The sequence below is a fragment of the Micromonospora sp. AP08 genome (assembly GCF_008085935.1).
Lineage (GTDB): Bacteria > Actinomycetota > Actinomycetes > Mycobacteriales > Micromonosporaceae > Micromonospora > Micromonospora chersina.
This window is the reverse complement of sequence record NZ_VSEZ01000010.1, coordinates 171,071-226,598: the sequence shown is the minus strand read 5'-3', so window position 1 is coordinate 226,598 and position 55,528 is coordinate 171,071. Positions and strand designations below refer to the sequence as shown.

Here is a 55,528-nt window from a genome sequence, read left to right as displayed (position 1 = left end):
GGTAGGGCAGCACGCGCGCGGCCAGCTTGGCGTCGTAGAGGACGTCCCCGGCCAGCACGAGATCGGCGCTGGCGGTGCTGTCGAGCAGGTCGTCCCCGGTGGCGGCGACGGTCACCCGGTTGGCCCGGGCGTTGACCGTCACGGCGGCCACCGCCCAGGGGTCGACGTCGTTGGCGACGACCCGGTCGGCGCCGGCGAGCGCGGCGGCGATGGCGACCAGCCCGGATCCGGCGGCCAGGTCGAGCACCCGCCGCCCGGCGGCCAGTTCGGGGTGGTCGAGCAGGTGCCGGGCGAGCGCCTGCCCGCCGGCCCAGACGGAGGCCCAGTACGGCGGCGGCAGCGACCGGCCGGCCGCCGCCTCCATCCGGGCCCACCAGAGGATGGCGTCCTCGGCGAGGTGCAGGCGCACTTCCGGCACGAACGGCGCGTCGACCAGCCGCAGCCGGTCCAGGCCGTCGCCGGGCGCCGTGATCTCCCGTTCCAGGTCGGCCAGCGGCGTCTGTGTCCTCACCGGGGCAAGCATGCCCCCCGCCGCCCCGGGCCGGAGGGATTTTCCCGCTGAGCGCGTATTCGCGGACCACGCCGGCACTTCCGCCAGCGGATCGCGCTTCGGGCGGTTACTGTCGGGAAGGTAATGGGCGATCACCGGCCGCGACCGGTGCTCACCCGCATTGAACAGGGAGAGACGCATGGCAACCGGCACGGTCAAGTGGTTCAACTCGGAAAAGGGCTTCGGCTTCATCGAGCAGGACGGCGGAGGTCCGGACGTGTTCGTCCACTACTCGGCCATTCAGTCCAGCGGCTACCGCGAGCTGAACGAGGGCCAGAAGGTCGAGTTCGAGGTGACGCAGGGGCAGAAGGGTCCGCAGGCGGACAACGTCCGTCCGATTTAGCTTCGTGCCGGTGGCGGCGGTCGGTGGTCCGACCGCCGCCGCAGCGCATTCTCATGCCGGGGCAGCCGGCAGGTCACGGCGCCGCCGCAGCGGCCCGGCCAGCAGGATGAGCGGGGTCAGCGCGAGCCAGGCGGTCATCGCCCGGATCGCCCCGCCCGGCCCCCACGCGGCGCCCAGCGCCCCGGCCAGCAGGGCGGCGAGTGGGATGGTGCCGTAGTTCAGCAGCTGCATGCTCACGGTCACCCGCCCGAGCAGCCGGTGCGGGGTGTACGTCTGCCGGAAGCTGGCCTTCACCACGTTGCCCACCGCGACGCCGAGGCTGACCAGCGCGCCGCCCAGCACCAACCAGGTCACCCGGCCGCCCGGGCCGGCCAGCGGGATGAGCAGCGCCGGCGGGCCGGCGAGCGCTCCCGCCACGAGCAGGGCGCGGGCCGAGCCGAGCCGCCGGGCGAGCCCGGTGGCCAGGGCGGCCCCGAGGAGCCCGCCCACGCTGGCCAGTCCGATGAGGAGCCCGACCAGCCCGGCCGGCAGGCCGGCGGAGCGGACGAGGAAGACCACCAGCAGCGCCTGGTAGCCGGTGAGCCCGATGTTGCTGGCCGCGCCGAAGACCGTGAGCACCCGCAGGTACGGGTCCCGGACCACGAAGCGCAGCCCGTCGGCGACCTCCCGGCGGAGTGAGGGCGACCCGGCGGGACGACCCGGCCGGGGCTCGACGGCCCGGATGCGGCTCAGGCACGCGGCGGAGACCAGGAAGCTCACCGCGTCGAGCAGGACCGCGGTCACCGCGCCGGCCAGCTGGGCGATCAGGCCGGCCAGCCCGGGCCCGACGAGGTAACTGGCGGTCTGCGTGGCGTGCAGCTTGGCGTTGCCCTCCGGCACCTGCTCGGGCCGCAGCAGGGTGGGCAGGTAGACCTGGTCGGCGGTCTCGAAGAACACCCGGGCGAGGCCGGCGCCGAGGGCGACGACCAGGAGCTGACCGATCGTGAGCAGGTCGAGCAGGGCGGCCACCGGGACGGTGGCGAACAGCACCGCCGAGACCAGGTCCGCGGCGATCATCACGGGGCGCCGGCGGACCCGGTCGACCCAGGCACCGGCGGGCAGGCCGGCCAGCAGCCAGGGCAGCCAGGCCGCGGCCGTGAGCACCGCCACCTGGAAGGTGGTCGCGTCGAGCACGGCCACCGCGACCAGGGGCAGCGCCACGGAGGTCACGTTGCTGCCGACGGCGCTGACCGTCTGCCCGGCCCAGAGCAGCCGGAAGTCCCGGTGCCGCAGCAGCCCCCCGGGCGGCCGGGACGCGGTGGCCGGGTCGGCGGTGTGGACCGGGGCGGTCACTGCGCCAAGGTTCGTTCGCGACTGCGGGGCTCGCAGACCCGGCTCACTCCTCGCGCTCACTCCGCCCTCGTTCGTTCGCGACTGCGGGGCTCGCAAACCCGGCTCACTCCTCGCGCTCACGGCTGGCCCGGGACGCCGTGCGCGAACAGGAAGACCGGCTCGCGTCGTTGTCCGTCGTCGGGGGCGGGACGCTCGGCCCAGCGGGCGAACAGCTCGGTGACCTCGCGGCTGAGCTGGGCCAGCTCGTCCGGGGTCAGGTGCAGCCACTTGTCGGTGCTGAACGGGCCGTCGCCCCAGGCGGCGTGGGCCTCGTCGGGGGCGGCGTGCCAGGCCCGGACCAGGGCGACGTGCCGGTCCAGGTTCAGCGAGCTGGCCGCGTCGGCCACCGCGCGGGCGGCGGGGTCCGCGTCGAACTCGATGTTGGACCAGCGCACCGCCGGGTCCCGCAGTCGCCACCAGCGTTCGCGGCGGTCCCGGGCCAGGTCGGGCGCCTCCAGCACCAGGTCGGCGGCGGCCAGCACCTTGAGGTGATGGCTGACGTTGGCCGGGGCCTGACCGGTGCGCTCGGCGAGCAGGCCGACGGGGCACGGCCCGTACACCTTGAGGACGTCCATGAGGCGGCGGCGCAGCGGATGGGCGAGCGCGGCCAGGACGCGGGAGTCGGTGACGTGCCGGACGGTCGGCTTCTCCATGGGGAGAGCCTGACATTCGCAAGACGTGTTGCGCAATACCTGTTGCCGAATTTCCGTCATCCCGGACCGGGCCGCGGCGCGGCACTCGCCGCGGGACCGGGCCCGGTCAGGCGGTCAGTCGCCGGGACAGCTCGTCGGCCACGTCCCGGGCGATCTGCGGCGGGATGGCCTCGGCGATCTTCTCCGGCGGCAGCCCGGCGAGCACCCCGCTGACGATCTGCTGCTCGTCCGTGAAGTCCTTGTTCGACAGGGCCGTGAGCTGCGCGGCGAGCGCGTCCATCCGCAGCATCAGGTAGTCGAGCTTGGCCACCAGGCTGTTGCTCGCGGTCCGGGGGCCCGCGCCGTCCGGGTCGACGGTGCGGCCCATGCTCGACCCTCCGTAGAAGAACCCGGAGTAGAGGTTGGCGATCTGGTTCTCGGCTTCGGTGCTCATCTCGTCCTCCAGGAGCCCGATGGTGGTCAGGTAGCGGCGGAACAGGGGGGTCTGGTCCCGACCAGCCTTGGTCGAGTCGCGGAAGAAGCTGAAGTGGGTGTGGAACAGGTGACTGCTGTCGCCCGAGGTGCGCTTGCCCAGCCGGTCCCAGCGGCGGACGGTGCTTCCGTCCGGCGAGTAGATGATCTCGCGGATGTCCTGGGTGTCCGCCGCACCGGCGACGCACTGCGCCACGCACCAGACGGAGAAGGTGAACAGGTCGTGCGTCGAGCCGCCGGAGGCGACCGTGAACAACCCGACGTCCAGGGCGGACGCGTCGAGGGTGAGCCCCGAGGAGTCCCGGGTGGACTCCACCACCGAGTAGTCGTCGGGCACCACCCGGTCGGATCCGCAGTGGTATCCGCCCCTGTGGTTGGCGTCGCCGACGATGCCGACCTCGGCCGGCTCCAGGTCCTGACTCCGTACGGTGTCCTTGTCGACGTTGAGGTAGGTGAGCAACAGGTTGCGGACGGCCAACAGGTTCGCCGGAGCCGACGTCATGGGATATCCCCTCCGATCGGTGGCCGACGGGGCACGACAATCACTACGCGTGAAGGCGCCTGATCCGGGGACGCGCCCCGCCGGATAGCTGCACGGCACCGGGCACTTGTCCCGAGGATATCCACGCAGGGAAGTGAATGCCCAGCTCAGAGCACTATCTGGAACTATGGGGCGGCGGTGGGACGACGGGCAGCACCAGCGCGGAAGGATGCTCGGGATCGTGCAAAACCTCCCGCCAGCCAGCACGAAGAGTGACGGCGGTGCCGAGCGGCTCGCCGGTGCCCGGGTTCCGCGCGTAGCGCGGGTGGGCGCCGCCGGAGACCTGCACGCGGAGCCGGTGCCCGGGCGCGAAGCGGTGCGCGGCCGGCCAGAGGGTGACCGGCACCCGGACCACACCGGACAGATCGCGCGGGAAGCGCCCGGGGGCGACGCGGACCAGGCCGTCGCAGACGTTCCAGGACCGCCCGCGCCGGTCGACGTCGCAGAGCCGGACGAAGACGTCCAGGTAGGACAGCTCGCTACGGACGTGGATCTCCGCGCGTACCGGGCCGACCACCTCGACCTCCCCGGCCAGCGGCGCGCTGGTGTACGTGAGCACGTCCGGCCGGGCCTCCACCGGCCGGTTGTCCACGGCGCCGGCGCGCTGGGCGACCAGCAGCGGGCCACCGAGCGACGGCGTGGGGTCGGCCGGGTCGTAACGGAAACGGTCGGGCGGGGAGTCGGCCGGCGCCGCGGGGGCGAGCGCCTGGCCGGCGTGCAGGTGCCAGCGGACCGGCTCGGCCGGCGGGGGCCAGTCGGGCAGGTCACGCCAGCCGCCGCCGGCGCCGCCGACGTGCACCCGGACCGGTGCGCGGCCCGGCCCCGGGCGTCCGGCCAGGTGCGCGTCGAGCCAGTCGAGCCCCTCGCGCAGGGCCGCCACGAGCAGCCCGGGGCTGCCGTGGGTCCACGGACCGACGGTCAGCCGGGGGCGGGCGCCGGCCGCCCGGAGCCGGGCGTAGTCGTCGAGCTGGGCGGGGAGGAAGATGTCCTGCCAGCCGCTGACCATCGCCACCGGGGCGCGGACCTCGGCGATGCGGTCGCCGAAGATCCGGGTACGCCAGTAGTCGGCGTCCGGCGTGTGGTGGTGCAGCCACTCCTGGAAGAACGGCACGGTCATCCCGGTGGCGACCCGGTCCGCCTCGACCAGCGGCAGGTGGGCCAGCGCCCGGGTGAGCCGGGGCTGCCCGCGCTTGAGCTCCCACTGCCGGGCCAGCCAGGGCACCGTCTGCGCCTGCAGCAGCTCCGCCCAGGTGAGCACGGTGTCCAGGGCGAACGACTCCCCCGCGTACGTCGAGTCCCGGGTGGCCGAGGCGGTGACCACGGCGACCATGGCGCGTAGCTCGTCGGCCGCCTCAGCGGCGACCGCCCACTGGACGAACCCCTGGTAGCTGGCGCCGAACATGCCGAACGCGCCGGTCCACCAGGGCTGCCGGCGCAGCCAGTCGAGGGTGTCCAGCCCGTCGTCGCGCTCGTGCACGAGCGGGGCGAACTCGCCGCCGGAGCCGTACGTGCCGCGGCAGGACTGGATCACCACGTGGTAGCCGCGCTCGGCGAGGAGGCGGCCGAGCAGCCGGACCGGGCCGCCCCGCCCGTACGGGGTGCGGATCAGCACGCAGGGCGCCCCGGGCAGGTCCGGGGCGTAGTGGTCGGTGCGCAGGGTCACCCCGTCGCGGACCCGGACCGGGAGGTCCCGGGTGACGGTGATCCGCCGGGTCCGGGCGGCGGGCAGCCGCAGCGCCGCCGCGGCGAGCCGGGTGACCAGCCGCTGCACGCTCAGTCCGCGGCGCGTTCCGTCGCCCCGCGCCGCGGCTCGCCCCGGGCCGCGCGCACGGCGTCGCGGTGCTCGCGCATCGAGACCACCATCTCGGCCATGAACCGGTGCACGACGGCCAGTTCGTCGTCGCTGAACCGGCCCATCACGTCGTCGGTGCGCCGGCCCAGCGGGCCGAAGAAGTCGCGGGCCAGGTTGGCGCCCCGGTCGGCGTAGCGCAGGAACACCTTGCGCCGGTCGGCGGTGTCCCGGTCGCGCCGGATGTGCCCGCCCCGTTCGAGGCGGTCGACGAGCGCGGTCACCGAGCCGGAGGAGAGGTTGAGCACCTCCCCCAGCCGCCCGGGGGTGATCGGGTCACCGACCAGTTCGGCGTCCATCACCGCGATGAGCGCGTGCAGGTCGGTGGCGTTGAGCCCGTGCAGGCCGGCGAACGCGTGCCCGACGTGCTGCGCCTCCGTCGAGTAGCGGCGCAGGTCGTTGGTGATGTCCGCGATCATCTGCCCGCGCCGGTCGTCCCGCCGCCGGTACATGCTCTGCGCTCCCACGTCTCGCCGCCACCCCCCTGTCCGAAGCGTCCGGTTGCAGCATAGAGCCTCTGCCGATAATCTCGCTTATCAAGATACTCGGTCAGCGAGACTCATCATCAACCAGATTTCGCGAGGCTTCCCGATGTCACCGTTCACCCGCGTCGCCCGGGGCCGGCTCGCCGCCTGGCTCACCGTGGCCGCCGCACTCGTCGTCGGCGCGGTAGTCTTCGGCCTCCCCCGCCCCGACAACCCCGCCCCCGTCTCCGCCACCGGCCTGTCCGTCGAGTGGCAGTCGACGCAGGTCGAACGCCTCCAGGACCAGCTCCCCAACAGCGACGTGCAGCCGGCCGTCGCGGTGGTCAGCCGCGCCGACCGGGCCCCGCTGGCCGAGCCCGACCGTGCCGCCCTCGACGGCGTGTCCGCCGCGCTGGGCCGGCTCGCCGCCGGCGGCCGGGTCTCGCCGGCCCAGTTCTCCCCCGACGGCACGGTGGCGCTGGTCGCCGTGCCGCTGTCCACCGCCGACGGCCAGGAGGCCGTCGTGGACGAGGTGGCCGGCCTGCGCGCGGCGCTGGCCGACCTGCCCGACCCGCTGACCGTCGAGGTGACCGGCGCGCCCGCGTTCACCACCGACCTCGCCAAGGTCTTCGACGGCGCCGACATCACCCTGCTCGCGGTCACCGCCGGCGTCGTGGCGCTGCTGCTGCTCATCACCTACCGCAGCCCGTTCCTGTGGATCGTGCCGCTGCTGGTCGTGGCCGCCACCGAGCAGCTCACCCTGCGCGCGGTCGACACGATCGTGCCCGCGCTCGGCATCCACCTCCAGGAGGGCCAGGTCACCGGCATCGCCAGCGTGCTCGTCTTCGGCGCCGCCACCGACTACGCCCTGCTGCTGATCGCCCGCTACCGGGAGGAACTGCACCGTGAGGAGGACCGGTTCACCGCCATGCGGGCGGCGCTGCGCCGGACCGCGGAACCGATCCTGGCCAGCGGCTCCACCGTGGTGCTGGGCGTACTCACGCTCCTGCTGTCCGAGCAGGAGACCAACCGGGCGCTCGCGGTGGCCTGCGCCACCGGCGTGGTCTTCGCCATGCTGTCCGCGCTGTTCGTGCTCCCCGCCGTCCTGGTGCTCTTCGGACGCCGGCTGTTCTGGCCGTTCGTCCCGCGCGTCGGCGATACCGCCCGGGAGGGTCGGCTCTGGGGCCGGCTCGGTGCCGCCGTCGCCCGCCGGCCGCTGCCGGTCGCGGTGCTGGCCACCCTGCTTCTCGCCGCCCTCGCCCTGGGCGGCCTGGGCATCCGCACCGGCCTGTCGGAGACCGAGCAGTTCCGGGCGAAGCCGGAGGCGGTGGCCGGCGCGGAGACCCTGGCCCGCGCCTTCCCGGCCGGCACCACCCAGCCGGTCGCCGTGCTCACCAACCCGGGCGCGGCCCCGGCCGTGCTGGCCGCCGCCGGCGCGGTCGACGGCGTCGCCTCGGCCCGCCCCGGCGCCGCCGGGGACCGGGTCGCCCAGGTCGACGTGGTGCTGGCGGCCGAGCCGGGCACCGCCGCCTCGGACCGCGCCGTCGAGGCGCTGCGCGACGCGGTCGCCGCCGTGCCGGACTCCGCGCCGCCCACGGTCGCGGGCGCCGACACCCCCGAGGGCGCGCTGGTCGGCGGCACGGTGGCCGCCACCTACGACTCGGACCGGGCGAACACGATGGACCTGTGGCTGATCCTGCCGATCATCCTGCTGCTGGTCGGGGCGGTGCTGGTGCTGCTGCTGCGCGGCCTGCTGGCCCCGGTGCTGCTGGTGCTGACGGTCATCGCCTCGTTCTTCGCCAGCCTCGGCGCGGCCTGGCTGCTCTTCGACCGGGTGCTGGACTTCCCGGCGCTGGACAGCGGGGTGCTGCTGCTCGCCTTCGTGTTCCTGGTGGCGCTCGGCGTGGACTACAACATCTTCCTGGTCACCCGGGCCCGCGAGGACGCCCGCCGGCTCGGCACCCGGGACGGGATGCTGTCCGCGCTGCGCGTGACCGGTGGGGTCATCACCAGCGCGGGGGTGCTGCTCGCGGCCGTCTTCGCCGTGCTCGGGGTGCTGCCGCTGATCACCCTCACCCAGATCGGGATCATCGTCTGCGTCGGCGTCCTGCTGGACACGCTGCTGGTCCGCACGGTGCTGGTGCCGGCGCTGGCGTTCGGCCTGGGTGACCGGTTCTGGTGGCCGGGGCGGATCGCCCGCGAACCCGACGCCCCGGCGGAGCCGTCGCCGGCGCCGGTCGCGCCGGCCGGCGCGCGGGACTGACACGGGCGGGGCCCCGGCGGTCGTCCGCCGGGGCCCCGCACTCGTCGGCTCAGTAGCTGAGGCAGACGCACTCCGTCATCAGCGCCCGCACGTTGCGCACGTACTGCGGGTTCGGGATGGTCAGGGGCTCGCCCTCCCGCGCCACCGCGCCGTGCCCGTAGTTGTACGCCGCGATCACCGCGTTGAGCAGGCAGGAGTTCAGCTCCGAGGTGCAGAGCGCGGCGTCCAGCCGGTAGTCCGACTCGAAGTACATGTCGCCGATGTACTTGGTGAGCCAGGCCAGGTAGGTGCCGCCCAGGTAGGCGTTGTCCTGGTAGTCGTCGATGTCGTACGACTGGCCGAACCGCTGGTTCATCCAGTCGGCGGTGGCGGGCATGACCTGCATCAGCCCGATGCCGCCGTCGCAGGCCACGATGTTCGACTGCCAGCCGCTCTCCTGCCAGGCGGTCGCCTTCATGAGGGTCAGCGGGACCTTGATGTCCGGCGCGGAGGTGGGCCAGTAGGTCCGCGCCGCGGCATCGGACAGCGCCGACTTCACCTGGCTGCGGGTCGCCTGGGTGCCCCGGTAGCTGGGCTGACAGCCGCTCGCCGCCGGCTTCGGCGGGGGCGGCGGCACCTGCGTCTCGGTGGGCGGCTTCGGCGTGGCGAGCGGCGCCGTGGTGGTGCGGGTCGGCTTGGGCTTCGGCTTCGGCGACGCGCTCGGACTCGGCTTGGCGCTGGGCTTGGCGCCCATGGCCGCGACCGCCGGCGGCTCGTCGCTGGGCAGGTCGGCGGGGCCGTCCGCGGGCGCCTCGACGGGCACCTCGCCGGTCACCTCCACCGCCACCTCGCGGGTCGGCTCCTCGGTGCCGCACCCGGTGACCGCGCCCGCCGCCAGCAGCGCGGCGACGGCCGCCGTGGCCCAGCGGCCCACTCCTCGACGCATCTGACCTCCCCCGTGGTCGTCCGCCGCACCCTAACAGGGATCGACGGGGCCGCGGGGTACCCGCGAGGCCGCCCGGGAGGCCCGCGGCCGGGGCGGTCCGTCCGCTGTGGCCGGTCCACCCGTGCGCGGCGGGTCGTCCCCGCTCACCGCGTGGTCCCGGGTGGCCCAGGCGACCACGAACACGGTGACCCAGGCCGCACCGAGCAGCACCGACGTGGCGGTGCCGCTGGCGGTGCTCCAGCCCAGGTAGAGCCGCGCGCCGGTGACGGTGACCACGCCGGCCAGCGCGCCCGTCCAGACCGCCACCGCCACCGGCCAGCGGGCGCCCCGGGACAGCAGCCACGCCAGGGTGCCGAAGCTCGCCGTGACCACCGCGTTCTGGGTGGGCAGCAGGTCCGGGGCCCCGTCGGGACCGCCGGGCCCGGTCAGGCCGGCGACCGCCACCAGCACCACGAGCGGCACGAACGCCCCGACCGTGCCGAGCACGCTGAGCAGGTCGGCCCGCCAGGGCCGGTTCCGCCAGGCCACCACCGCCGCCACCAGGGCCACCGCGGCGATCAGCACCCAGCCGCGCAGCACCGAGACCGCGGCCAGCGCCGGGTCGACCACCCCGGGGGTACGCCGGGCGGCGAACCAGTCCGCGACCAGCCCGTCGAGCACGCCCAGCCCGCTGTGCCGGACCACCGCCTCCAGCACCGCCGCGACGGCCAGCCCGGCGGCGAAGAGCAGCAGCAGCCCGGCCCCGAGGTTGAGCAGCAGCGTGCCGGCCGGCCCGAACCGCATGGCGACCAGGAAGAACAGGACCCCGTAGCGGGCGCGCAGCCAGCGCAGCGGGGGCAGGGCGGCGGCCCGGGCGGCCAGCGCCCGCACCGGGTCGGGGTTGCGGCCCAGCCAGCGGCCGGCCAGCACCACCCCGATCAGGCAGACCAGCAGCACGAGCACGGCACCGGTGGCCCGGCCCAGGAGCCGGGACACCCGCTCGTACGACTCGCCGGCGGCGTAGCCGGCCAGCACGGAGGCCCCCACCCAGCTCGCCACCCCGGCCGCGTTCCACGGGGCGAACCGCCGGTAGGGCAGCCCGGCCGCCCCGGCCAGGCGGGGCGCCAGGGTGCGGGCGAAGGCCACCCAGCGGGCGGCCAGCACGCCCCGGCCGCCGAGCCGGTCGAGCAGCGAGTCGGCGCGCCGCCACCGGTGCGGCCCGATCCGGGCACCGAGGCCGGAGGCACGCAGTTTCGGCCCGTACCGCCGGCCGGCGCGGAAGGCGAGTGTGTCTCCGATCACGGCGGCCGCCGTCATGGCCAGCAGCGCCGGAATAATCCGCAGCGTCCCCGCGTAGGCTAAGAAGCCGACCAGCAACAGGGTCGCCTCTCCCGGCACCAGCAGTCCGAAGATCACCGCGGTCTCACCCGCGACGATCGTCGCGGCGACCAGGTAGATCAGCAGGGGCGGCAGCCCCTGCAGCCAGTTCAGCAGGTCAGGCATCCGGTCCCCCGCACGGGAGCCAGCATGCCAGTGGCTGGAACGGTCGGGACAGCACTTTCGGCAGAGATCCGGGCGATCTCGGGGTGACCCCGAGACGTGCCCCGGCAACCGCAGACAGGAGTATGGAGGGTATGCAGCTACGCACCGACCTCCGCAACGTCGCCATCATCGCCCACGTCGACCACGGCAAGACGACCCTGGTCGACGCCATGTTGCGGCAGGCCGGCGCCTACGGCGCCCGTGGTGAGGACACCGAGCGGGTCATGGACTCGATGGACCTCGAGCGGGAAAAGGGCATCACCATCCTCGCCAAGAACACCGGTGTGCGCTACCTGCCGGCGGACGGCTCCGAGCCGGTGACGATCAACATCATCGACACCCCGGGCCACGCCGACTTCGGCGGCGAGGTCGAGCGCGGCCTCACCATGGTCGACGGTGTGGTGCTGCTGGTCGACGCCAGCGAGGGCCCGCTGCCGCAGACCCGGTTCGTGCTCCGCAAGGCGCTGCGCGCCCGGCTGCCGATCATCCTGGTGATCAACAAGGTGGACCGCCCCGACGCCCGGATCAAGGAGGTCGTGGACGACACCTACGAGCTCTTCCTCGACCTGGACGCCGACGAGGAGCAGATCGACTTCCCGATCGTCTACGCCTGCGCCCGCGACGGCATCGCCTCGCTGACCCAGCCGGCCGACGGCTCGGTGCCCGACGACAGCCACAACCTGGAGCCGCTGTTCCGCACCCTGCTGGACACCATCCCGGCTCCCGCGTACGAGGAGGACGCGCCGCTCCAGGCGCACGTCACCAACCTCGACGCCTCGCCGTTCCTCGGCCGGCTGGCGCTGTGCCGGGTCCGCCAGGGCACCATCAGCAAGGGCCAGACCGTCACCTGGTGCCGCACCGACGGCAGCAGCCAGCGGGTCCGCATCTCCGAGCTGCTCATGACCGAGGGCCTGGAGCGCAAGCCGGCCGACAGCGCCGGCCCGGGCGACATCATCGCCGTGGCCGGCATCCCGGAGATCATGATCGGCGAGACCCTGGCCGACGCCGAGAACCCGGTCCCGCTGCCGCTCATCACCGTCGACGAGCCGGCCATCTCGATGACCATCGGCACCAACACCTCGCCGCTGGTCGGCCGGGTCAAGGGCGCCAAGGTCACCGCCCGCATGGTCAAGGACCGGCTGGACAAGGAGCTCATCGGCAACGTCTCGCTGCGGGTGCTGCCCACCGAGCGGCCGGACGCCTGGGAGGTGCAGGGCCGCGGTGAGCTGGCCCTGGCGATCCTCGTCGAGCAGATGCGCCGCGAGTCCTACGAGCTGACCGTCGGCAAGCCGCAGGTGGTCACCAAGGAGATCGACGGCAAGACCTGCGAGCCGGTCGAGCGGCTGACCATCGACGCCCCGGAGGAGTACCTGGGCGCGATCACCCAGCTCCTCGCCACCCGCAAGGGCCGGATGGAGCAGCTGGTCAACCACGGCACCGGCTGGATCCGGATGGAGTGGCTGGTCCCGGCGCGCGGCCTCATCGGCTTCCGCACCGAGTTCCTCACCGAGACCCGCGGCACCGGCATCCTGCACCACGTCTTCGAGTCCTACGAGCCGTGGTTCGGCGAGCTGCGCACCCGCAACAACGGCTCGCTGGTCGCCGACCGCTCCGGCTCGGTCACCGCGTTCGCCATGACCAACCTCCAGGAGCGCGGCCAGCTCTTCGTCGAGCCGGGCACCGAGGTGTACGAGGGCATGATCGTCGGCGAGAACTCCCGCTCCGACGACATGGACGTCAACATCACCAAGGAGAAGAAGCTCACCAACATGCGGTCGTCGACCGCGGACGAGACCGAGAAGCTGATCCCGCCGCGCAAGCTGTCGCTGGAGCAGGCCCTCGAGTTCTGCCGCGAGGACGAGTGCGTCGAGGTGACCCCGGCCGCGGTGCGGATCCGCAAGGTGGTGCTGGACCAGACCCAGCGCGGCCGGATGGCCGCCCGCCGCAAGCACGCCGGCTGATCCGGTAACCCGTCCGGAGCCCGGGCCGCCCATCGGCGGCCCGGGCTCCGCCGTCTCCGCCCACCTGTCCCGCCCTGCCCGGCCCGGCCCTGCGCGGCCTGGCCCGCCCCCCCGGCGATCATGAGGTTGGCGGCAATTTCGGAGATCGACATCGCCGCCAACCTCATGATCAACCGCGTGAGGGGAGCGGGCGGGGTCAGGGTTTGGTGGCCTGGAAGGCCAGCACGTCGGGGATCGGGCCGGAGCCGGACTCGCGGACGGCGGTCAGCGTCAGGCCGGCGGCGGTGACCGCGTTGAGCAGGTCGGCCAGCGGCAGGTGCCAGGCGCCGACCCGGGCCCGCACGCCGACCGTGTTCCAGGACCGGAAGCTGTGCTCCCGCTCGGCGTACCCGCCGTCGATCACGGCCCGGCCCGACTCCGAGCGGTCGGCGAACGCCCCGACGAAACACGGGTGCACGCCGACGTGGACCAGCCGCCCGCCCGGGGCCAGCACCCGGGCCGCCTCGGCGATCGCCGCCGGGTAGTCCGGCATGTCCGTGTGGGCCAGCACGCAGGCCACGGCCGGCACGGCGCCGGCCGGCAGGGGCAGCGCGGTGGCGTCGGCCCGGGCCACCGGGAGCCGCGCCCCGGCATGGCGCAGCTGCCCCGCCGACAGGTCCACCCCGACCGGCCGCCACCCCAGCCGGCGCAGCTCGGCGGCGTGCGCCCCGGTGCCGCAGCACAGGTCGAGGCAGCGCCCGGAACCCGGGCCGAGCAGCTCGGCCAGCACCGACCGGACCCGCTCGCTGTAGTCGGTGGCCGTGGTCGTGACGTACTCGTCGTACCAGTCGGCGATGGCGTCGTACGCGGCGGTCGTCATCCCCGCACGCTAGACCCGGCGCCGGCCGGACCGCAGCCCCGTGCGCCGCGAAGATCCGCTACGGTCACCGGCATGACGTGGGAGGAACTCGACGCGCACCTGGACAAGGTTCCCGGCACCGTCTCGGCGTACGTGGGGCGGCTGGACGCCCCGCCCACCTGGACCCGCGAGGCCGACGCCCCCCACTACGCGGCCAGCACCATGAAGGTCGCCGTGCTGGTGGCGCTGCACCGCGCCGCCGAGGCCGGCCGGCTCGACCTGGACGCCCCGATCCCGGTGCACAACGCGTTCGACTCCGCCCTGCCCGGCGCGCCCCGGTTCGCCAACGCCCAGCACTACGACAACGACGACGACGTCTGGGCGCGGGTGGGCGGCGAGGCGCCACTGCGCTGGCTCGCCGAACGGATGATCGTCCGCTCCAGCAACCTGGCCACCAACATCTGCATCGGCCAGGTCGGGCTGCCCGCCGTGGCCGAGGCGTGGACGCTCGCCGGCGCCCGGCACAGCGTCACCGGCCGGGGCATCGAGGACTTCGCGGCCCGGGACGCCGGCATCGACAATCTGGTGACCGCCGCCGACCTGGCCGCCCTGCTCGGCGGGCTGGCGCTCGGCGCGACCCGGCCCGGCCCGCTCGCCTCGCCGGCCGGCTGCGCGGCCATGCTGGACGTGCTGTTCGCCCAGGAACACCGCGAGGACCTCGCCGCCGGGCTGCCCGAGGGCACCCGGATCGCGCACAAGAACGGCTGGGTACGCGGCGTCCGGCACGGCGCCGGGGTGGTCTTCCCCACCGACGCGCCGCCCTACGCCGTCGTCGTCTGCACCACCACCGACCTGGCCGACGGCGGCCCGAGCGGCGAGGAGGTCGAGGACGACGCCTGCCGCCTCATCGCGCACGTCTCCGCGCAGGTCTGGGCGGCCCGGCACGACCTGGCCGGGTGACCGCTCACTCCAGCAGGTTCGCCCGCAGCGCCGCGAGGGTCCCGTCGGTCACCCCCAGGCCGTCGCGCAGGTACGCGTCGAACGAGCCGTGCACCCGGCGCACCTCCTCGTAGGCGGCGTCCAGGTACTCCGGCCGCACCTCCAGCAGCGGCCGGGCGACGGTCGGGTCCAGGTCCGGCCGGCGGCGGGTCATGGCGGCCAGCAGCACCTCGCGCAGGCTCTCCGTCAGCTCGTTGTGCCGCAGGTAGTCGGCCCGGATCGCCGGCTCCTCCACGCCGAGCGCGGTCAGCAGCACCACCGACAGCCAGCCGGTGCGGTCCTTGCCGGCCGAGCAGTGGAACAGCAGCGGCAGGCTCGCCGCGTCGGCGGCCAGCCGCACCGCCGCCCCGAAGCCCTCCCGCGCCGACTCGCCGGTGACGAACCAGCGGTAGATCGCCGCCATCGCCCCCGGCATGCCCTCCCGGGCCAACTCCTCGTACGCGTTCAGGTCGTGGCCGAGCAGCACCGCCGAGACGTAGGTGAACACCGGGTGGGCCGCGTCGTACACCGGCAGGTGCACCACCCGGGGCTCGCCGACCAGGCGGTCCGGCGGGGCCACCGCCTGCTCGGTGGCGTGCCGCAGGTCCACCACGCAGGCCGGGGCCAGCTTGCCCAGCACCGGCAGGTCCTCGTCGGCGAGCCGCCCGAGCGCGGCGGTGCGGATGAGCCGGCCGGCGCGTACCCGCCGACCGTCGGTGGTGGGCAACCCGCCCAGGTCACGGGCGTTCGGCGCGCCCACCAGCTCCCAGTTCCGCACAGTCATCGGCCCTCCCCTGATCGCCGCCAGCTCCATATAGGGTGCCCCACATGACGATCGCCGCGGTACGCACCCACCGGCTCTCGGCCCCCTTACACACCCCGTTCGTCACCGCGCTGCGCCGCACCACCACCGTGGACACCCTGGTCGTGGAGGTGGTGGACACCGACGGACGGTCGGGCTTCGGCGAGGCCCCGCAGGTCTGGCAGGTGACCGGCGCGTCGATCGCCGGCGCCGAGGCATGCGTCCAGCAACTGCTCGGGCCGCTGCTGACCGGGCGGGACGCCGACGACCTCCAGGCCCGCTGCGCCGAGGTGCGCCGCGCGGTGGTGGGCAACGAGTCGGCCCGGGCCGCCGTCGACGTGGCCCTGCACGACCTGGCCGCGCGGCGGCTCGGCGTACCCCTGGTGCGGTTGCTCGGCGGCACCACACTGCGCGTCCCGACGGACGTCACCCTGGCCGCCGGCGACGCGGTGGACCTCGCCGCGGCGGCCACCCGGCGCCGGGCCGAGGGCTTCACCGTGCTGAAGCTCAAGGTCGGCACCGACGCGCGGGGCGACCTGGATCGGGTCCGCGCGGTCCGCTCCGCGGTCGGGCCCGACGTGCGGATCCGGCTGGACGCCAACCAGGGCTGGACGCCACGCGAGGCGGTGCGGGTGATCCGCGGCATCGAGGACGCCGGCCTCGACGTCGAGCTGGTCGAGCAGCCGGTGCACCGCCGGGACCTGGACGGGCTGGCCTGGGTCAGCGACCGGGTGGAGCTGCCGATCCTCGCCGACGAGTCGGTCTTCGACCTGCGCGACCTGGTCGAGGTGATCCGCCGCCGGGCGGCCGACATGGTCAACGTCAAGCTGGCCAAGTGCGGCGGCCTGCACACCGCCCGGTCGCTGCTCGACCTGGCGGCCGCGCACGGCATGGGCACGATCGTCGGCTCGATGATGGAGAGCCAGGTCGGCCTGGGCGCGGCCGCGAGCCTGGTCGCCGCCTACGGCACGACGGCCGTGTCGGACCTCGACGCCGCCTGGTGGCTGGCCTGGTCGCCGGTCGCCGGGGGCATCCGGTACGACGGCGCGACCGTCGTGCTGCCGGACGCTCCCGGGCTCGGCATCGCGAACGTGAGTGAAGTAAAGATTCAGTCGCGCGGTTGAGTGCCGTTGGAATTTTTCATAGGGTCGCCCGAAGAGGCGCGACGTGGGGGTGGACGTGGAGCTGCAAACCGGCCGCGAGGCCGTCGTCCGGGTCCCGGTGGCGACCCTCTGGACCGCGCCCGACGCGGTCCGTCCGGTCGACCGCCCCGCGCTGTCCGACACGCCCGACACCGCCGCCTGGGTCGCCGGCATGGACCGCGAGCAGCAGGTCGGCGACTGCGTACTGACCCAGCTACTGCTCGGCGAGCGGGTGCTGGTCACCGAGCTGCGCGCGGACGGCTGGGCGCACGTGGTCGCCCTGGCGCAGCCCGCGGCGAAGCTCGACGTCCGCGGCTATCCCGGCTGGCTGCCCGCCGCCCAGCTCACCGCCCCGGCGGAGCCCGGCCCGCCGGCCACCCCCCTCGTGGTGGACGCCGGCCACACCACGCTGCGCGCCGCCCCCGCCGGCCCGCCGGCCCTGACCGGCGTGGTCCTCGGCACGCTCCTCGCCCCGGCCGGGCGGCCGGTGGACGGCTGGCGGCCGGTCCACGTGCCCGGCCGGGCCGACCCGCTCTGGGCCCCCGAGGGCGACCTGGTCCCGCTGCCAACCGAGCGGCCGGAGGCCAAGGAGGTGCTGGCCGTCGCCGAACGGCTGCGCGACCTCGTCTACGTCTGGGGCGGGCTGTCCACGTACGGCATCGACTGCTCGGGCCTGGTGCACCTGGCCTGGCGCCGGTACGGCGTCACGCTGCCCCGGGACGCCGACGACCAGGCCGAGGCCACCACTCCCCTGGCACTGGACCAGGAACGCCCCGGCGACCTCTACTTCTTCGCCCGGCCGGGCCGGCGGATCCACCACGTCGGCATCGTCAGCACCGAGCCGCACGGCGGGACGCGACGGATGCTGCACGCCTGCTACAAGAAGCGCCTCGTCGTGGAGGAGCAGCTCCCCCCGGAGCGCGAGGCCACCCTGGTTGGCGCGCACCGGATCTGACCCGCGTACGCCGAAAGGGGCGCTCCCGACCGCGGGAGCGCCCCTTTTCCGACGGGTCCGGTCAGCGGCGGGCCTCCGCCAGCTCCCGGCGCCGGTCGCGGGACGACTTGACCAGGCTGGCCGCGGTCGCCGCGGCGAGAGTGCCCAGGATGACCGTGAGCGACAGCCAGATCGGGATGTGCGGGGCCCAGCCCACGTGCTCGCCGTCGTTGACGAACGGCAGGTTGTTGTCGGCGAGGGCCTCCAGGACCAGCTTGACCCCGATGAAGCCGAGCACCACGGCCAGGCCGTAGCTGAGGTAGATCAGCCGGTCCAGCAGGCCGCCCAGCAGGAAGTAGAGCTGCCGCAGGCCCATGAGCGCGAACACGTTCGCCGTGAAGACCAGGTACGGCTCCTGGGTGATGCCGAAGATCGCCGGGATCGAGTCGAGGGCGAAGATCAGGTCGGTGGTGCCGATCGCGATCATCACGATCAGCATCGGGGTGAACAACCGCCGGCCGTTCTCGTGGGTGGTCATCCGCGCCCCGTCGAAGGTGCGGGACAGCGGCAGCGCCTTGCGGCTCCACCGGATCAGCAGGTTCTCGCTGAACTCGTCCTCGTCCGGCTCCCCCTGGCGGGCCAGGTTGACCGCCGTGTAGATCAGGAACGCGCCGAAGATGTAGAACACCCAGGAGAACTGGGAGATCAGCGCGGCGCCGGCGGCGATGAAGCCGCCCCGCATGACCAGCGCCAGCAGGATGCCGATGAGCAGCACCTTCTGCTGGTACTGCCGGGGCACCCCGAAACGGGCCATGATGATCACGAAGACGAAGAGGTTGTCCACCGAGAGGCTGTACTCGGTGAGCCACCCGGTGTAGAACTGGCCGGCCACGCTGGGGCCTGAGGTGAGCCACAGCCCCGCTCCGAAGATCAGGGCAAGTGCCACGTAGAAGCCGACCCACAGGCTCGACTCGCGGACGCTGGGCTCGTGCGGGCGGCGACCGATGATGAACAGGTCGACCAACAGGACCGCGGTCATCGCGACCAGGGTCCCCGCCCACACCACTCCGGACACGTTCAAATCATCCTCCGGCAGACACACAGCGTCGGGCACACCGTACGCCGGGTGAGGGGCCGGGGTGCGTCGACGCTGACTCTGGTGACTGTCGGAGGTCTCTTCCGCCACCGACCCGGCAACGGGTCACTGACCGACGGAGCCGGGTCGTGCGACCGGGGGGCCGGCGCTCTTCCGTGCTGACGACTCCGTCACGGGGGAATACTCCCCTCCTCGGCCGCCATTGTTCACCATCAGGCCCGGTCGCCGCATCTTCGGGGGCCCCATTTGCCAGGGTCATCACGTTCCGACGCGCGACAGGTCTCGTCGCGTAGGGCATCCTAGGAGGCTAGGTGCCCGATCTGTGGGGTCCGGCGGTTGCCTCGGACAGCGGCTCGGTGAAGGACCAGCCCGCCGCCAGCAGGGCGTCGCAGGCGGCCACGGCGACCGCCAGCCGCTGCTCGTGCGACCCGCGCAGCTCGACCACGGGCACCCCGCAGCCGGCCAGCTCCGCCCGGAACCGGCCGGTCATCCACGCCCGCAGGTGCTCCCCGTCGCGCAGGCCGTCGTCGGCGAACGGCACCCCGTCGTGGTCGGTCAGCAGGTACAGCGCCGGCCGGCGGGCCGCGGCCCGGACCCCCTCCGACGACGACCCGAGGTAACGCTCCTCCCAGATCGCGGTGGCCCGCGCGTCGGTGTCACAGAACAGCAGCGGACCGCTGACCCGGGCCGCCGCGTCCTCGGCGGCCTGCTGCTCGCGGACCACCTCCAGGAAGTCGTCCCGGGCCCACGTGACGTCGAAGACCGTCGCGTCCGGCCGGACACCCCGCAGCCCGGCGAGCTTGCGCTCGGTCAGCTCGCGGCCGTACTCCGGGACCCAGGCGGTGCCGTAGTGGGCGGCGAGCGCCTCCGCCATCGTCGTGGTGCCGGTCGACTCGGCACCGACCACCACGACCCGGCGGACCAGCCAGGCCCGCACCGGCGGGCTCAGCCGACGCCAGTGCGCCGCCGGGTCCGCGCGCACGGCCGTGCCGGAAACCGGGACGCCACGCCGGTCCAGGTCCACGCAGACCGCGACCGCGCCGAAACGACGGGCCAACTCCTCGCCGTACGCCTCGGAGGAGAACACCGCGTCCACCGGCTCCCCGCCGAGCGCGTCGGCGAACACCGCGCAGTGCAGGTCCCAGACCGCCGGGTCGGCGTAGTCGACCGGGTGGTCGTCGTACCGGCCGACGAACCGCACCCAGGGCGTGGCGGCGTGCACCTCGCGCAGCCAGGCGACCCGCAGGTCCAGCGGGATCGACTCGCGCCGGGACGGGGCGACCACCACGGTGACCGCCGCGCAGCGGGTGGCGGCCGCCTCGATGAGCGCGTGGTGCCCGGCGTGCGGCGGGTAGAACTTGCCCACCACGAGGCCGTGCCGGAACTCCCGACCCGGCTCGCTCCCCGCGCTCACGCGGCGACCGGGGCCGGCCCGGGCGGCACCGGGGTCGCCGCCGCGCGCCGGCGCAGGTCCGCCCGCCACTCCCGCAGCCCCACCACGCAGAGCGCCAGGAAGATCAGGTAGAGGCCGCCGGTCAGCCAGAGTCCCTTGTACGCGTACAGCGGGATGTAGACGAGGTCGGCAGCGATCCACAGCCACCAGCTCTCCACCAGCTTGCGCGTCTGGCCGTAGGTGGCGAGCAGCGACAGCGCGGTGGTGACCGCGTCGGCCAGCGGCACCGTGGAATCGGTGGCCCGGTCCAGCAGCGCCCAGAGCCCCACGGTGAGCAGCACGCCGGCCACGCCGAGCGCCCACCACTCCCGCCGGCTCGTCCGGGCCACGGTCAGCCGGCTGCGCCGCTCCCCGCCGAACAGCCAGTGCCACCAGCCGTAGAGCCCGAGGAGCACGTAGACGACCTGGAGGCCGGCGTCGGCGTACAGGCCGGCGGTCCAGAACAGCAGCATCAGCAGCAGCACGTTGGCGATGCCGATCGGCCAGTTGGCGATGTGCTGCCGGGCCACCAGCCAGACGTTGACCACACCGGTGGCGAAGCCGAGCAGCTCCGCCCAGGTGGTGCCGGCGCCCAGCACGGTGAACGCCGTAGCGGTGAGCCAGTCGAGCATGTGTCCTCCCCGTTTCCCGAGCGACCACCCTAGAGCCCGGTGTGGCGCGCGGAACAGCCCCCGGGGCGTACCGGACGGTGGCCGGCGTGCGAGGCTTCCGACATGGTTCTTGAGGTCGCGCTGATCGACGTGACGCCCGGACACGAGGACGACTTCGCCGCCGCCTACGCGAAGGCGCGCCCGATCCTCGCCGGCACCGAGGGCTGCCGCTCGGTGCGGATGACCCGCGGCGTCGAGTCGCCGTCCCGGTTCGTGCTGCTGGTGGAGTGGGACTCCGTCGAGGCGCACGACGTCAACTTCCGGCAGAGCGAGCGCTTCGGGCAGTGGCGGGAGCTGATCGGGCCGCATTTCGCCGGCCCGCCGCTGGTCGAGCACTTCGTCGACGTGCCGGCCTGAGCTGTCGTACCCCTGACATAGCCTGCGCTCGACGCGCCGGCCACCGGAACCCGACGGGCATCGGGGGCGCCGGGCCCGGTGGCCGCGCGCCGAACGCGGGCTCGCTCAGTCGGGCTGACCGCTCAGTCGGGCTCGCGGGGTCGGGGCACCGGCGCGGGGTTGAGCCGCCGGCCCAGCAGCTCCACCGTCTCCTCCTCCGGCAGCGCCGCCGCCAGCAGCCAGTCGACCAACTGCTCGTAGCGGGCGACGTCCGCCTCGGCGACCAGCCGCAGGTCGGTGGTGAGCGTCTCCACCAGCACGGTGCGGGGGTCGTCCGGGTCCGGATACGCGTAGTACGAGAACGGCGCGAGCGGGTGCAGGTCGCCGTAGGGGGTGGCGTTCCGGGGCAGCAGCCGGATGGTGACGTGCGGCCGTTCGGCGAGGACGACCAGGTGCCGGAGCTGATCCCGCCAGACCTCCGCGGACAGGCCGGCCGGGTCGCAGGCCCGCTCGTCGATCAGCGCGGTGTAGTGCGGCGGCTCCGGCCGGCACAGCACCTCCTGGCGCACCGCGCGGGCGCGGACGTCGGCCTCGACGTCCACGTCGTCGGCCAGCAGCGCACCGGCCGACACCCGCAACCGGGCGTACTCGGGGATCTGGAGCAGCCCGGGCACCAGCACCGGCTGGTAGTCCACGATGCGGACCGCGCCCGCCTCCAGTTCCGCGTACGCCCGCTGCCGCTCCCCCATCTCGCCCAGCGCCTTGGACCAGCCGCGGCCGGTGGCGGCGTCCCGGGCGATGACGATCAGCTCGTCCCGCTGGTGGGGCGGCACCCCGTAGACGTCGAACAGGTCGAGCACGTCGGCCAGGTCGGGCCGGCTCTGCCCCAGCTCGATGCGGGACAGCTTCGATGTGGACGCCCAGCCGAGCCGGCCGCAGACCTGCTCCAGGGTGAGCGACTCCCGGCGGCGCAGCCGGCGCAGCTCCGCGCCGAGCCGCACCCGCCGGACGACAGGACTTGCTGACAACGGCATGCGCGCCTCCCCACCGAGGGAGAGTACGCATGACCATCACGCAGGGCAATACCTTGCTCGCGCAGAGCTATCGACCGGCGTCAGGGGCGGTAGGTGCCGAAGGACCAGACGAGGCCGGCCAGATCGCGGGCGGCGTAGTCACGGGAGCCGTAGTCGGTGTCGAACGGCGGCCGGACGATCTCCGCACCGGCCGCCCGGGCCCGCTCGTGGTGCGCGTCGGCATCGTCGACGGCCACGTAGACGCGATAGTCGTCGTCGGCCGGCCGGCTCGCCGGGGCCGGCCCCGGGCCGACCATGACGAGGCCGTCGCCGTAGCCCAGCTGGGCGTGCCGCACCTCGCCGGCGGGGCCCTCGTGCACCTCGTGGACGGTGAGGTCGAACGCGGACCGGAGGAAGTCGACGGCGGCGCGGGCGTCGGGGTACCGGAGGACCGGGTAGATGCTTCGCATGGGTCCGAGTCTGCCGGCGGACGGGTCAGCCGGGATTGGACGAATGCGATCCGGGCCGGGCCAACGTCGCGGGCGTGGCCCCGGCGAACTCGCGGAACTCCCGGATCAGGTGCGACTGGTCGTAGTAGCCGCACCGCGCCGCCAGCTCCGCCCATCCGCCGCCACCCGCGCCGGCGGCCGGGTGCGCGTCCCCGGCCGGCGCGGTGAGCAGCGTGTGGCCCACCGCGGCGTACGCCCGCTGGAAGCGGAGCAGCCGGGCGACGGTCTTCGGCGGCAGGCCGAACTCCCGCCGGAACCGGACGGCCAGGTGGTGGCGGCTCCAGCCGACCTCCTCGGCCAGCGCGCCGACGCCCAGCCCGCCGCCGCTGCCGTCGAGCAGCCGCCAGGCCCGCAGCAGGCGCGCATCGACCGGCCCGGTCACCGCCAGCCGGGCCGCGAGGGCGGCGTCGAGCCGGGCGAACCGGCCCGCCCAGTCGGGCAGACCGGCCAGCTCGTCGCGGAGCCGGGCCAACCAGCCGCCGAGCCGGTCGACCGGGACCGCCCGGTTCGCCAGCTCACCCAGCGGCAGCCCGAGCAGCCGGCGAGCGGCCGGGGCGGTCAGCAGCACCTGCACACCGGCGCCCTCGCCGGCGGTACGCGTCGCGCACCAGCCGTCGAACGGCCCGGCCAGGAAGGCGTTCGTCGCGTGCGCGCCCCGGTCGGCGGCGCGCGGATCGGTCACGTCCAACGGGGCGCCCCAACCGAGGATCAGCACCACGAAGGCGCCAGCCGCCTCCCGGCGCACCAGCGGGCCGGCCGCCTGCTCCCGGTAGCCGAGGTAGCGGTCGACGTAGCGGCGCAGCCGGGGGTCGGGGAGCCCGATCACGGCCTCGGTCAGCACGGCGACCTCCCCCGACCCCGGTGCGTCACTTCACCCCGGCGGCGTCCATCCCGCGGAGTTCCTTCTTCAGGTCGGCGACCTCGTCGCGGATCCGGGCGGCCAGCTCGAACTGCAGCTCCCGCGCGGCGGCGAGCATCTGGTCGTTGAGCTCCTGGATGAGGTTGGCCAGGTCGGCCCGGGCCATCCCCTCGCGCGACGGCGTCGCCGCGCCGCCCCGGCCCCGGCTGCGGGTCTCCTTGACCGGCGCCTTGCCCCGGGACAGCTGCCGGACAGCCCCGCCGACCCGGCTGTTCTCGGTGTCCTCCGCCTCGCGGTAGATGTCGTCGAGGATGTCGTGGATCCTCTTGCGCAGCGGCTCGGGGCTGATCCCGTTGGCCTCGTTGTGCGCGATCTGCTTGGCCCGGCGCCGGTTGGTCTCCTCGATCGCCTGGGCCATCGACGGCGTGATCTTATCGGCGTACATGTGGACCTGGCCGGAGACGTTACGGGCCGCGCGGCCGATGGTCTGGATCAGCGACCGGCCGCTGCGCAGGAAGCCCTCCTTGTCGGCGTCGAGGATCGCCACCAGGGAGACCTCGGGCAGGTCGAGGCCCTCGCGGAGCAGGTTGATGCCGACCAGCACGTCGTAGTCGCCCTTGCGCAACTCGCGCAGCAGCTCCACCCGGCGCAGCGTGTCGACCTCCGAGTGCAGGTAACGCACCCGGATGCCGTTCTCCAGCAGGTAGTCGGAGAGATCCTCGGCCATCTTCTTGGTCAGCGTGGTGACCAGGACCCGCTCGTCCCGCTCGGTCCGCAGCTTGATCTCGTGCATCAGGTCGTCGATCTGGCCCCTGGTGGGCTTCACGACCACCTCGGGGTCGATCAGGCCGGTGGGGCGGATCACCTGCTCGACGAACTCACCCTGGGCCTGCTCCAGCTCCCACGGGCCGGGGGTGGCGGAGAGGAAGACCATCTGGCCGACCCGCTCCAGGTACTCGTCGAAGCGCAACGGCCGGTTGTCGGCCGCGCTGGGCAGCCGGAAGCCGTGGTCGATCAGCATCCGCTTGCGGGAGGCGTCGCCCTCGTACATGCCGCCGATCTGCGGGATGGTCACGTGCGACTCGTCGACCACGGTCAGGAAGTCGTCGGGGAAGTAGTCGAGGAGGCAGTGCGGCGGGCTGCCGGGCAGCCGCCCGTCGATGTGCATCGAGTAGTTCTCGATGCCGGAGCAGAAGCCGACCTGGCGCATCATCTCGATGTCGTAGGTGGTGCGCATCCGCAGCCGCTGCGCCTCCAGCAGCTTGCCCTGCCGCTCCAGCTCGGCCAGCCGCTCGCCCAACTCGGCCTCGATGTCGCGGATCGCCCGCTCCATCCGCTCCGGCCCGGCCGCGTAGTGCGTTGCCGGGAAGATCATGAGGCTGTCGACCTCGCGGACCACGTCGCCGGTGAGCGGGTTGAGGTAGTAGAGCTTCTCGATCTCGTCGCCGAACAGCTCGATCCGGACGGCCAGCTCCTCGTAGGCCGGGATGATCTCCAGCGTGTCGCCCCGGACCCGGAAGGTGCCCCGCTGGAAGGCCATGTCGTTGCGGGTGTACTGGATGTCGACCAGCCGGCGCAGCAGCTGGTCACGGTCGAGCTCCTGCCCCACCTTGACCCGCACGGCACGGTCGAGGTATTCCTCCGGGGTGCCCAGGCCGTAGATCGCCGACACCGTGGCCACCACGATCACGTCGCGCCGGGTGAGCAGCGACATGGTCGCCGAGTGCCGCAGCCGCTCGACCTCCTCGTTGATCGAGGAGTCCTTCTCGATGTAGGTGTCGGTCTGCGGGATGTAGGCCTCGGGCTGGTAGTAGTCGTAGTAGGAGACGAAGTATTCGACCGCGTTGTGCGGCAGCAGCTCGCTGAACTCCTTGGCGAGCTGGGCGGCGAGGGTCTTGTTGGGCGCGAGCACCAGGGTCGGCCGCTGGAGCCGCTCGACCAGCCACGCCGTGGTGGCGCTCTTGCCGGTGCCGGTCGCGCCGAGCAGCACCGTGTTACGGTCGCCACGTCGCACGCGACGCTCAAGCTCGTCGATGGCTGCCGGCTGGTCGCCGGCCGGCTGGAACTCGCTGACGACCTGGAAGCGGCCGTCGAGCCGAGGAATGTCGAGCGCCATGACATCAACGGTACGCCCGAGGTCCGACACTTCCGGGCCGAGCACGCACCGTCCCTGATCGGCTTCGATATTCCCATTGTGTGGCTCATCTCACCGGACTACCCTCGTACCGTAGGCCGCTCGCGGCGGCCGACCGGGCCGGTGGCCGCCCCTCCGGGGCCCGGCCGCCCCCGGCACCGGGGGTCGCAGCACCCGAGAGACCGGCGTGCGCACCCGAGGTGGTCGCGCTACAGGCGCTGACCGGCCGCCGCGAGCGCCCCTGCTCGTCACCGAAACCCGGCAGCCGCGTTGTGCACTCGTGGAGACCTCTCCCGGACGCCGGCCGCGACCCGCTCGCACCCGCGACACCGGCCCGCTCCCCGCCGACGAAGCCCGCCCCTCCCCGCCCGATCCCCGCCCACCCGCCGCCCCGCAGACGGGCGAGCCCACCGACGCAGACCGCGGAACGGGCCGATCCGGCCCTGGCGGCGCAGCAGGAGGCGCTGCCCGGCCTCGGGGCGAAGCGCCCACGGCAGCCGACTCGGACAGCCCCACGGCCTCCCGCCCGGCGTCGCCCGCTGACGCCGCCACCCCCGAACCGGCCACGAACACCGTGCCCGCCGCCCCCGAGCCCTCCGCCCACCCCGCGACGCCCGCCGTGCCCGCCGGCGCAACGCCGGGCGGGTCCGCTGCGCCCGCAGCCCGGTCCCCCAGCCGCCCCACCGCGCCGCAGCCTGACGACCCCGGCGACCAGCCGCCTGGCGCGAACGACAAGCCGCCAAGATCACGGAAGTGGCGGCGCGGAGCGGTCCACGCCACCGACATCCCCACGGCCACCGAGCCCACCGCCACGGCCCTCCCCCGCGAGCCGGGCCGCGGCCACCGCCACCGCCGCGCCGCCACGACCGCGAGCCAACCCGTCGGCCCCACCGTCCGCCGAACCCTCGCCGATCCGAGGGTCGGGCGTCGCCCGAGCGAGCCGTCCGCCGACCCCGAACTGGACGGGACGGACGATCCACCCGAGCAACCGACCCGCCGCCGCGCCGCCCTGGTCGCGCTCGCGGCGGCCGCCACGGCCTCGGCGGCCGCCCTGGTCGCCGGCCTGCTGAGCTGGTCGCCCGAGCCGGTCGAGCCCGCCGAGACGGCCCGTCCCCTCACCGTGGCCGAGGCGGAGCGGCTGGCCGCCCTGCGGGTCACCAACCAGCGGGACGTGCGCGCCGGCGTACGGGTCACGCTGGGTGCGGGCGGTGGCCGTACCGAGCTGGTCGGCTGGGTCGACTGGGCCCGGCCACTGGTCTACCTGGACGTCGGCGGTCCCGGGGCGGGCACCGAGCGGGGGCTGGTCCAGGGGACCGCGTCGACGCTGCTGGTCCGGCCCGATCCCGCCGCGACGCCGACCCCGGCGCCCCCGCCGCTGGTGCCGCCGGACGACCGGTGGCGGCTGCGGGAGCTGCCGGCCGGGAGCGGCCTGCCCGCGGTGCGGGACCTGCTGCTCGGGCTCGGCGCGGCTCAGGTCGACCCGCTCACCCCCGAGGCGCGCTGGCTGCGCGGGGAGACCGTCGGCGGCGTCCCGGTGGATGTCCTCCAGGCTCCTCTTCCCGCGCTCCAGGGGGCCGGGTCGGCGCCGGACCGGCGACCCCGGCTCTGGGTCGACCGGGACGCCCGGCTGCACCGGCTGGCCGGCTGGCTGCCGGACGGCACCCCGGTCACCGTGGAACTGGCCCGCAGCGACCGCCCCACACTGCGCCCGGTGGACGCGCTCGGCGGGCGTCCCGGGCTGCCCCGGGCGCTCTCCGACGGCGAGGCCGACCGGTTGGCCGAGCTGCCCGACCGGCTGCGCGCGGCCGGCGGCGCCACGCTGACCGTGACCGCCCCGTCCGGCGACCTGCGCGGCAGCGGCTGGCTGAGCTGGGCGGGCTCTGCCGCGTACCTCTCGGTCGTGGAGGCCGACGACCCGGGACGGCGCACGCTGGTGCGGGCGCGGCCGGGCAGCGTGGCCCGGCTCGTGGTGCCGGCGGGCGGCGCGGCGGCCCCGCCGCTGCCGGCGCCGGACGGGCTGGTCCGGGCGGCCGGGCGGCCGCCGGGCGACGACGTGGAGCGGCTGGTCGACGAGGCGTTGCGGGGCGTGGCGACCGCCGTGCCGGCCACCGCGGCCGTCCGGGTCCGGGACGACCGGGTGGCGGACCGGACCGTGGACGTCATCGAGGTACGCGGCGTGCTGCGCTGGTGGATCGACCGGAGCGGGCTGCCGCGCCGGTTGGAGCTGCGGACCGCGCGGGGCGTCTGGGTGCAGCTGGACCTCGCCCCGGGGCGGGTGCCGGCGCTGCCCGGCGCCGAGCGTGCCGTCAGGAAGCCGGCGAAACGCCGCTGAGCGGGCTCACGGCCGCCAACCGGTCTGCGCGGCCCACTCCTCGGCCCGCAGGTGCTCCTCGTCGAACCAGGGGTCCTTCAGCGTCCCGTACGTGGCGCTGTCCGGCGCGGAGGCGGCCAGCTCCCGCTTCAACTGGAGGTACGCGGCCCGCTGCCCGGGGTCGGCGCGCAGGTGGTCGCGCATCAGCAGGGCGTAGCGCCAGCCGGGCGAGTCGGCCACCCGCAGGTGCAGGTGCACGGGGCGGCCCGGGTCGGCGCTGCCGTGCAGGCGCTTCTCCCAGAGGGGGCTGCCGGGCGGGCGGGGGTTGTCCCACCAGTCGCCGGCCAGCCGGGGGAAGCCGGCCTCGGCGAGCCGGTCGGCGAGCGGCCCGTCCGCGTCGGCCAGCGACGGCACGGTGACCTGGATGTCGATGACGTCCTTGGCGGCCAGCCCGGGCACCGCGGTGGAGCCGATGTGATCCACCCGCAGGTCGGCGCCGGCCGCGTGGCGGATCCGGGCGGCCAGCCGGGCGTACTGCTGGGGCCAGGTCGGGTCGGGTTCGGTGAGCACCACCTGCTCGGGCCGGACGGCGCGGCGTTCGCGGACGTTGCGCTCGTAGGGTCGCAGGCGCTCGTGCCAGAGGGTGTCCACGGCGGCGTGCAGGTCGGCGAGGGTGCCGTCGTTGTCGAGCAGGACGTCGGCCGCCGCCTGCCGGCGGGCGTCGTCGGCCTGCGCGGCGATCCGCCGTTCGGCCTCCGCCCGGTCCATGCCGCGGTCGCGGGCCAGCCGCTCGAGCCGGGTGGTCACCGCCGCCTGCACCACGAGCACCAGGTGGTACGTGGGCGCGAGCCCCACCTCGACCAGCAGCGGCACGTCGTTGACCACGATGGCGTCGGGGGGCGCCGCGGCCATCAGCGCGGCGGTGCGGGCGCGGACCCGCGGGTGGGTGATCGCCTCCAGCCGGCGGCGGGCGTCCTCGTCGCCGAAGACCACGGCCCCCAGGGCGGCCCGGTCCAGCGCCCCGTCGGCGTCGAGGACCCGGTCGGAGAAGGCCGCCACGATCTCGGCGAGGCCCTCGCTGCCCGGCGCGACCACCTCGCGGGCGATCCGGTCCGCGTCGACGATCACCGCGCCGAGCGCCGCCAGCCGGCTGGACACCGCGCTCTTGCCCGACCCGATCCCGCCGGTCAACCCCACCTTCAGCACCGGGACAGTCAACCCGATCACCGTTTCCGGTGCCAACTTGCCCCGGACACGGCGAAGGCCCCGCCCCCGGCGACCCGGTGGTACCGGATCGCGGGGACGGGGCCCCTCGTCGTCAGCGACTTCGCCAGGCTCGGCCGCGCCGAGCTGGGCTCGTCACCGGGTCACTTGCCGCCGGCGAGCTTCTCCCGCAGCGCGGCGAGCGCCTCGTCGGTGGCCAGCGTGCCGGCCGGCTCCTCGGCCTGACGGCTCGGGGCCGTGGTCGAGGTGGTGGTGCCGCCGGTGACGGCCGGAGCCGGGTTGGCAGCGGCCTCGGCGTCGGCGGCGCGGGAGGTCTGCACCTGCTTGGTGTGGGCCTCCCAGCGCTGGCGCGCCTCGGCGTACTGCTGCTCCCAGGTCTCGCGCTGCTTGTCGTAGCCCTCGAGCCACTCGCCCGTCTCCGGGTCGAAGCCCTCCGGGTAGATGTAGTTGCCCTGCTCGTCGTAGGTCGCGGCCATGCCGTAGAGGGTCGGGTCGAAGTGCTCCTCGCCCTCGACGAAGCCCTCGTTGGCCTGCTTGAGCGACAGCGAGATCCGGCGCCGCTCCAGGTCGATGTCGATGACCTTGACCATGACCTCGGAGCCGACCTGCACGACCTGCTCCGGGATCTCCACGTGGCGCTCGGCCAGCTCGGAGATGTGGACCAGGCCCTCGATGCCGTCGTCCACGCGGACGAAGGCGCCGAACGGCACGAGCTTGGTGACCTTACCCGGCACGATCTGCTGGATCGCGTGGGTGCGGGCGAACTGCCGCCACGGGTCCTCCTGGGTCGCCTTCAGCGACAGCGAGACCCGCTCGCGGTCCAGGTCGACGTCCAGGACCTCGACCTCGACCTCCTGGCCCACCTCGACGACCTCGGACGGGTGGTCGATGTGCTTCCAGGAGAGCTCGGAGACGTGCACCAGGCCGTCCACGCCGCCCAGGTCGACGAACGCGCCGAAGTTGACGATCGAGGACACGACGCCCTTGCGGACCTGGCCCTTCTGCAGCTTGTTGAGGAACTCGGTGCGCACCTCGGACTGCGTCTGCTCCAGCCACGCCCGGCGGGACAGCACCACGTTGTTGCGGTTCTTGTCCAGCTCGATGATCTTGGCCTCGAGCTCGCGACCGACGTACGGCTGCAGGTCGCGGACCCGCCGCATCTCGACGAGCGAGGCGGGCAGGAAGCCGCGCAGCCCGATGTCGAGGATGAGACCACCCTTGACGACCTCGATGACCGAGCCGCGGACGACACCGTCCTCGTCCTTGATCTTCTCGATCGTGCCCCAGGCCCGCTCGTACTGCGCCCGCTTCTTGGAGAGGATCAGACGCCCCTCCTTGTCCTCCTTCTGGAGGACAAGGGCCTCGATGTGGTCGCCGACCGAGACGACCTCGGCGGGGTCCACGTCGTGCTTGATCGACAACTCCCGAGAGGGGATGACACCCTCGGTCTTGTAGCCGATGTCGAGAAGGACCTCGTCCCGATCGACCTTGACGACGGTGCCTTCGACAATGTCGCCGTCGTTGAAGTACTTGATGGTCTCGTCGATCGCGGCGAGGAAAGCTTCCTCAGAACCGAGATCGTCGTGCGTGACCTTGTTGGCGCTCGAGGGGGCCTCGATGCTGCTCGTCATGTGGGCGGTTGCTCCGGTCGGATGGGTTGTCACAGCAGGCGTGGGCGTCGCGGTGACCTGTCCGCGCCAGCGGATTCGTCGCCGGGCACACCGAACGATCGCCATGAGAAGATCATTAGTGGCTCCGGTGACCGCACACCTGCTCCCTGCCGAGGCACACGATCCGCGAGCGCATCGTCTAGCCTACCCGCTGCATTACCACAGCGTGCAAGCCCTCCCAGGTCTCCTCAGCCTCGCCAGCTGCGAAAGCGGAGATTTCGCGCGGTAAGGTGCGACAGGTGTCTCGTCCGTCACACCTTCCCCACCCGTCACACGGCCGCCCGGCCCCCGTGCACGGCGCCCGGGGGCCTAGCGTGAGCGGGTGGACGACGACAGGGTGACCCGGCGCCGGGTGGGCGCGGCCGAGGTCCGCCGGGCCAACCGGGGCTGGTGGGACACCGACGCCGACGCCTACCAGGCAGAGCACGGCGCGTTCCTGGGCGAGGTGGACTTCGTCTGGTGCCCCGAGGGGCTGCGCGAGGCCGACGCCCGGCTGCTCGGCGAGGTGGCCGGCCGCCGGATCCTGGAACTCGGCTGCGGGGCGGCCGCCGCCGCCCGCTGGCTCGCCGCGCAGGGCGCCCGGCCGGTCGCCCTGGACCTCTCCGCCGGCATGTTGCGGCACGCCGCCGAGGCCGCCGCCCGGACCGGCGTACGCGTGCCGCTCGTGCAGGCCGACGCGCTCGCCCTGCCGTTCGCCGACGCGGCCTTCGACACGGTCTGCACGGCGTTCGGCGCGATCCCGTTCGTGGACGACTCGGCGGCGGCCATGCGGGAGGTGGCCCGGGTGCTGCGCCCGGGCGGCCGCTGGGTCTTCTCGGTCACCCACCCGATGCGCTGGATCTTCCTGGACGACCCGGGCGAGGGCGGGCTCACCGCCGTGCACTCGTACTTCGACCGCTCCCCCTACGTCGAGCAGGACGAGCACGGGGTGGCCACGTACGTCGAACAGCACCGCACCCTCGGCGACCGGATCCGGGAGCTGGTGGGCGCCGGCTTCCGGCTGGTGGACCTCGTGGAGCCGGAGTGGCCGGCGGGACACGAGGGGATCTGGGGGCAGTGGAGCCCGCTGCGCGGCCGGCTCTTCCCCGGCACCGCCATCTTCGTCGCGGAGAAGCCTGCCGCCGACTGAGGCGTCGTTTCCGGCCGCCGACCCCGGGTAACCGCGCGCATGGCCGAGAAGGAGGAGTTCCGCCGGGGCGACCACGTCTCCTGGGCCAGCCACAGCGGTCGGGCGTACGGCGTGGTCAAGGAGAAGCTGATCGACCGGACGCACATCCGCGGGCACGCCGTGAACGCCACGCCGGAGGATCCCCAGTACCGGATCCGCAACGACGACTCGGGCCGGGACGTCGCCCATCGACCGGAGGTGCTGCGTCATGAGCCGAAGTGATGACCCGCAGCAGACGTACCGGGAGTTCACCGACGCGGTGAACATGAAGCCGGGCGAGCTCCAGAAGTGGCTGGAGACCGACGAGTCGAAGCACGTGGGCTGGCGAAAGGGCACCGCCGGCGGCGAGTCGGTGGGCCACGAGTCGGGCCGGAGGATCATCGACCTGCTGCGCAGCAAGCGCGACCAGCTCACCGCCGCCGACTACAAGCACATGCGCAAGGTCGTCGGGTACGTCCGGCGGCACATGGCCCAGCGGCCGAGCGGCGACGTGCGCCGCACCCGCTGGCGGTACTCGCTGATGAACTGGGGCCACGACCCGGTCAAGGCGCCGCTCCCGCCGCCGGGCGGCCCGTCCCGGAAGGCTCTGCAGCGGCACGGCGCCCCGCCGAAGGAACGCCGCGGGCCGGGCCGCTGACCCGGGCGCTTGACCCTGCCACTGACGGCAGGGTCGGACGATCGGCGGCATGAACGACGAACAGCAGCGGACCGTGGTGGTCACCGGCGCGGGCACCGTGTCCACGATTCGGTGCTCCGGTCAGTGGTCGGCGCTGTTCCAGTCGCGGCCCTCGCCCACGGAGACCTCCAGCGGCACGGAGAGCGGGTACGCCTCCCCCATCTCCTTGCGGACCAGCGCCTCCAGGGCCTCCCGCTCGCCGGGGGCGACCTCGAAGACCAGCTCGTCGTGCACCTGGAGGAGCATCCGGGAACGCAGCCCGGCGTCGCGCAGCGCGCTGTCGACGTGCAGCATGGCGACCTTGATGATGTCGGCCGCGGAGCCCTGGATGGGGGCGTTGAGGGCCATCCGCTCGGCCATCTCCCGGCGCTGCCGGTTGTCGCTGACCAGGTCGGGCAGGTAGCGGCGGCGGCCCAGGATGGTGGAGGTGTAGCCGTCCTGCCGGGCCCGGGCCACCACCTCCTGGAGGTAGTCGCGCACCCCGCCGAACCCGGCGAAGTAGTTCTCCATCAGGCCGCGGGCCTCCTCGGCGCTGATGCCGAGCTGCTGGGACAGGCCGAACGCGCTGAGCCCGTACGCCAGGCCGTAGTTCATCGCCTTGATCTTGCGGCGCTGGTCGGCCGTGACCTGGTCGACCTCGACGGTGAAGACCGAGGAGGCGGTGGCGGCGTGGAAGTCGTGCCCGGAGTTGAACGCCTCGATCAGCGCGTCGTCGGAGGACAGGTGCGCCATGATCCGCATCTCGATCTGGCTGTAGTCGGCGGTGAGCAGGCACTCGTAGCCCTCGCCGACCACGAAGGCGCGCCGGATCCGCCGCCCCTCCTCCGTGCGGATCGGGATGTTCTGGAGGTTGGGCTCGGTCGAGGAGAGCCGGCCGGTGGCCGCCACCGTCTGGTTGAACGTGGTGTGGATCCGGCCGTCGTCGGAGACCGACTTGAGCAGCCCGTCGACGGTCGTCTTGAGCTTGGCGACGTCACGGTGGCGCAGCAGGTGTTCCAGCACCGGGTGCGGGTTCTGCGCGTAGAGCCACTGGAGGGCGTCGGCGTCGGTGGTGTAGCCGGTCTTGATCTTCTTGGTCTTGGGCAGGCCCAGCTCACCGAAGAGGATCTCCTGGAGCTGCTTGGGCGAGCCCAGGTTGAACTCCCGCCCGACCGCCGCGTACGCGCCCTGGGCGGCGGCCTTCACCTCGGCGGCGAAGTGTGCCTCAAGCTCCGACAGGTAGTGGGTGTCGGCGGCGATGCCGGTGCGCTCCATGGTGGCGAGCACCCGCATGAGCGGCAGCTCGACGCCGGCCATCAGCCGGGCGGACTGCTCGCCGTCGCGGGACAGCTCGGCGTCGATCGCGTCGGCCAGGTCGAGGGTGGCCCGGGCCTGGAGCATGAGGTTCTGCTCGGCCGCGCCGTCGTCGCCCAGCCCGTCGAGGGTGAGCTGGCCGCTCTCCGGCGCGTCGACCCGCAGCTCCCGGTGCAGGTAGCGCAGCGCCAGGTCGGTGAGGTCGTAGGAGCGCTGGTCGGGGCGGGCCAGGTAGGCGGCGATCTGGGTGTCGCGGGAGATGCCCTGCAGGTCCCAGCCGTGCGCGGCGAAGGCCAGCACCGCCGGCTTGCTGTCGTGCAGCACCTTGGGGCGGGCCTCGTCGGCGAGCCAGCCGGCCAGGGCGCCCTCGTCCTTCGGGTCGAGCGTGGCCGGGTCGAACCAGGCGGCCGCGCCACCGGCGGTGGCCAGCGCCATCCCGGTCACGGCGGCGGTGTGCCGCCGGTTGGGGCCGGTGTCGAGCTTGACCGCCAGGCCGACCGGGGCGCCGGCCGGGGCGTGCGTGGCCAGCCAGCCGGCGAGCGCGCCGGGCTCGGTGAGCACCTGACCGGCCAGCTCGAAGCCGGCCTCGGCCTCCGGCTCGACGGCCTCCAGGTACTGGTAGAGCCGGTCGCGCAGGATGCGGAACTGGAGGGTGTCGAAGACCTGGTGCACGGCCTCCCGGTCCCAGCCCTGCCAGCGGGCGTCCTCCGGGCGCACCGGCAGCTCCAGGTCGGTGACCAGGCAGTTGATCTCGTAGTTGCGGATCACGTCGGCGAGCCGCTCGCGCAGGCTGTCGCCGGCCTTGCCCTTGATCTCGTCGGCCCGGGCCACGACGCCCTCGACCCCGTCGTAGAGGTTGATCCACTTGGCGGCGGTCTTCGGGCCGACGCCCGGGACGCCGGGCAGGTTGTCGCTGGTCTCGCCGACCAGGGCGGCCAGGTCCCGGTAGCGGCCGGGACCCACGCCGTACTTCGCCTCGACCGCGGCCGGGTCCATCCGGGCCAGGTCGGAGACGCCCTTGCGCGGGTAGAGCACCGTGACCTGGTCGCCGACGAGCTGGAACGCGTCCCGGTCGCCGGTGGTGATCAGCACGTCCATGCCCTGGTCGCGGGCCTGGCAGGCGAGGGTGGCGATGACGTCGTCGGCCTCGTAGCCCTCCTTCTCCACGACCGGGATGCGCAGCGCCGCGAGGACCTCCTTGACGAGGCTGACCTGGCCCTTGAAGTCGGTCGGGGTCTCGCTGCGGCCGGCCTTGTACTCCGCGTATTTCTCGGTGCGGAAGGAGCGGCGGGAGACGTCGAAGGCGACCACGATGTGGCTGGGCTGCTCGTCGCGGAGCACGTTGATCAGCATCGAGGTGAAGCCGTAGACGGCGTTGGTCGGCTGCCCCGTGGTGGTGGAGAAGTTCTCCACCGGCAGGGCGAAGAACGCCCGGTATGCCAGGGAGTGTCCGTCGACGAGGAGCAGGCGCGGCGTCGTAGCTGTCACGGCAGCGACTCTAGCCCGTGGGCCCGACATCCCGGCGGACCGCGGCACCGCGAAAAGCGGCGGCCGGCCGCCCCGGGTGGGGACGGCCGGCCGCCGGCGGGTACGACTCAGGCGACGCCGAGGTACGCCTCCTTGACCGCCGGGTCGTGCAGCAGGTCCCGGCCGGTGCCCTCCTTGACGATCCGGCCGGTCTCCAGCACGTAGCCCCGGTGGGCGCGGGAGAGCGCCTGCTGGGCGTTCTGCTCCACCAGGAGGATGGTGGTGCCCTGCTCGTTGATCCGGGTGATGATCTCGAAGATCTGCTGGATCAGCATCGGCGCGAGCCCCATCGAGGGCTCGTCGAGCAGCAGCAGCTTCGGGCGGGCCATCAGGGCCCGGCCCACCGCCAGCATCTGCTGCTCGCCGCCGGAGAGGGTGCCACCGGCCTGCTTGCGCCGCTCGTGCAGCCGGGGGAAGAGGTCCATGACCATCTTCATGTCCTCGGCGATGCCCGACCGGTCCTTGCGCGTGTACGCGCCCATCTCCAGGTTCTCCACGACGGTCATCCCGGGGAACACGCCCCGGCCCTCGGGCGCCTGCCCGATGCCCCGGACCACCCGCAGGTCGGCCCGCATCCGGGTGACGTCGGTGCCGTCGAAGACGATCGAGCCGGACGCCACCGGGCGCAGCCCGGAGATGGCCCGCATGGTGGTGGTCTTGCCGGCGCCGTTCGCGCCGATCAGAGCCACCACCTCGCCCTCGTTGACCGTCAGGCTGATCCCGTGCAGCGCCTGGATCCGCCCGTACAGCAGGGTCAGGTCGTTGATCTCAAGCAGCATCGGTCGGCACCCCCAGGTACGCGGCGATCACCTTCGGGTCCTCCCGGACCTCGGCCGGCAGGCCCTCGGCGATCTTCTTGCCGAACTCCAGCACCACGATGCGGTCGGTCACGCCCATGACGAGTCGCATGTCGTGCTCGATCAGCAGGATCGTCGTGCCATTGTCGCGGATCTTCCGGATCAGGCCGAGCAGTTCCTCCTTCTCCGCCGGGGTGAAGCCGGCGGCCGGCTCGTCCAGGCAGAGCAGGGTCGGATCGGTGGCCAGGGCCCGGGCGATCTCCAGCCGGCGCTGCTCGCCGTACGAGAGGTTGCGGGCCAGGTCCCCGGCGCGACGTTCGATGCCGACGAAGCGCAGCAGCTCGTGCGCCTTCTCGCGGCCCTGCCGCTCCTCCCGCCAGTGCCGCGGCAGCCGCAGCATCGCGGAGATCACGCTGGTCTTGTGGTGGGCGTCCGCGCCCACCATCACGTTCTCCAGCGCGGTCATCTCCGGGAAGAGCCGGATGTTCTGGAACGTCCGGGCGATGCCGGCCTTGGTGATCCAGCTCCGGCGCTTGCCGTTGACCCGCTGCCCGGCGAACCGGATCTCGCCCTCGGTGGGCCGGTAGACGCCGGTCATCGCGTTGAAGCAGGTCGTCTTGCCGGCGCCGTTCGGACCGATCAGGCCGAGGATCTCGCCCTTGTACAGGGTGAAGGCGACGTCGTTGAGGGCGACCACACCGCCGAAGCGGAGGGTGACGTGGTCGACCTCCAGCAGTGGCTCCCGCCCGGCCGCGGCGGTCTCGCCCGGCGTGGGCTCGACCGGCGTGTCCGCGCCCTTCTCCGGCGGGCTGCCGACCGTGCTGCGACCGTCGTCGGCGATGTCCCGCTCGCTGGTCTCGTCCCGCTCGCTGTGCATCTGCGGCTCACTCATTGGGCACCGTCTCCTGGGGAACCGCTTCCTTGCGCCGGTCGGCGAACTCCGCCGCCCGCCGCCGGTTGGGCACCAGACCCTGCGGCCGGAAGATCATCATGACGATGACCACCAGGCCGAAGACCAGGATCCGGTACTCGGCGGCGTCGAACTCCACCCCGATGAGGTCGCCGACGCCGCGCAGCCACTCCGGCAGGTACCAGGTGACCGCGCCGCCGACGATGGCGCCCTTGATGTTGCCGGCGCCGCCGAGGATCACCGCGGCGAGCACCAGGATGGAGCTCTCCAGCACGAACTGGTCGGAGTTGATGAACGTCTGCTTGCCGGCGAAGACCGCGCCGGTCAGGCCGGCCACGGCCGCGCCGATGGCGAACGCCCACAGCTTGTACTTGAACGTCGGCACGCCCATGATCTCGGCGGCGTCCTCGTCCTCGCGGATCGCCACCCAGGCCCGGCCGACCCGGCTGTTGGCCAGGTTCCGGATCAGCACCAGCACGATCAGGATGAGCGTCAGCATCAGCCAGTAGTACGGCCGGGCGTCCACCACCCCGAACAGCGGCTTGCCGTCCGTGCCGGTGCCCGGCGGGTGGGGGATCGCGGGAATGCCCCGCTGGCCCTGGGCGATGCCGTCCTGGCGGGCCGCGTAGAGCCGGATCATCTCGGCGAAGCCGAGGGTCACGATCGCCAGGTAGTCACCGCGCAGACGCAGCGTCGGGCCACCCAGGATCACGCCGGAGACCATCGCCACCATCACCGCCAGCGGCACCGCCGCCAGCCACGGCCAGTTCGTGCCGAACCGACTCTCCGGCGAGGTGAGCAGCGCCACGGTGTACGCGCCGAGCGCGTAGAAGCCGAAGTAGCCCAGGTCGAGCAGGCCGGCGAAACCGACCACCACGTTGAGCCCGACGGCCAGCAGGACGAACACCGCGGTGTCGAAGAGCACGCCGGCGAAGTCCGAACGGGTGGTGTAGAAGGCGAAGTAGTCGCTGCCGATGGGGAAGCCGAGGTACTCGTAGAACCACTTGTTGGGCAGGATGTAGAGCAGGACGATCAGCGCGGCGATCGCCGCCCAGCGCACCTGCTTCGGCATGGCCGCCCAGCGGGTCTTGATGCCCCCGGCCTTCTTCTTGTCCACGGTGGCGGTCATGCGCGCGCCCTCCCGAGAGATTCGCCGAGCAGACCGGTCGGCCGGAACATCAGCAGCACGATCAGCAGCACGAAGCCGGTGAAGTCCTTCCACTCGCCGCCGAAGAGGCCGGCCGCGTAGTTCTCCACCACGCCGAGCAGCAGGCCGCCCAGCAGCGCGCCGCGCAGGTTGCCGATGCCGCCGAGCACCGCGGCCGAGAAGGCCTTGAGCCCGATCAGGAAGCCGACGTTGAACTTGGTGTAGCCGAACCGGATGTCCCACAGCAGGGCGCCCACGCCGGCCATCAGGCCGCCGAGCACGAACACCAGCAGGATGACCCGGTTCTTGTTGACACCCATCAGCGCGGCGGTGTCCGCGTCCTGGGCGACCGCCCGGATGCCGCGGCCCAGCCGGCTGCGGTTCACGAACTGGTCCAGCGCGATCATCATGATCAGTGTGACGCCGAGGATGAGCAGCTGTCTGTTGGTCACCGCGGCGCCGAAGATGGTGAAGACCGTCTTCGACGGGACCAGTTCCGCCATGCCGAACGGGGCCCGGCGGGTGCCGATGCCGAACGACTCGGCGAGCACGAACGACGCGCCGATCGCGGTGATGAGGAAGGCCAGCGGCGGCGCGTTGCGGCGGCGCAGCGGCCGGTAGGCGACCAGTTCGACCGTGACCGCAGTGACGGCCGAGGCGGCCATCGCGACCACGAGACCGGCAACCAGCGCCAGGATCAGCGGGCCGAGGGCCGGGGCGGCCGCGTTCTGGTCGTACCCGAGGGCCTGCCAGGTCCACATGGCGGTGAAGGTACCGACCATGAAGACCTCGGAGTGAGCAAAGTTGATCAGGCGCAGAACGCCGTACACCAGGGTGTAGCCGAGGGCGATGAGCGCGTAGATCGCGCCCTGCTCCAGGCCGGTGATGGTCAGCGCCGGGAAGTTTCCGAAGAGCTCATCGAAGTTCAAGTGGGGGCTCCAACTGTGCGGCCAAGCGGTGCGGCCGGGAGGAAGTACTCCCGGCCGCACGCCTGGTGTCCCGTGCCGGGACCGGACGAACCGGTCAGGACTTGGGGATCTCGATGTCGGGGACGACCTTGCCCGCGTTCACCTTGAACGCCCAGACCAGCACCTGGGCCGGGTCCAGCTCGCCGTTGGACTCGAACTTGTAGGTGACGCCGGTGGCGCCGCCGGTGCCGTTGTAGGAGTTGATGAAGCTCAGCAGGTCGGCGCGGGTACCCTTGCCGGCCTTGATGCCCTCAAGCATGATCTTCGTGATGTCGTACGACACGTCGGCGTAGGTGCCCGGCTCGGCGTTGTCGAAGGCCGCCTTGTAGTCGGTCACGAAGGAGCCCTTGGCCGCGGTGGCCGGGGCGCACGGGCAGGTCAGGATGGTGCCCTCGGCGACCTGCTCGCCGGCGACCTTGATGAAGTTGGCGTCGTTGACACCGTCACCGGCGACCATCGTGCCCTTCCAGCCCGCGCCCTTGAGCTGCTTGAGCAGCAGGCCGGCCTCGGTGTAGTAGCCACCGAAGAAGAGGACGTTCGCACCGCTGCTCTGGATCTTGGTGACGACGGCGGAGAAGTTGGTCTGCTTGACCTGGATCTTGTCCTCGCCCGCGACCGAGCCGATGACCTTCTTCACCTCGTCCACCAGGCCCTGGCCGTACGCCGACTGGTCGTCGACCACGTAGACCTTGTCGGCCTTCAGGACGTTCTTGATGTACCGACCGGCGGCCGGGCCCTGCGAGGTGTCGTTACCGACGCCCCGGTGGAAGATCTTCCAGTTCTTGGTGCTGAGGCTCGGGCGGGTCGCCGACGGGGTGATGATCGGCAGGCCGGCCTCGTCGAAGATCGGGTCCGCCACCTCGGACTCACCGGAGAACGCCGGGCCGATGATGCCGACGACCTTGCTGTCGCCGACCGCCTGCTGCGCCAGGGACGGCGCCTTGGCCGGGTCGCCCTGCGAGTCGTACTCGGAGATCTGGACCTTGCAGTCCGCGTTGTCCTTGTTGTACTGGTCGATGGCCAGCTTGGTGCCGTTGCGCATGTGGATACCGAGACCCGCGGCGTCACCGGTCAGCGGGCCGAAGAAGCCGATCTTCAGGTCGCAGGCGGCCTTGCTGCCACCCGCCTCACTACCACTGTCAGCCTTGCAGGCCGCGCCACTGAAAACGAGCGCGCCGATGGCCACGCCACCCAGCACCCGTGCGAGCTTCTGCCTCACGGCTCGTACCCTCCTCCGTCCGATGGCCCGGAAACCACCCACCGCGAATTGGACCTTGCAGGGGTGGCCCGGACCGACCGCGATCCCGGTCTGGGCCGGGACGTTATCCCACCAGCGGGCCGCGAAGGTAGACCTGGGAAGCGGGGTTGACCTAACCGTTACGTTGAGTGGCCGGATTCACAGAAGTGCTGTAACACACGGGTCCGCGTGGCGGGAAAATCGGACATCCGACACCGAGCGGAAACACGCTGGTGGGAGGCTCACCCGGGCCCCCACGGCCCGCGCGACGCCCACACCCGCGCCCCCGCGCCGCCGTCCACCAGCAGCAGCGCCCCCTCACCCGCTGCGGTCACCGCCACCGTCCGGTCGCTCCCCGCCGGCACCGCCACCGGCAACGCCACCGGCGACCACCGCACACCGTCCGTCGAGAACCAACCCGCACGCTCCGCCGACCCGGCCACCACCGCCCACACGCCGTCGCCCCGCGCGGCCAGCCCCCACACCCGGCCCGGCCGGTCCGTGCCCGCGCCGCCCAGACCCCCACCCGGCCGCCAGGCGTCGCCCTCACCCCGCCAGGCGCCCAGACCCTCGCCGCGCCGGCCGACCGCCACCATCCGGTCCCCCGCCCGCACCACCCGCTGAAGGTCCTCGTCCGCGCCACCGCCCGGCAGCACCGCGCGCCGCCAGGCCGACCCGTCCGCCGAGGTCCACACCACGGCCCGGGATCCGGTACGCCCCGACGCCAGCACCGAGCCCACCATGAGCCATCCCGACGCCGTCGCCGCGCCGTCCGCCACCCAGGGCCGGCCCGTCGCGTCCGCGGCCAGCCCCGGCACCGCGCTCACCAACCGGAACTCCGACCCGTCCGGCGACACCCAGGCCGCCGCGCCGGTCGCCCGGTTGCCCGAGAGCAGCCAGCCGCGCGGCCCGCCCGCGATCCGGCCCACGTTCACCGCGTCCGCGCCACCGAACACCTCGAACTCGGCCGGCACCTCGACCAGCGAACCGGCCGCCACCTGCCGCCAGGTGCTGATCCGCGGATTGCCGTGCACCCCGCCGCTCTTGCCGCCCACCGCGCCCAGCCGGCCGTCCCGGCAGCCCGCCGCCGTCAACACGTTCTCCACCCCGTAGGGGCTGCGCGGCACCGGCCGCAGCGGCGTCCAGGTGGCCGCGTCGGCGCTCGACCAGGCCGCCGGGTGCGTCACCCCTGCGGCGTCCACCACCGCGCCCACCACGAACCAGCGGCCGGCGCAGGACGCCACGTCGCGCAGCGCCAACCGGCCGGACAGGCCGGACGGCATCGGCAGGCTGACCGGCTGCCAGGCCGGCCGCAGCGGCTCGGGCTCGGGGGCGGGCGCGGGCTCGGCCCGGCCGGACGAACGGCAGGCAGCGAGCAGCACCACGAGCAGGCCGAGCACCGCCAGCGGACGCCGCATGGCGGCGATCGTATCGACCGGGGCCGACACCGGGAACCCGGCTAGCCGCGCGCCTTTCGATGTCCCCGGGCCGGAATCAGGAGGCCGGCTGGGCCACCTCGCCGCCGGCGGTCTCGGCGAGGATCCGCTCGGCGACCTCCTTCATGGTCATCCGGTGGTCCATGGCGGTGCGCTGGATCCACTTGAACGCCTGCGGCTCGGTCATCCCGTACGTCGTCATGAGCGCGCCCTTGGCCCGCTCGACGGTCTTGCGGATCTCCAGCCGGTCGGTGAGGCCCGCGACCTCGGCCTCCAGCGCGGCGATCTCGGAGTAGCGCGACAGCGCGATCTCCACGGCCGGCACGAGGTCGCTCTTCTGGAACGGCTTGACCAGGTAGGCCATCGCGCCGGCCGCGCGGGCCCGCTCCACCAGGTCACGCTGGCTGAACGCGGTCAGGATGATGACCGGGGCGATCCGGGCGCCGGCGATCCGCTCGGCGGCGGCCAGCCCGTCCATGATCGGCATCTTGATGTCGAGGATGACCAGGTCCGGCTTCAACTCCTCGGCGAGCTTGACGGCGGTTTCGCCGTCACCGGCCTCGCCGACCACCTCGTAGCCCTCTTCCACCAGCATCTCGGCCAGGTCCAGCCGGATGAGCGCCTCGTCCTCGGCGATCAGAACGCGCTTGCGCTCGGCATCCGTCGGCGTCTCGGCCACGAGCCACTCCCACCAGTTCGAACCCGACACCGCCGTGCCGGGTGTCGTCGCCCATAGCCTAATGGGTAGTCTGTCGAAGCCGGATTACGGAACGCCCCTGTACTCCAACCGGAAGAGAGACGGAGCTCAAACCTCCGACAGTGTGGGTTCGAGTCCCACCGGGGGCACCGAAAGTGTCGTACGGGCGTTCGAGAATGTCCGTGTGCACTCACCCGAAATACGTGCCCGCGCACGGCAGCTCTACCTTGGCGGGGCGACCGTCGCCGAGGCTGCCCGCGCCGTCGGGGTCTCATATCCCACCGTCAGAGAGTGGTGCAAGGTCCGACCGGACGCGAAGCAGCAGGGCACTGCGCTGCGATGTTTCCGCTGCCGCCCGGACATCGACCATCCGACAGATTCCACGGCGTATGCCTACTTACTCGGCCTGTATCTGGGCGACGGGCATCTTGTGACCACGACGCGCGTGCCGGTGCTGCGAGTCTCCTGCAGCAACAGCTGGCCAGGCCTGATCGACGCGTGCGACGCCGCCATGCGGCGGGTCATGGCGGAGAAGGTGCAGCGCGTCCCGCAACAGGGCTGCGTCAATGTCCAGAGCTACGGCAAGCACTGGCCGTGCCTGTTTCCCCAGCACGGGCCCGGCAAGAAGCACGAGCGGCCAATCGTCCTGGCCGACTGGCAGCGGACCATCGTCGAGGCCCACCCCGGCGACTTCCTGCGCGGCCTGTTCCACTCCGACGGTTGCCGGTTCGCCAACCGGGTCGTGGTGCGCGGCAAGGAGTACGTCTACCCGCGCTACATGTTCACCAACGAGTCGGCGGACATCATGGGCCTCTGCCAGTGGGCCCTGGACCTGCTGGGCATCGCCTGGCGGATGAACCGGCGCAACTCGCTGTCGGTGGCGCGGCGGGGCGCCGTGGCGGCGCTGGACCGCCACGTCGGCCCGAAGACCTGACCCTCGTCAGAGCACCGCGAGCGCCTGTGCCAGGTCGGCGCGCAGGTCCTCCGGGTCCTCCAGCCCGACGGACAGGCGCAGCAGCCCGCCGCACGGCTTGGCGTCGCCTTCGACCGGCCGGTGGGTGAGCGAGGCCGGGTGCTGGATCAGCGTGTCGACGCCGCCGAGCGACACGGCGTGGGTGATGAGCCGGCAGGCGCCGGCGACGGCGGCCGCGGCGGGGGCGCCGCCGCGTACCTCGAAGGCGAGCAGGCTGCCGGGGCCGGACATCTGCCGGCCGACGAGCCCGGCCGGGTCGCCGACGCTGGGGTGGTGCACCCGGGCGACGGCGGGGTGGTCGGAGAGCCAGGCGGCGAGTTTCTCGGCGCCGGCCTGCTGGGCGCGGACCCGCAGCGGCAGGGTCTGGAGGCCGCGGTGCAGGAGGTAGGCGCCGAGCGGGTGCAGGACGGCGCCGGTGACGGCGCGGACCTGGCGCAGGCGGGCGGCCCAGTCGGGGGCGCAGGCGACGACGCCGGCGAGGACGTCGCCGTGGCCGCCGATGCTCTTGGTGGCGCTGTGCAGCACGAGGGCGGCGCCGTGCCGGGCGGGCTGCTGGAGCACGGGGGTGGCGACGGTGTTGTCGACGAGCAGCGGCGCGTGGCCGGCGGCGGTGGCGAGGGCGGCGATGTCGACCAGGTCGAGGGTGGGGTTGGCCGGGGTCTCGACGACGACCAGGGCGGTGTCGGGGCGGACGGCGGCGGCGACCTCGTGGGGCCGGGCCCAGGTGACCTCGGTGCCGAGCAGGCCGGTGGCGAGCACGTGGTCGGTGCCGCCGTAGAGGGGGCGGACGGCGACGACGTGGCGCCTGCCGTCGCGGGTGGCGGCGAGCAGGGTGGCGGTGAGGGCGGCCATGCCGCTGGCGAAGGCGACGGCTTCGGCGGTGCCTTCGAGTTGGGCGAGGGCGGTTTCGAAGCGGGCGACGGTGGGGTTCCAGAGCCGCTGGTAGACGGCGCTGCCGCCGGCGGGGAGGGTGCCGCCGGTGGCGAGGGTCTCGTAGTCGTCGCCGCCGCCGGCCACGGAGGGCAGCGGGTTGGTGGTGGAGAAGTCGATGGGCGGCACGTGGACGCCGAGAGCCGCGAGGTCCTCGCGTCCGGCGTGCACGGCTGCGGTGTCCACGGCGGTCATGCCGGAAGCGTCGAACATGAGCGCGCTGTCGGGCAAGAGGAGCGAAGATGATTCTGCGCTGACCCCTTCCGGGTGTGGGAAGTTCGGGGAAGGATGGTCGCATGCCTGTCGCACCGAATGATGTACGGCCCTTCGCGGCGCTGGACGACACCGACCGCGCGATCCTGGCCGAGCTGGCGGCGGACGGGCGGCTGCCGAACAACGCCCTCGCCGAGCGGGTGGGGGTGGCGCCGTCGACGTGCCTGACGCGGACCCGGGCCCTGCGCGAGTGCGGGGCGATCCGGGGGTTCCACGCGGAGGTGGACCCGGCGGCCGTGGGGCTGCCGTTGCAGGCGCTGGTGTCGGTGCGGCTGGCGGCGCACGAGCGGGCGGCCGTGGACGCGTTCCGGGCCCGGTCGGTGCGGCTGCCGGGGGTGGTGTCGGTGTTCCACGTGGCGGGCGCGGAGGACTACGTGCTGCACGTGCGGGCGGCGTCGGGCGACGCGCTGCGGGACTTCGTGCTGGACCATCTGGCGGTGGATCCGGCGGTGCAGCACACCCAGACGAGTCTGATCTTCGAGCAGGCGCGCGGTATGGGCTGAGCCACCCGGGGGAACAAATCCGGCGCGCGGCGGGTTGATCAAGTCGTGATCGACGTACCCCTGTCTGTTCTTGATCTTGCTCCGGTGGCCGCCACCGGCAGCGCCGGCGAGGCGCTGCGGCACACGACCGAGCTGGCCCGCCGCACCGAGGAGCTGGGCTACCGCCGGTTCTGGGTGGCCGAGCACCACAACATGCCGGCGATCGCCAGTTCCGCGCCGGCGGTGCTGCTGGCGCACCTGGCCGCGCACACCTCCACGATCCGGCTGGGTTCCGGTGGCGTGATGCTGCCCAACCACGCCCCGCTGGTGGTGGCCGAGCAGTTCGGCACGCTGGAGGCGCTGCACCCGGGCCGGATCGACCTGGGCATCGGGCGCGCGCCGGGCACCGACCAGGTGACCGCGCTGGCGCTGCGCCGGACCATGGAGGGGCTGTCGGCGGAGCACTTCCCGCGGGAGCTGGCCGACCTCATGAACTACTTCAGCGGCGCGGAGCCGGGCCCGATCACGGCGACCCCCGGCAACGGGCAGTCGCCGGAGGTGTGGCTGCTCGGGTCGAGCGGGTTCAGCGCCCAGCTGGCCGGGCTGCTCGGGCTGCCGTTCTCGTTCGCGCACCACTTCAGCGCGCAGAACACCATCCCGGCGCTCCAGCTCTATCGGCAGAGCTTCCGGCCGTCGCAGTGGCTGGAGCAGCCGTACGCCATGGTGGCGGTCAACGCGGTGTGCGCGGAGACCGACGAGCGGGCCGAGTGGCTGGCGGGTCCGGCCGGGTTGTCCTTCCTGAAGCTGCGGTCGGGGCGGCCGGAGCCGCTGGTCAGCCCCGAGGAGGCGGCGGCCTACCCGTACTCGGAGCTGGAGCGCGAGTTCGTGGCGCAGCGCCGCGACGGGCAGGCGACCGGTTCGCCGGAGACGGTGGCCCGGCAGCTCGGCGCGCTGCTGGAGCGCACCGACGCCGACGAGCTGATGCTGACCACGATGGTCTACGACGTGGCCGACCGGGTCCGCTCGTTCGAGCTGATCGCCGAGAAGGTGGCCGGTGGCCTGCGCCGGAAGGGCTGAAACACGCTCGTCATAGCCACGTCACCCGACCGTCGCGCGGACCGCCTAACTTTGGTTCCGGTGGTGGTACGGCATTCCCGGTCGGGACGGGTCGGGAATGCCGCGGTGTGGTGCACCGGGTCGCCGGCGGAGCGGGTTCCGCGGCCGGCGACCCGGTGCCTTTCCACCGCTCAGCGCAGGTAGATGTTCGGCGCGGGCGGGGTGCTCATGCCGTCACCGAGGTGGAAACCCGGGTGCGGCGGCTGGTTGTAGGCGGTGTTCTGCCAGGCGACGGCGACCCGGTACTGCGGGTCGTGCATGAGCGTCGGCAGGCGCAGGCCGGTCGGGGTGGGCGTGCCGTAGATGCGCAGCGCCCCGGGCCGGCGGAGAGGGGTACGCCGCGCTGACGTGACGAGATCGACGTCGGTGACTGGCTCCACGCCCCGTCGGGGTAGGACAACGCTTTCCCGCCGCACAACCGCCCCCGCCCACTCCCTCGCCACGGACCCGGGGCCGTGACGCCGCCCTCCCCCGCGATCTTGCAGTTACTGCCCCGGCAGATGGGGCGAAAGCCTCAGCAGGCGGGCACAAAGTGCAAGATCGCGGGTCGGGGAGGCCGGGTGGGCCGAGGGGGTCAGCCCTCGACGGCGGCGGCGAGCCGGCGGGGCTCCTCCGCGGCGGGGGCGACCTCGGCGGCGGGAGCAGCGGCGACGGCGGCCGGGGCGGCCGCGGGGGTGGTCGGGGTGGTGGGCTGGGTGGCGAGGGCGGCCTCGGCGACGGCGCGGGCCCGGCGGGTGCGGCGCAGCGCCCGCGCCGCCAGCACCAGGGCGACCAGCCAGCCGGCGCCGAGCACCGAGTACACCAGGGCCGGGACCGGGCCGCCCAGTTCGCCGGCGCGCAGCAGGGTGCGGGTGTTGGTCAGCACGATCACGCCGCCGATGACGGCGCCGAGCAGTTGGGCGGGGACGATGCGGACCAGCCAGGCGGCGATCGGCGCGGCGATCAGGCCGCCGATCAGCAGGGCGGCCACGGTGGGCAGCAGGAAGCCGTCGGAGCCGAGGCCGATCAGGAAGCCGATGCTGGCCGCGCCGGCCACCAGGAACTCGGAGGTGTCCACCGAGCCGATCACCTTGCGCGGCTCCATCCGGCCGGAGACCAGCAGCGCCGGGGTGGCGACCGGGCCCCAGCCGCCCCCACCCGTGGCGTCGACGAAGCCGGCGAACAGGCCGAGCGGGGCCAGGAAGCGGCTGCGCAGCCGGCCGGCGGCCCGGGCGGCGCGCAGTGGCCGGGAGAACCGGACCAGCAGGTAGGCGCCGAGGGTGAACAGGATGGCGGCCATCCAGGGCGCGGCCGACTCGGTGGAGATGGAGCTGAGGAAGGTGGCGCCGGCGAACGAGCCGACCGCGCCGGGCAGCGCGATCCGGCTCACCACCCGCCAGTCGACGTTGCCGAACCGCCAGTGCGAGACGCCGGCGGCGAGGGTGGTGCCGATCTCGGCCAGGTGCACCGAGGCGGAGGCGGCGGCCGGCGCCACCCCGGCGAAGAGCAGCAGGGTCGAGGAGGTCAGCCCGTACGCCATGCCGAGCGCGCCGTCGACCAGTTGCGCGGCGAGCCCGACGAGGGCGAGGACCAGCAGCTTGCGCACGAGCGCCCCCTGACTTTTCGGCATCTCCTATCGACTTGGTCGACAATGCGGCACGGAGGCGCTCTAGGTCAAGTCCTCCATCCGGTTGATGGGACGCGCCGGACGGCGCGGCGGGCGCGCGGGACGGCGGCGCCGGGACACCGAGGGGAGCGTCAGCTCCAGGCCCGGGGGTCGGCGGCCAGCTCGTTGACCCGGCCGGGCAGGCTGCCGCCGGCCACGTCGGCGATGGTGACCAGTTCGAGGATCTCCCGCTCGCTGGCCCGCAGCGCGATCCACACGTCCTGGAGGGCGCGGGCGGCGCCCTGGTAGCCGAGCTGCTCGGGGCGCTGGCCGCGTACGTGGGCGAGGGGGCCGTCGATGACCCGGATCACCTCGGCCAGGGAGATCTCCGACGCGGGGCGGGCCAGCCAGTAGCCGCCCTCGGGCCCGCGCTGGGCGTGCACGATGCCGCCCCGGCGCAGCTGGAGCAGGATGCTCTCCAGGAACTTCGGCGGGATGTCCTGGGCGCGGGCGATCTGCTCGGCGGTCACCGGCCGGCTCCGCCCGGCTGTCGCGCCGTCGGCGACCGAGGCCAGTTCGGCGGCCGCGCGGAGGGCGTAGTCGACCCGTGCGGAGAGGCGCATGCCGGCAAGGTTAGTCGCCTGGTCAGCCGCCCGGACTCCCGACCCTCGGCCGAACGGTCACGGTTGCCCGGTCACGCGCCGACGCGGCGCAGCAGACCCTCCTGCACGGCGCTGGCGATGTGCCGGCCGTCGGTGGTGAACATCCGGCCGGTGGCCAGGCCCCGGGCGCCGGACGCGGACGGGCTCCAGCAGTCGTAGAGGAACCACTCGTCGGCGCGGAACGACCGGTGGAACCACAGCGCGTGGTCGAGGCTCGCGCCCACCACTCCCCCGGGCCCCCACACCTCGCCGTGCACCGACAGCACCGAGTCGAGCAGCGTCAGGTCGGAGGCGTACGTGAGGGCACAGGCGTGCAGCAGCGGATCGTCGGGGAGCTTGCCGTCGATGCGCATCCAGACCCGCTGGTGCGGTTCGGCGGGCCGGTCGCCGGGGCGTACCCAGCCGGGCTCGCCGACGTAGCGGACGTCGATGGGGCGCGGGATCTGGCCCCAGATGCCGAGCCGCTCCGGGTAGCGGGAGAGCCGGTCGGTCATGGTCGGGACCTGGTCCGGGGCGGGCACGTCGGGCGGGATCGGCGCGTGGTGGTCCAGCCCCTCCTCCTGCCGCTGGAACGAGGCCGACATGAAGAAGATCGGCTTGTCGTGCTGGAGCGCCACGGAGCGGCGCACCGAGAACGAGCGGCCGTCCCGGACGTTCTCCACCTGGTATTCGATGGGCTCGGCGGGGTCGCCGGGGCGGACGAAGTAGCCGTGCAGGGAGTGCACGAACCGCTCCGGGTCGACGGTGCGCCCAGCGGCGACCAGGGCCTGGCCGGCGACCTGGCCGCCGTACACCCGCTGGGGGCCCACCGGCGGGCTCATCCCCCGGAAGGTCATCTCGCCGGTGTGGTCGAGGTCCAGCACCTCCAGGAGCTGGTCGACCGCGGCCTGCCCGTTCGCCGCCGGACGCTCCGTCACTGCAGGGCCCGCGCGGACGCAGCGTCCACCAGCGACCCGAGCTGGTGCACGCGCAGGGTGTTGGTGGAGCCGGGGGTGCCGGGCGGGCTGCCCGCCACGATCACCACGTAGTCGCCGGGGTTGGCCCGGTTGAGGCCGAGCAGCGCCTGGTCGACCTGGCGGAACATGTCGTCGGTGTGCTCGACGAACGGCATGAGGAAGGTCTCCACGCCCCAGGAGAGGGCCAGCTGGTTGCGCACCTCGGGCACCGGGGTGAAGGCCAGCAGCGGCAGGTCGCAGTGCAGCCGGGCCAGCCGCTTGACGGTGTCGCCGGTCTGCGAGAAGGCGACCATGGCCTTGGCGCCGATGGCCCGGGCGATCGAGGAGGCGGCCACGGTGAGCGCGCCACCGTGGGTACGCGGGTCATGCTGCAGCCGCGGCACGCCGATCGAGCCGGCCTCGGTGGTCGTGATGATCTTCGCCATGGTGCTGACCGTGAGCACCGGATACTTGCCGACGCTGGTCTCGCCGGAGAGCATCACGGCGTCCGCGCCGTCGAGCACCGCGTTGGCCACGTCGGAGGCCTCGGCGCGGGTGGGGCGCGAGTTCTCGATCATGGAGTCGAGCATCTGGGTGGCCACGATGACCGGCTTGGCGTTCTCCCGGCAGAGCTGCACGGCGCGCTTCTGCACCAGGGGCACCTGGTCCAGCGGCAGTTCGACGCCGAGGTCGCCGCGGGCCACCATGACGCCGTCGAACGCCAGCACGATCGCTTCGAGGTGGTCGACCGCCTCGGGCTTCTCGACCTTGGCCAGCACCGGGCGGACGACGCCCTCCTCGGCCATGATCGAGTGGACGAGCTTGATGTCCTCGGGCGAGCGGACGAAGGAGAGCGCGACGAGGTCGACGCCCAGGCCGAGGGCGAAGCGCAGGTCCTCGGCGTCCTTGTCCGACAGGGCCGGGACGCTGACCGCCACGTTCGGCAGCGAGACGCCCTTGTTGTTGGAGACCGGGCCGCCCTCGGTGACCAGGACGCGGATGTCGTTGCCCGTGACGTCGCTGACCTCGACCGCGACCCGGCCGTCGTCGATCAGCAGCCGGTCGCCCGGCTTCACCTCCTGCGGCAGCTTGCGGTAGGTGCAGGAGACCCGCTCCTTGGTGCCGACGACGTCGTCGCCGGTGATGACCACCGAGTCGCCGGTGCGCCACTCGTGCGGGCCGTCGGCGAACTTGCCGAGGCGGATCTTGGGACCCTGGAGGTCGGCGAGCACGGCGACCGGCTGCCCGGCCGCGTCGGCCGCCTCCCGGACCAGCCGGTAGACCGCTTCGTGGTCCTCGTGACTGCCGTGGCTGAAGTTGAGCCTCGCCACGTTCATGCCCGCCTCGACGAGGCCCCGGATGCGCTCGGGGGACGAGGTGGCGGGGCCGAGAGTACAGACGATCTTCGCGCGGCGTGTCACGCCCATCAGGCTAGTCTCTCCTCCGGGTCGACCTACCGGCCGACCCCTTTCGGACTGCGGAACAGTGTCCAACGACGCGCGATACCCGCGCCGGCGGGCGGTGTGGCACCGCACCGGGGACGTCGTGTGTGGCGGGCATCGGCGACCGCGCGGCGGAAATCGTACCGCTCGCGTTCATCCCTCGGCGGAGCGCTCCCGGAGATCCACCGGCGCCACCCGGGTGCCGGTGTCGCCCGTGCGAACCCGGGCGCGGGCGGCGTGGCCGGGGGCACGGTCGGCACCGCCGAGAAGCGGGGCGTGGCCGCGCACCGGGCGGGTGGACCACCCGGTCGCCCGGACGACGGTCAGCCCTGCGCCTTGACGAGGGGGAACTCCAGCGAGCCGGCCGGGCAGAGGAAGGTGAGCACCTCGACCCGGTAGAGCCCGGCCTGCACGGCCGGGTCGGCCTCCATCACGCTGCGGACGTCGTCGACCGAGCCGGTGCGGGCCAGCCCGAACCCGATCGGCGGGTCCGGTTCGCGGGCCGGGCCGTCCACCGAGCCGTCGACCAGGACGATGCCCCGCCGTTGCAGCGCCTGCATGTGCTGGATGTGCTCGGCCTGGAGCCGTTGCACGGTCTCCTCGGGCAGCGCCCGGCCCGACGGTCCCGGGTAGAGCACGATGCACTCGTACGTGTCGAGCGCCAAGTCGAGCCGTGGCGTCGCGGCCATGCGCACCTCCAGACCACCGTCCCGCCCAGCGTCGCACGGCGGTCGGCGCCGCCGGGGCCGCTCGCCGCAACTGCCGGCCCGGCCGGCCGGGTTGCCGACCCGCTGGGCCGTTCGTCCGGCGGTGGACCGCCGGCGCCGCGGAACCGGTGCGGGCGGAAACACACGACGCGGGACGTTGGCGACGGCGATTCGCGGGAAAGAGTCCCGGTCGCGGGGCGGTGACCGCCGCCGACGACGACGCACAGGAGGACCGCCATGACGACCAGCACCCGGCCCGCGAAGGACTCGGGCACCTACCGGATCGGCGGGGACCTCCAGGTCGACCGGCTCGGCTACGGGGCCATGCAGATCACCGGGCCCGGGGTGTGGGGTGATCCGAAGGACCCGGCCGAGGCGGTGCGGGTGCTGCGCCGGGCGTACGAGCTGGGCGTGACCTTCATCGACACCGCCGACTCCTACGGCCCCTTCGTCAGCGAGCTGCTGATCAAGGAGGCGCTGCACCCGTACGCCGACGACCTGGTCATCGCGACCAAGGCCGGGCTGACCCGCTCCGGTCCGGGCGACTGGCGGCCGGTGGGCCGCCCCGAGTACCTGCGCCAGCAGTGCGAGCTGAGCCTGCGCCACCTGGGCCTGGACTGCATCCCGCTCTACCAGCTGCACCGGATCGACGAGAAGGTGCCGCTGGAGGACCAGATCGGCGAGCTGGCGCTGCTCAAGCAGGAGGGGAAGGTGCGGCACATCGGGCTCTCCGAGGTGACCGTCGCGCAGATCGAGGCGGCCCGGCGGATCACCCCGATCGTCTCGGTGCAGAACCTCTACAACCTGGCCGACCGCAGCGCCGAGGACGTGCTGGAGCACTGCGAGCGCAACGACCTGGCGTTCATCCCCTGGTTCCCGATCGCCACCGGCAACCTGGCGCGGCCGGGCGGCCCGCTCGACGCGATCTCCACCGAGCACGGCGCGACGCCCGCGCAGCTCGCCCTCGCCTGGCTGTTGCGCCGGTCGCCGGTCATGCTCCCCATTCCGGGTACGTCCTCCGTGGCGCACCTGGAGGAGAACGTCGCGGCCGCCGAGGTGCGGCTCAGCGACGACGAGTTCGAGGCGCTCGCGAAGGCCGCCTGAGCCGCCCCCGTGTCCGGGCTCGACGGCCGCGCGCGCGACCGTCGAGCCCGGACACGGGTTCAGAGGGCGAAGCAGTTGGGCCGGATCGCGGCGCCGGCGAGCACCTGCCGCACGACGCTGTAGGTGGTGCCGTCGAGGATCAGGCCCAGGTGGCCGACGATCCGCAGCGGGCACCACGCCTGCACCAGGACGTTGGTGGCGCCGTCGCCGAGGGCGGCGTTGTCCACCGGCAGGACCAGCTCGTCCTGCCAGGTGCGGACGGTGGTCCAGCGGACCGCGCCCGGGGTGTCGTCGCCGCCGTTGAGGTCGGTGAGGAAGCCGGACCCGACGGACATCTGCTGGCAGGCGACGATGCCCGCGCAGCTGCCCAGCCCCAGGAAGTTGAGGATGTTGGCGGCGTAGGTGCCCTGCTGGGGGCTGCCCAGGCTCACGTAGCGGTCGACCTTGTCGGCGCCGCCGAGGAACTTCACGTACCAGCGGGAGACCAGGCCGCCCTCGGAGTGGGTGACGATGTCGACCTTCGCCGCGCCGGTGGCGGCGCGGACCTGGTCCACGTAGGACGACAGGGCGCGGGCGGACTCGCGGATGTCGCCGAAGCCGAGACCCGGCAACTGGTAGATGGAGACTCGGTAGCCGTCGGCGCGCAGCCGGGCGGCGATCGGCTCGTACGCGATGGAGACCCCGATCAGGCCGCCGACCACGATGACCGGGTTGGCCCCGGCGGCGGCTTCGGCCGTGGTGGCCTCGGCCGTGCTGGTGGTGGCTGCGGTGGAAGTGGGCTCGGCGTGGGCGGCGGTGGCCGGGACGAGCAGGACGGTGACGGCCGCGGTGGCGGCCAGGATCGTTCGGAGCAGCATGGACTGCACCTCCGGTGGGAGGCCCCGGCGAACCGGGAGGACGGGTGGGGGGATCCGATCGATCGTGGGAACGATGATGCGTGTCCGATTTCACACACGTCAATGGAAAGTTACGCGCGGGTAACCAGTTGTGCCGCTGGGAGCACAAATCGGCGTATCGGACAGCGGCCAGGGTGGTCGCGGGATGGCATGCTGGGCGCCGTGTCCGCCCCACCGCCGCCGGAGAAGCCGCTCCGGGTGATGCCCTGGTGGCTGGCGCTGCTCGGGCTGCTGGTCGCCGTCCTGCTCGGCTGGCTGGTGCTGGACCGGCTGCTCGCCGAGGCCGACCGCGCCACCCAACCCGACACCCGTGCCACGCTGCGCGTCGACGCCATCCGCACCGGTCTCACCGTGGTCGCCGGCACCGGCGGCGGGCTGGCGCTGCTGCTCGCCGCCCGTCGACAGTGGATCAACGAGCGGGGACAGCGGCACCAGGAGGCCGTCGCCGCCCGCGACCAGGCGCACCGCGACCGCGTGCAGGAACACGCCGAGGCGGTCGCCGACGCCGGCCAGCGGCACCAGGAGCGGCAGGCCGCGGCCGCCGAACACGACGCCGCCGAGCGGCGCCTCACGGAGCTGTACGTCCGGGCCATCGAGCTGGTCGGCAGCGACAACCCGGCGGTACGCCTCGGCGGCCTGCACGCCCTGGAACGGCTCGGCCAGGACAACCCGGAGCAGCGGCCGACCATCGTGGCGGTGCTCTGCGCGTACCTCCGGATGCCCCCGCCCGACGACCCGCGCGAGACCGAGGTGCGCCGTACCGCGCAGCGGATGCTCGCCCGCCACCTCCGCGCGGACGGGGACGGCTGGTGGCCCGGCATCGCGCTGGACCTGACCGGCGCCCGGCTGGACGACTTCGACGCCGCCGGCTGCACCCTGATGGACCTGGACCTCACCGGCGCGGTCTGCACCGGCACCACGAGCTTCGCCGGGGCGGTCGCGCACGGGCGGCTGCGGCTGGCCGCCGAGTTCGCGGACGTGGTGTTCGACGACCTCACCGGCGACGCCGAGGTCGTGCTGGACGACGCCCGCTGCACCGGCCGGGTGAGCTTCGACCGCGCCGACCTCGGCGCGCTGTCCTGCCGGGGAGCCAGCTTCGCGGAGGTCTCCTTCCGTGGCGCCACGCTGCGGCAGCCGAGCAGCTTCGACCGGGCCCGGTTCGCCGGCAGCGCCACCTTCCGGGAGGCGGTGTTCGAGGGTGGGCTGTCCATGGAGCACGCCACCTTCGCGGGGTACGCGGGCTTCCACCGCACCCGGTTCGCCGACATGGCGCTGTTCCGCTGGACCGAGTTCGGCGCGGAGGCCTGGTTCGAGGGGGCCCGCTTCGAGGGGGCGGCCAACTTCGGGCGGGCCGTGTTCCACGGCCGGGTCCACTTCGAGGGGGCGACACTGGCCCGCCGGCCGATGGTCGACCAGGCCCGCGCGTCAGCCTCCGTCACCCACGTCTGGCCGCCGGACGTCACCGTCGGCCGGCGCGACGACGACTGGCTCGTCCTGACCGACCCCTGACGCCTGTCCGCGCGCGATCCCGCGGGCCGGGGTGGGGGCTCAGCTGCCCAGCGCCTGGACCTTCGCGATCGTCTCCTGGACGTGCTGGCGGGCCGGCTCGCCGCCCTGGGCGGCCTGGCTGAGCGCCTGCCGGTAGGCGTCGATCATGTTGAGCAACGGTCCGGCCGCCACGCCCTCCAGCGCGCCGGCGACGAGGG

The 55,528-nt window shown here is 73.4% G+C and carries 51 protein-coding genes, 1 tRNA gene and 2 pseudogenes (2 of these 54 cut by a window edge); 18 read left to right on the top strand and 36 right to left on the bottom strand.

All coding sequences use genetic code 11. The features are described 5' to 3' along the window. Window positions 1-523, bottom strand: partial view of a methyltransferase gene (locus FXF50_RS19105; protein WP_148429716.1) — the 5' portion only. The gene continues 164 nt to the left of window position 1, outside the view; the window shows 523 of its 687 coding nt (coding positions 1-523); the start codon lies at window positions 521-523; its stop codon lies off the left edge, out of view. 166 nt (window positions 524-689) lie between these two features. On the opposite strand from FXF50_RS19105, the gene FXF50_RS19100 reads away from it, so the two are divergent. Further along, window positions 690-893, top strand: coding sequence for a cold-shock protein (locus FXF50_RS19100; protein WP_091663412.1), 204 nt, complete (start codon window positions 690-692; stop codon window positions 891-893). Between the two features lie 51 nt (window positions 894-944). Here the strand turns inward: FXF50_RS19100 and FXF50_RS19095 are convergent, their stop codons facing one another. The 5 genes from FXF50_RS19095 to FXF50_RS19075 all read right to left on the bottom strand — a co-directional run bounded on the left by FXF50_RS19095 (window position 945) and on the right by FXF50_RS19075 (window position 6,230). Beyond that, window positions 945-2,225: an MFS transporter gene (locus FXF50_RS19095; protein WP_148429715.1), complete on the bottom strand. Its 1,281-nt coding sequence runs from the start codon at window positions 2,223-2,225 to the stop codon at window positions 945-947. A gap of 116 nt (window positions 2,226-2,341) precedes the next feature. After that, window positions 2,342-2,917, bottom strand: coding sequence for a helix-turn-helix transcriptional regulator (locus FXF50_RS19090; RefSeq protein WP_148429713.1), 576 nt, complete (start codon window positions 2,915-2,917; stop codon window positions 2,342-2,344). Between the two features lie 106 nt (window positions 2,918-3,023). Beyond that, window positions 3,024-3,890 carry a hypothetical protein gene (locus FXF50_RS19085; protein WP_148429710.1) on the bottom strand — a complete coding sequence of 289 codons (867 nt, stop codon included), beginning with the start codon at window positions 3,888-3,890 and terminating at the stop codon, window positions 3,024-3,026. A gap of 154 nt (window positions 3,891-4,044) precedes the next feature. Further along, a complete protein-coding gene (locus tag FXF50_RS19080; RefSeq protein WP_148429708.1) occupies window positions 4,045-5,700 on the bottom strand; it encodes a CocE/NonD family hydrolase in 1,656 nt (551 codons plus the stop codon). Window positions 5,701-5,702: 2 nt separating this feature from the next. Further along, window positions 5,703-6,230 carry a MarR family winged helix-turn-helix transcriptional regulator gene (locus FXF50_RS19075; protein ID WP_148429705.1) on the bottom strand — a complete coding sequence of 176 codons (528 nt, stop codon included), beginning with the start codon at window positions 6,228-6,230 and terminating at the stop codon, window positions 5,703-5,705. A 139-nt stretch (window positions 6,231-6,369) separates the two neighbouring features. Between FXF50_RS19075 and FXF50_RS19070 the strand changes: the two genes are divergently transcribed. After that, entirely contained in the window at window positions 6,370-8,505 is a 2,136-nt protein-coding gene (locus FXF50_RS19070) for an MMPL family transporter (RefSeq protein ID WP_148429704.1), read from the top strand. A 49-nt stretch (window positions 8,506-8,554) separates the two neighbouring features. Here the strand turns inward: FXF50_RS19070 and FXF50_RS19065 are convergent, their stop codons facing one another. Both FXF50_RS19065 and FXF50_RS19060 read right to left on the bottom strand, forming a co-directional pair. Further along, on the bottom strand, window positions 8,555-9,430 hold the full coding sequence (locus FXF50_RS19065; protein WP_148429702.1) for a lytic transglycosylase domain-containing protein: 876 nt from the start codon (window positions 9,428-9,430) through the stop codon (window positions 8,555-8,557). Between the two features lie 30 nt (window positions 9,431-9,460). Next, on the bottom strand, window positions 9,461-10,912 hold the full coding sequence (locus tag FXF50_RS19060; protein WP_148429700.1) for a DedA family protein: 1,452 nt from the start codon (window positions 10,910-10,912) through the stop codon (window positions 9,461-9,463). Window positions 10,913-11,043: 131 nt separating this feature from the next. On the opposite strand from FXF50_RS19060, the gene typA reads away from it, so the two are divergent. Beyond that, entirely contained in the window at window positions 11,044-12,912 is a 1,869-nt protein-coding gene (gene typA / locus FXF50_RS19055) for a translational GTPase TypA (RefSeq protein WP_091320684.1), read from the top strand. Window positions 12,913-13,108: 196 nt separating this feature from the next. Here typA and FXF50_RS19050 read toward each other — a convergent pair whose 3' ends face one another. Next, entirely contained in the window at window positions 13,109-13,771 is a 663-nt protein-coding gene (locus FXF50_RS19050; protein WP_148429699.1) for a class I SAM-dependent methyltransferase, read from the bottom strand. A gap of 72 nt (window positions 13,772-13,843) precedes the next feature. Here FXF50_RS19050 and FXF50_RS19045 point away from each other — a divergent pair, with 72 nt between their 5' ends. After that, window positions 13,844-14,710, top strand: a complete 867-nt coding sequence (locus tag FXF50_RS19045) for a serine hydrolase (RefSeq protein ID WP_148429697.1) — start codon at window positions 13,844-13,846, stop codon at window positions 14,708-14,710. Between the two features lie 4 nt (window positions 14,711-14,714). Here FXF50_RS19045 and FXF50_RS19040 read toward each other — a convergent pair whose 3' ends face one another. Then, window positions 14,715-15,512 carry a tyrosine-protein phosphatase gene (locus tag FXF50_RS19040; RefSeq protein WP_148429695.1) on the bottom strand — a complete coding sequence of 266 codons (798 nt, stop codon included), beginning with the start codon at window positions 15,510-15,512 and terminating at the stop codon, window positions 14,715-14,717. 44 nt (window positions 15,513-15,556) lie between these two features. On the opposite strand from FXF50_RS19040, the gene FXF50_RS19035 reads away from it, so the two are divergent. After that, window positions 15,557-16,654 carry a mandelate racemase/muconate lactonizing enzyme family protein gene (locus FXF50_RS19035; protein WP_148429693.1) on the top strand — a complete coding sequence of 366 codons (1,098 nt, stop codon included), beginning with the start codon at window positions 15,557-15,559 and terminating at the stop codon, window positions 16,652-16,654. A 43-nt stretch (window positions 16,655-16,697) separates the two neighbouring features. Continuing rightward, the gene (locus FXF50_RS19030; protein WP_255510108.1) at window positions 16,698-17,627 is read left to right on the top strand and encodes an NlpC/P60 family protein; all 930 of its coding nucleotides are present in this window, start codon (window positions 16,698-16,700) and stop codon (window positions 17,625-17,627) included. A 61-nt stretch (window positions 17,628-17,688) separates the two neighbouring features. Here the strand turns inward: FXF50_RS19030 and FXF50_RS19025 are convergent, their stop codons facing one another. From FXF50_RS19025 to pnuC, 3 genes are all read right to left on the bottom strand, one after another. Beyond that, complete coding sequence (locus FXF50_RS19025; RefSeq protein ID WP_148429691.1) at window positions 17,689-18,687, bottom strand: TerC family protein; 999 nt, start codon at window positions 18,685-18,687, stop codon at window positions 17,689-17,691. Window positions 18,688-19,009: 322 nt separating this feature from the next. Next, window positions 19,010-20,116 carry an AAA family ATPase gene (locus tag FXF50_RS19020; protein ID WP_148429689.1) on the bottom strand — a complete coding sequence of 369 codons (1,107 nt, stop codon included), beginning with the start codon at window positions 20,114-20,116 and terminating at the stop codon, window positions 19,010-19,012. Further along, on the bottom strand, window positions 20,113-20,766 hold the full coding sequence (gene pnuC, locus FXF50_RS19015) for a nicotinamide riboside transporter PnuC (RefSeq protein ID WP_148429687.1): 654 nt from the start codon (window positions 20,764-20,766) through the stop codon (window positions 20,113-20,115). The genes FXF50_RS19020 and pnuC overlap by 4 nt, the downstream gene beginning before the upstream one ends. A 102-nt stretch (window positions 20,767-20,868) precedes the next feature. On the opposite strand from pnuC, the gene FXF50_RS19010 reads away from it, so the two are divergent. Further along, window positions 20,869-21,162, top strand: a complete 294-nt coding sequence (locus FXF50_RS19010; RefSeq protein WP_148429684.1) for an antibiotic biosynthesis monooxygenase — start codon at window positions 20,869-20,871, stop codon at window positions 21,160-21,162. 122 nt (window positions 21,163-21,284) lie between these two features. On the opposite strand, the gene FXF50_RS19005 is transcribed toward FXF50_RS19010, so the two are convergent. The 4 genes from FXF50_RS19005 to uvrB all read right to left on the bottom strand — a co-directional run bounded on the left by FXF50_RS19005 (window position 21,285) and on the right by uvrB (window position 25,638). Next, on the bottom strand, window positions 21,285-22,175 hold the full coding sequence (locus FXF50_RS19005; RefSeq protein WP_148429682.1) for a helix-turn-helix transcriptional regulator: 891 nt from the start codon (window positions 22,173-22,175) through the stop codon (window positions 21,285-21,287). Between the two features lie 80 nt (window positions 22,176-22,255). Beyond that, window positions 22,256-22,624 (bottom strand): VOC family protein, encoded by a 369-nt coding sequence (locus tag FXF50_RS19000; RefSeq protein ID WP_148429680.1) that lies wholly within the window; start codon window positions 22,622-22,624, stop codon window positions 22,256-22,258. A gap of 25 nt (window positions 22,625-22,649) precedes the next feature. Continuing rightward, the gene (locus FXF50_RS18995) at window positions 22,650-23,504 is read right to left on the bottom strand and encodes a helix-turn-helix domain-containing protein (protein WP_148429678.1); all 855 of its coding nucleotides are present in this window, start codon (window positions 23,502-23,504) and stop codon (window positions 22,650-22,652) included. Window positions 23,505-23,529: 25 nt separating this feature from the next. Beyond that, complete coding sequence (gene uvrB, locus FXF50_RS18990) at window positions 23,530-25,638, bottom strand: excinuclease ABC subunit UvrB (RefSeq protein ID WP_148429676.1); 2,109 nt, start codon at window positions 25,636-25,638, stop codon at window positions 23,530-23,532. A 592-nt stretch (window positions 25,639-26,230) separates the two neighbouring features. Between uvrB and FXF50_RS18985 the strand changes: the two genes are divergently transcribed. Continuing rightward, window positions 26,231-27,988 carry a hypothetical protein gene (locus tag FXF50_RS18985; protein ID WP_255510107.1) on the top strand — a complete coding sequence of 586 codons (1,758 nt, stop codon included), beginning with the start codon at window positions 26,231-26,233 and terminating at the stop codon, window positions 27,986-27,988. Window positions 27,989-27,994: 6 nt separating this feature from the next. On the opposite strand, the gene coaE is transcribed toward FXF50_RS18985, so the two are convergent. Next, a complete protein-coding gene (gene coaE / locus FXF50_RS18980) occupies window positions 27,995-29,173 on the bottom strand; it encodes a dephospho-CoA kinase (RefSeq protein WP_148429759.1) in 1,179 nt (392 codons plus the stop codon). A gap of 161 nt (window positions 29,174-29,334) precedes the next feature. Continuing rightward, entirely contained in the window at window positions 29,335-30,927 is a 1,593-nt protein-coding gene (gene rpsA, locus FXF50_RS18975; RefSeq protein ID WP_187399729.1) for a 30S ribosomal protein S1, read from the bottom strand. 256 nt (window positions 30,928-31,183) lie between these two features. Between rpsA and FXF50_RS18970 the strand changes: the two genes are divergently transcribed. From FXF50_RS18970 to FXF50_RS18960, 3 genes are read left to right on the top strand one after another with little or no spacing between them, the layout of a single operon-like run. Further along, window positions 31,184-31,990 carry a class I SAM-dependent methyltransferase gene (locus tag FXF50_RS18970; protein WP_148429672.1) on the top strand — a complete coding sequence of 269 codons (807 nt, stop codon included), beginning with the start codon at window positions 31,184-31,186 and terminating at the stop codon, window positions 31,988-31,990. A 39-nt stretch (window positions 31,991-32,029) separates the two neighbouring features. Next, window positions 32,030-32,251, top strand: a complete 222-nt coding sequence (locus tag FXF50_RS18965) for a DUF2945 domain-containing protein (protein WP_148429670.1) — start codon at window positions 32,030-32,032, stop codon at window positions 32,249-32,251. Continuing rightward, complete coding sequence (locus tag FXF50_RS18960; RefSeq protein ID WP_148429668.1) at window positions 32,238-32,666, top strand: DUF3140 domain-containing protein; 429 nt, start codon at window positions 32,238-32,240, stop codon at window positions 32,664-32,666. Before FXF50_RS18965 ends, FXF50_RS18960 begins: the two co-directional genes overlap by 14 nt. 120 nt (window positions 32,667-32,786) lie before the next feature. Here the strand turns inward: FXF50_RS18960 and polA are convergent, their stop codons facing one another. The 8 genes from polA to FXF50_RS18920 form a co-directional block, all read right to left on the bottom strand. Further along, entirely contained in the window at window positions 32,787-35,486 is a 2,700-nt protein-coding gene (gene polA / locus FXF50_RS18955) for a DNA polymerase I (RefSeq protein WP_148429666.1), read from the bottom strand. 107 nt (window positions 35,487-35,593) lie between these two features. Then, window positions 35,594-36,304 (bottom strand): ABC transporter ATP-binding protein, encoded by a 711-nt coding sequence (locus FXF50_RS18950; RefSeq protein ID WP_148429664.1) that lies wholly within the window; start codon window positions 36,302-36,304, stop codon window positions 35,594-35,596. Beyond that, window positions 36,294-37,214, bottom strand: a complete 921-nt coding sequence (locus FXF50_RS18945) for an ABC transporter ATP-binding protein (RefSeq protein ID WP_187399728.1) — start codon at window positions 37,212-37,214, stop codon at window positions 36,294-36,296. The genes FXF50_RS18950 and FXF50_RS18945 overlap by 11 nt, the downstream gene beginning before the upstream one ends. Further along, a complete protein-coding gene (locus FXF50_RS18940; protein ID WP_148429662.1) occupies window positions 37,207-38,361 on the bottom strand; it encodes a branched-chain amino acid ABC transporter permease in 1,155 nt (384 codons plus the stop codon). Before FXF50_RS18940 ends, FXF50_RS18945 begins: the two co-directional genes overlap by 8 nt. After that, window positions 38,358-39,308: a branched-chain amino acid ABC transporter permease gene (locus tag FXF50_RS18935; protein ID WP_148429660.1), complete on the bottom strand. Its 951-nt coding sequence runs from the start codon at window positions 39,306-39,308 to the stop codon at window positions 38,358-38,360. Before FXF50_RS18935 ends, FXF50_RS18940 begins: the two co-directional genes overlap by 4 nt. A 94-nt stretch (window positions 39,309-39,402) precedes the next feature. Further along, on the bottom strand, window positions 39,403-40,566 hold the full coding sequence (locus FXF50_RS18930) for a branched-chain amino acid ABC transporter substrate-binding protein (protein ID WP_148429658.1): 1,164 nt from the start codon (window positions 40,564-40,566) through the stop codon (window positions 39,403-39,405). Window positions 40,567-40,826: 260 nt separating this feature from the next. Beyond that, the gene (locus FXF50_RS18925; RefSeq protein ID WP_148429656.1) at window positions 40,827-42,002 is read right to left on the bottom strand and encodes a hypothetical protein; all 1,176 of its coding nucleotides are present in this window, start codon (window positions 42,000-42,002) and stop codon (window positions 40,827-40,829) included. A 76-nt stretch (window positions 42,003-42,078) separates the two neighbouring features. Continuing rightward, window positions 42,079-42,699 carry an ANTAR domain-containing response regulator gene (locus tag FXF50_RS18920; RefSeq protein ID WP_148429654.1) on the bottom strand — a complete coding sequence of 207 codons (621 nt, stop codon included), beginning with the start codon at window positions 42,697-42,699 and terminating at the stop codon, window positions 42,079-42,081. Window positions 42,700-42,792: 93 nt separating this feature from the next. Between FXF50_RS18920 and FXF50_RS18915 the strand changes: the two genes are divergently transcribed. The 3 genes and pseudogenes from FXF50_RS18915 to FXF50_RS18910 all read left to right on the top strand — a co-directional run bounded on the left by FXF50_RS18915 (window position 42,793) and on the right by FXF50_RS18910 (window position 43,651). Beyond that, window positions 42,793-42,866: transfer RNA gene (locus FXF50_RS18915), tRNA-Leu, on the top strand. Beyond that, a pseudogene (locus tag FXF50_RS30290) lies at window positions 42,842-43,006 on the top strand (hypothetical protein); the annotation flags it as partial. The gene FXF50_RS18915 and the pseudogene FXF50_RS30290, both read left to right, overlap by 25 nt. A 141-nt stretch (window positions 43,007-43,147) precedes the next feature. After that, the gene (locus tag FXF50_RS18910) at window positions 43,148-43,651 is read left to right on the top strand and encodes a hypothetical protein (protein ID WP_255510113.1); all 504 of its coding nucleotides are present in this window, start codon (window positions 43,148-43,150) and stop codon (window positions 43,649-43,651) included. A gap of 6 nt (window positions 43,652-43,657) precedes the next feature. Here the strand turns inward: FXF50_RS18910 and FXF50_RS18905 are convergent, their stop codons facing one another. Then, window positions 43,658-44,833 (bottom strand): PLP-dependent aspartate aminotransferase family protein, encoded by a 1,176-nt coding sequence (locus tag FXF50_RS18905; protein WP_148429649.1) that lies wholly within the window; start codon window positions 44,831-44,833, stop codon window positions 43,658-43,660. Window positions 44,834-44,916: 83 nt separating this feature from the next. Between FXF50_RS18905 and FXF50_RS18900 the strand changes: the two genes are divergently transcribed. Both FXF50_RS18900 and FXF50_RS18895 read left to right on the top strand, forming a co-directional pair. After that, window positions 44,917-45,396, top strand: coding sequence for an Lrp/AsnC family transcriptional regulator (locus tag FXF50_RS18900; protein ID WP_091320593.1), 480 nt, complete (start codon window positions 44,917-44,919; stop codon window positions 45,394-45,396). A gap of 45 nt (window positions 45,397-45,441) precedes the next feature. Further along, entirely contained in the window at window positions 45,442-46,452 is a 1,011-nt protein-coding gene (locus tag FXF50_RS18895; protein ID WP_148429646.1) for an LLM class flavin-dependent oxidoreductase, read from the top strand. Between the two features lie 170 nt (window positions 46,453-46,622). Here the strand turns inward: FXF50_RS18895 and FXF50_RS18890 are convergent. From FXF50_RS18890 to FXF50_RS18865, 6 genes and pseudogenes are all read right to left on the bottom strand, one after another. Then, window positions 46,623-46,805, bottom strand: a pseudogene (locus tag FXF50_RS18890) (hypothetical protein); the annotation flags it as partial. A gap of 260 nt (window positions 46,806-47,065) precedes the next feature. After that, window positions 47,066-48,076, bottom strand: coding sequence for a sulfite exporter TauE/SafE family protein (locus FXF50_RS18885; RefSeq protein WP_148429644.1), 1,011 nt, complete (start codon window positions 48,074-48,076; stop codon window positions 47,066-47,068). 152 nt (window positions 48,077-48,228) lie between these two features. Continuing rightward, window positions 48,229-48,699, bottom strand: a complete 471-nt coding sequence (locus FXF50_RS18880; RefSeq protein ID WP_091320579.1) for an Rrf2 family transcriptional regulator — start codon at window positions 48,697-48,699, stop codon at window positions 48,229-48,231. Window positions 48,700-48,770: 71 nt separating this feature from the next. Beyond that, complete coding sequence (locus FXF50_RS18875) at window positions 48,771-49,655, bottom strand: acyl-CoA thioesterase II (RefSeq protein ID WP_148429641.1); 885 nt, start codon at window positions 49,653-49,655, stop codon at window positions 48,771-48,773. Then, window positions 49,652-51,100: a pyruvate kinase gene (gene pyk, locus FXF50_RS18870; RefSeq protein WP_148429638.1), complete on the bottom strand. Its 1,449-nt coding sequence runs from the start codon at window positions 51,098-51,100 to the stop codon at window positions 49,652-49,654. The genes FXF50_RS18875 and pyk overlap by 4 nt, the downstream gene beginning before the upstream one ends. A 338-nt stretch (window positions 51,101-51,438) precedes the next feature. Further along, window positions 51,439-51,804 carry a YciI family protein gene (locus tag FXF50_RS18865; RefSeq protein WP_148429636.1) on the bottom strand — a complete coding sequence of 122 codons (366 nt, stop codon included), beginning with the start codon at window positions 51,802-51,804 and terminating at the stop codon, window positions 51,439-51,441. A 255-nt stretch (window positions 51,805-52,059) separates the two neighbouring features. Between FXF50_RS18865 and FXF50_RS18860 the strand changes: the two genes are divergently transcribed. After that, a complete protein-coding gene (locus FXF50_RS18860; protein ID WP_148429634.1) occupies window positions 52,060-52,926 on the top strand; it encodes an aldo/keto reductase in 867 nt (288 codons plus the stop codon). A gap of 59 nt (window positions 52,927-52,985) precedes the next feature. On the opposite strand, the gene FXF50_RS18855 is transcribed toward FXF50_RS18860, so the two are convergent. Further along, on the bottom strand, window positions 52,986-53,783 hold the full coding sequence (locus FXF50_RS18855; RefSeq protein ID WP_148429632.1) for an alpha/beta fold hydrolase: 798 nt from the start codon (window positions 53,781-53,783) through the stop codon (window positions 52,986-52,988). A 201-nt stretch (window positions 53,784-53,984) separates the two neighbouring features. Between FXF50_RS18855 and FXF50_RS18850 the strand changes: the two genes are divergently transcribed. Beyond that, complete coding sequence (locus FXF50_RS18850; protein ID WP_148429629.1) at window positions 53,985-55,331, top strand: pentapeptide repeat-containing protein; 1,347 nt, start codon at window positions 53,985-53,987, stop codon at window positions 55,329-55,331. Window positions 55,332-55,370: 39 nt separating this feature from the next. Here FXF50_RS18850 and FXF50_RS18845 read toward each other — a convergent pair whose 3' ends face one another. Then, window positions 55,371-55,528, bottom strand: the 3' portion of a protein-coding gene (locus tag FXF50_RS18845; RefSeq protein WP_091320555.1) for a DUF6244 family protein. It continues 106 nt past the right edge of the window; 158 of the gene's 264 nt are visible here — the last part of the coding sequence; the start codon falls outside the window, past its right edge; its stop codon occupies window positions 55,371-55,373.

What these genes read in the sequence shown, in the direction of transcription:
- FXF50_RS19100 (WP_091663412.1), top strand. Translation starts at nt 690, where the DNA reads ATGGCAACCGGCACGGTCAAGTGGTTCAACTCGGAAAAGGGCTTCGGC.
- FXF50_RS19090 (WP_148429713.1), bottom strand. Translation starts at nt 2,917, where the DNA reads ATGGAGAAGCCGACCGTCCGGCACGTCACCGACTCCCGCGTCCTGGCC.
- FXF50_RS19085 (WP_148429710.1), bottom strand. Translation starts at nt 3,890, where the DNA reads ATGACGTCGGCTCCGGCGAACCTGTTGGCCGTCCGCAACCTGTTGCTC.
- FXF50_RS19075 (WP_148429705.1), bottom strand. Translation starts at nt 6,230, where the DNA reads ATGTACCGGCGGCGGGACGACCGGCGCGGGCAGATGATCGCGGACATC.
- FXF50_RS19070 (WP_148429704.1), top strand. Translation starts at nt 6,370, where the DNA reads ATGTCACCGTTCACCCGCGTCGCCCGGGGCCGGCTCGCCGCCTGGCTC.
- FXF50_RS19065 (WP_148429702.1), bottom strand. Translation starts at nt 9,430, where the DNA reads ATGCGTCGAGGAGTGGGCCGCTGGGCCACGGCGGCCGTCGCCGCGCTG.
- FXF50_RS19060 (WP_148429700.1), bottom strand. Translation starts at nt 10,912, where the DNA reads ATGCCTGACCTGCTGAACTGGCTGCAGGGGCTGCCGCCCCTGCTGATC.
- typA (WP_091320684.1), top strand. Translation starts at nt 11,044, where the DNA reads ATGCAGCTACGCACCGACCTCCGCAACGTCGCCATCATCGCCCACGTC.
- FXF50_RS19050 (WP_148429699.1), bottom strand. Translation starts at nt 13,771, where the DNA reads ATGACGACCGCCGCGTACGACGCCATCGCCGACTGGTACGACGAGTAC.
- FXF50_RS19045 (WP_148429697.1), top strand. Translation starts at nt 13,844, where the DNA reads ATGACGTGGGAGGAACTCGACGCGCACCTGGACAAGGTTCCCGGCACC.
- FXF50_RS19040 (WP_148429695.1), bottom strand. Translation starts at nt 15,512, where the DNA reads ATGACTGTGCGGAACTGGGAGCTGGTGGGCGCGCCGAACGCCCGTGAC.
- FXF50_RS19035 (WP_148429693.1), top strand. Translation starts at nt 15,557, where the DNA reads ATGACGATCGCCGCGGTACGCACCCACCGGCTCTCGGCCCCCTTACAC.
- pnuC (WP_148429687.1), bottom strand. Translation starts at nt 20,766, where the DNA reads ATGCTCGACTGGCTCACCGCTACGGCGTTCACCGTGCTGGGCGCCGGC.
- FXF50_RS19010 (WP_148429684.1), top strand. Translation starts at nt 20,869, where the DNA reads ATGGTTCTTGAGGTCGCGCTGATCGACGTGACGCCCGGACACGAGGAC.
- FXF50_RS19005 (WP_148429682.1), bottom strand. Translation starts at nt 22,175, where the DNA reads ATGCCGTTGTCAGCAAGTCCTGTCGTCCGGCGGGTGCGGCTCGGCGCG.
- FXF50_RS19000 (WP_148429680.1), bottom strand. Translation starts at nt 22,624, where the DNA reads ATGCGAAGCATCTACCCGGTCCTCCGGTACCCCGACGCCCGCGCCGCC.
- uvrB (WP_148429676.1), bottom strand. Translation starts at nt 25,638, where the DNA reads ATGGCGCTCGACATTCCTCGGCTCGACGGCCGCTTCCAGGTCGTCAGC.
- rpsA (WP_187399729.1), bottom strand. Translation starts at nt 30,927, where the DNA reads ATGGCGATCGTTCGGTGTGCCCGGCGACGAATCCGCTGGCGCGGACAG.
- FXF50_RS18965 (WP_148429670.1), top strand. Translation starts at nt 32,030, where the DNA reads ATGGCCGAGAAGGAGGAGTTCCGCCGGGGCGACCACGTCTCCTGGGCC.
- FXF50_RS18960 (WP_148429668.1), top strand. Translation starts at nt 32,238, where the DNA reads ATGAGCCGAAGTGATGACCCGCAGCAGACGTACCGGGAGTTCACCGAC.
- FXF50_RS18950 (WP_148429664.1), bottom strand. Translation starts at nt 36,304, where the DNA reads ATGCTGCTTGAGATCAACGACCTGACCCTGCTGTACGGGCGGATCCAG.
- FXF50_RS18945 (WP_187399728.1), bottom strand. Translation starts at nt 37,214, where the DNA reads ATGAGTGAGCCGCAGATGCACAGCGAGCGGGACGAGACCAGCGAGCGG.
- FXF50_RS18940 (WP_148429662.1), bottom strand. Translation starts at nt 38,361, where the DNA reads ATGACCGCCACCGTGGACAAGAAGAAGGCCGGGGGCATCAAGACCCGC.
- FXF50_RS18925 (WP_148429656.1), bottom strand. Translation starts at nt 42,002, where the DNA reads ATGCGGCGTCCGCTGGCGGTGCTCGGCCTGCTCGTGGTGCTGCTCGCT.
- FXF50_RS18905 (WP_148429649.1), bottom strand. Translation starts at nt 44,833, where the DNA reads ATGTTCGACGCTTCCGGCATGACCGCCGTGGACACCGCAGCCGTGCAC.
- FXF50_RS18900 (WP_091320593.1), top strand. Translation starts at nt 44,917, where the DNA reads ATGCCTGTCGCACCGAATGATGTACGGCCCTTCGCGGCGCTGGACGAC.
- FXF50_RS18880 (WP_091320579.1), bottom strand. Translation starts at nt 48,699, where the DNA reads ATGCGCCTCTCCGCACGGGTCGACTACGCCCTCCGCGCGGCCGCCGAA.
- pyk (WP_148429638.1), bottom strand. Translation starts at nt 51,100, where the DNA reads ATGGGCGTGACACGCCGCGCGAAGATCGTCTGTACTCTCGGCCCCGCC.
- FXF50_RS18865 (WP_148429636.1), bottom strand. Translation starts at nt 51,804, where the DNA reads ATGGCCGCGACGCCACGGCTCGACTTGGCGCTCGACACGTACGAGTGC.
- FXF50_RS18860 (WP_148429634.1), top strand. Translation starts at nt 52,060, where the DNA reads ATGACGACCAGCACCCGGCCCGCGAAGGACTCGGGCACCTACCGGATC.
- FXF50_RS18855 (WP_148429632.1), bottom strand. Translation starts at nt 53,783, where the DNA reads ATGCTGCTCCGAACGATCCTGGCCGCCACCGCGGCCGTCACCGTCCTG.